This is a genomic window from Paeniglutamicibacter antarcticus (assembly GCF_039544305.1).
GTDB classification, from domain to species: Bacteria; Actinomycetota; Actinomycetes; order Actinomycetales; family Micrococcaceae; genus Paeniglutamicibacter; species Paeniglutamicibacter antarcticus_C.
This window is the reverse complement of the sequence record NZ_BAABLK010000022.1, coordinates 56,064-112,961: the sequence shown is the minus strand read 5'-3', so window position 1 is coordinate 112,961 and position 56,898 is coordinate 56,064. Positions and strand designations below refer to the sequence as shown.

Here is a 56,898-nt window from a genome sequence, read left to right as displayed (position 1 = left end):
CTGGTGCTCAGGGAACTAAACGAAGCCGGACGCTGGCTGGGGATCACGGTCGATACCATCGCCACCATCGTGAACCCCGGCGCACTGCTGATCGACGGTTACCTCTCGGCACTGGCGAAATACCTCGAGCCGGAAATGACCAGGCAGCTGGAATCCGTTGGCCCCGTTCCCGCCATCAGCGGGCTCGGCATCGCATTTGCCGAGGAACCATTCACCCCCGTCAACCGCGGCATGCAGATTGCCGCGGGCCTGGCCGTGGCAATGCAGCCCGGGGCGGTCCGTGGGCCAAGGAATCAGGCCGGCAAGGCCCGGTAGCTCACCGGTCGCAGGTCAAGGTTTCGTTGCAGGTCCCCCTGCAACCTGTAGGCCGGGCTCGGCCTGGCAACGCGCCCCGGATGCCCCCGGAAATCGTAGAGACGGTAGAGCCAATAGGTTTCGGGGCTGCGTTCCGAGACCCTTACTTCGTTGTCCGTAACGAAAAACGGGGTCCCCGCCCCATGCCTCGAGGTCTTGACCTCGATATGCCGTTCCCGCCCGCCCGGATCGAAGGAGAGCACGTCGTATCCGAGCCCGTCGCCCGTGTCTGGGAAACATGTTCGACACGGTTGGAGAGTTTCTTGCGGCCGGCCAGAAACAACGCCCGTGACTCGCTCTCGGCAACCACCAGCTCCCCGGCCAGGCCCAAGGTGGAGTTTGCTGCCTCGATCGCCGCGTAGTCACGCTTGGCGGCACGCACGATCCGGTTCCGCGGTTCAAGCAATCCGCCTTCGAGCAGCCGTGGCACAGGCTGCAACACGAGGTCGACGCGACCCGGAGGAATCTGCGCCGGTGCGGGGCTGTCCAGCGCAGCGAAGTCCCCCGGAGCCCGCTGTGCTATATGCTGAGCCACCGCGATCTCCAGCGCCCCCTGGTAATTTGCCTTGGGCATGAGTCCGCGCAGGTAGGGCCAACCGAGCCTGACCAGCACCGCTGAAATGTTCAGCATCTTGAACTCGAAAGCCTTGGCCGCACGGCCGAACCGAACCGCCAACCTCCGGTAGGTGGCCGCTTTGTTGATCGGCTCCCCGCTCAGATCCGCTAGGAACAAGGAAAAGTACGCCTCGATGGTGGCCTCGTTCTCCTCTTGGGTCCAAGCTGTGCCGACCACCGATTCCCTCACGAGCCGTTTCCCTTTTTTGACGCTGACCAGTAGTTCTCCCAGGGTACCCGAGCCAAGCCAAGGACAGATCCGCACACCGGTGGATCGGATCAGGTCTTTCCCGCATAAAGCGCGCCGGAAAAGAAACAGAAGGTTCCACTCGACATTATCCACGGCGTGGAATAAGCTTTTAAGGTGACGTGCGGCACTCCACCCTCCCCGCCGCGTCCGCATCCTTGATCCCCGCACCAGGAGCAACATTGAGCACCATTTCGCGTACCCACCGCAGCAAGGCACCGGCTGTTGTTCCGGCACCCATCCATACCCCGGCAGCGCAACTCTGGCCGTCGAACGCGCTCCGTTCACGCAAGCCAGTCATGGCCGCCATGATCTGCATCGCGTTGGTTGGTGGAATGCAGGGTGTGGATCCGGCGCTGCATTCGGTGGCCATGCCCGCCGCCGCCAACGCACTGGGCATGGACCCCTCATTGGCGGCCTTCCTGAAAAGCATCGGCACCATTGTCTTGGCGGCAAGCATGCTCGGCGTTGGCATCATCGGGGACCGCCACGGACGCAAAAAGATCCTGGTCGCAGGAATCCTGCTGATGGGCGTCGCCGCGCTGATCACCGCAGCAGCCCCGACCCCACTGGTCTTCGGCGCCGGACGCGTGCTGATGGGCGTTTCAACGGCAATGTCCTTTGCCATGTGCCTTGCCTTGATCCCGACGCTCTTTGAGAAGAAGGACCTGCCCAAGGCATTCGGGCTGTTCTTCGGCGCCGGCGCCACGCTCATCGTCGTCGCCACCTCGCTCTCGGGCACCATCCAGTCGGCCTTGGGTTGGCGCGCAACATACGTCTGCACCGCAGTGCTTTGCGTTCTCCTGACGGGTGCCGCACTGAGGCTCCTTCCTGAAAACCGTGCATCCACCCAGCGGAAATTCGACACCGTGGGCGTGGTCCTTGCCGGTATCGGACTCATCGCGCTGGTCTACTCGATCGGGCAGGCATCCACCCGCGGCTGGGCAAGCCCGCCGGTCATCGGCGGAATATTCCTGGCGCTGCTTATCCTGGGCTCCTTTGCCATCTGGGAACGCCGCATCCAGGATCCCGCGTTTCCCGTGGAACTATTCAAGAAGCCCGCATTCGCCGCAGCATGCCTGGCAGGTGTCCTGTTCAACTGGGCCGATGCCTCCTTGCTGGGACAGTACCCTGCCCTGGCACTGCCGGCCGGGGTCCCCGCCTCGGCGGTATCGCTGGTCGTGGCCGTCATGTACATCGGCATGATCTGCGGCGCACCGATGGCAGGTGTCGCCCAGAAGCGCTTCGGTGCCACCAACCGCACGATGTTCACCAGCGGCCTGCTGCTGTGTGCTGCCGGCCTCGCCAGCCAGATCCTCATGCGCGACCCGCACAACATCGTTCTTCCGGCCGCCGGCCTGTTCATTGTTGGCTTCGCGGTGATGTGGATGCAGAACCCGCAAAGCGCCATCATCATGGGCTCGGCACCCGCGGACCAGGTCGGTGCAGTGGGCGCCGTCAAACCGGCCGTCGGCCAGTTCGGGTTCGGCCTGGGCTTCGCCCTTGCCGGTCCCATGTCCACCATCTTCATGCAGGACGGCGTCATGACCGCCCACGCCTACGGCATGGGACTGGCCGTCCAATCGATCATCTTCGTGATCGCGGCCGGCCTGATCTTCCTGCTCCTGTCCCCGCGCAACCGCCGCGCCACGGCGTAAACCGAAAGGCCCTCATGTACGCGACAACGATTCTGGCCAATGCCACCGTGCTCACCGTCGATGCCGGATTCGGCACCGCCGAGGCCATCGCCTTCACGGACGGAAAGATCCTGGCCGTCGGCTCATCGATTCAGGTCATGGCTCTGGCCGGGCCCGACACCGAGGTCCGGGACCTGGCCGGAGCCACCGTCCTGCCCGGGTTTATCGAGGCCCACGGCCACCCGACAGCTGAAATGAACTTCATCGGGCCAGACGCCATCGACATCCGCGCCTCGCTCTGCAGCAACGCCGAGGTGGTCATGGAGAAACTGCGCACCGCAATCTCCGAAGCCGAGAACGCAGGTGAAGGAGCCTGGGTTGCCGCTTTTGGTTGGGACCCGCTGTTGCTGCCCGAGCTGCCCCGCATCAGCGGGGCGTGGCTCAGTGAGCTCTCCCCCACCGTCCCGCTGTCGGTCATGCATTACTCGGCCCACTCGGCCTGGGCCAATGACGCCGCACTCCTAGCCCTCGGCTTGGATCGGAACACCCAAGACCCGGGCGCCTCGCAGTACCTGCGCGACGAGGCCGGTGAGCTCACCGGCGAAGCCCTGGAAATCCCTGCGGTCATGAACTTCATGGGCCCAAAAATGAATGCCGGGGCGGAGAAGTTCTCTACGTTCCTCGATTTCGAGCTGCACCGCATGGCTTCCGCCGGGGTCACCACCACCGGAGACCTGGCCTTCCACCCGGATTCCTACGCGCTGATGAACGAATACCAACGCACCTTTGAACCTCCGGTGCGCATCCGATCCTACGAGATGTCCGGGATCCGCGAAGAGATCCCGGCACCGGGAACCGATCCGTTGATGGGCGAGGCCACGCAGATGTTCCGTCCCACGGGAGTCAAGGTATGGACCGATGGGTCCCCGTGGGTCGGGAACATCGAGACTAGTTTCGGCTATGAGGACAGCACCGAAACCGAGGCCATCGGGGTCAGTGCCGGACACCAGGGCTGCTCCAACTACACCGAGGAACAATTGCTGGCCATTTGCCGCCAGCACTATGCCAACGGCTGGCAAATGGCCTGCCACGTGCACGGAGATATCGCCGTCGACACGGTGCTCAGCGTCTTCGAGCAGGTCATAGGCGAATTCCCGCGCGTCGACTCGCGCCTGCGGATGGAACACTGCGGCTCGATCACCCCCGAACAGGTCAAGCGGGCATGGGAGCTGGGCGTGGGCATTTCCTTCTTCGTCGCCCACATCCACTATTACGGCGACATCCTCTTTGGGCTGTTCGGCGATCACGCCGAAGCCTGGACCCCGGCCGGAGCAGCCGCTGAGGTCGGGATGCGCTTTTCCCTGCACAACGATCCACCGGTGACCCCGGAATCCCCGTTGCTCAACATGCAGGCCGCAATCATGCGCCAGACGCCTTCGGGCAAGGTGCTGGGTCCGCAATACCGCATCGGCATCCGCGATGCGATCAAGGCCCAGACCATCGACGCCGCCTGGCAGCTGTTCTCCGACCACGAGGTCGGCTCGCTGGAAGCAGGCAAACTTGCCGATGTGGTGATCCTGGCCCGGAACCCGCTGGAGGTTCCCTCCGCAGAGCTCGGGGACATCAGGATCCTGGAAACCTGGATTGGCGGTCGTCGCGTTCCCACCCAGAGCCCTGCGCAGTCCCTCTCGGCATAGCCCCTGACTCAAACAGGTCCGCTTCGCTCATCCCACGTCAAGGATGAGCGAAGCCGAGCTGTTTTTGGCTACTTCGCTTGGGTCTCCGAGTAGAACCATTCGATGTGTTCACGCAACAACCTGGCAGCTTCCTTGCCGTCCCCCGCCGCCACCGCCTCGTGGATACCGTGGTGCTGGGTGCGCAGGACGCTGGAGATCTCCTGCCAGCTTTCCTCGCCCTCGATGGACTCGCTGACATAGTCGCTGATCGACAGGCGCAAGGACTCCATCATCGACTCGATGACGGCATTCCCCGCGAGCGAGGAAAGCAGGACGTGGAACTTCGCGTCCAGGTCGTGGAAGGCGTCGCGGTCAAGACCGGGAGCGTCCATGGCTTTGAGCAACTCGGCGGTTCGCTCCAGTACCTTGGCGCTTCGTTCGGGGTCGGCTCCCAAGTCGGCGGATTCGGCCGCCCATGTTTCCAGCAGGACGCGAGACTCAACGATGTCTGCCACCGGGAGCTGCCGCGAGGCGACATGCAGCCGAAGTGTCGCTGAAAGCCCGACGGCCGGGTTAGAAATCACCACGGCGCCGGAGTTCGGCCCAGATCCGGTGGAGGTGCGAACCATTCCCATGGCATCGAGGATGCGGATCGCATCGCGCACCGAGGCCCGGGAAATCCCATGCATTTCAGCCAGGGACCGCTCCCCCGGCAACTGGTCGCCCATCTTCAGCCGGCCGGCTCGCAGGTCCGCTTCGACGCTTTTGAGCACTACTTCATAAGCACGCGGGGGAACCGCGGATTCACTCGCTGTACTGGTCACAAGATCATTTTCCCATGTTTCAGTGTCGTTTGCTCCACGGCGCCGTCTCGAGGCCCCGGCAACGCGGACGAGCAGTCACCGAATCGCTACGGGGTGGGCAGCATCCAGCTCAGGATCGGCGTGGATTGCAGGTAGACAAGCACGCACAAGATCAACAGCATACCCACAGACCAGCCGGCCACCTTCTTCAGGATCACTGACTCCTTGCCTTCCATGCCCACCGCGGTGGCGGCAATCGCAAGGTTTTGCGGGGAGATCAGCTTGCCGACTACGCCGCCGGAAGTGTTGGCGGCAACTAGCAGGTTCGGGTCGATGCCGGCGTTGATGCCGGCGGTCTGTTGCAGGTTTGCGAACAAGGCGTTGGCCGAGGTGTCCGATCCGGTCACCGCGGTGCCGATCCAGCCCAGGATCGGGGACAGGAACGCGAAGAACGCGCCGGCACCGGCAAGCCAAGTGCCAATGGTGATGGTCTGGCCGGAGAGGTTCATGACGTAGGCCAAGGCCAGCACGGACAGGATCGTGGTCGCTGCCCAGCGCATGTTGTAGATGGTCCGCCCGATTTCGGCGATCGCTTGGGAGACCTTGATCTTGTATTTACCGTTGTCGTCATTCAGCGAGTAGACCACGGCCACTATCAGGCCGGTGAACAACAGCAGGGTCCCGGGGTTCGAGAGCCACTGGAAATTGTAGATGGTCGATGAGGCAGGGTCGCCGTCTGCGTCAACGATGTGCCCGTAAAGCATAGGCCACCTGACCTTGATATCGGTGGAGGCCAGCGCTGCCGGAACACTGACACCGAGTTTCCAGAGCTTTGCAATGCCAAAGATCACGATCACCAGCAGGTACGGGAAGAGCGCCAGGAACGTCGGTCCGGGCCGCAGCTTGCGGTCCGACTCGTCGTAGGTCGAGGTGTTTCCTGCGCTTCCTTGGGCGCCTCCGCCAACGAGGACACGCTCACGGGCGGCTTCGCGGCCCTTGGAGGACCAGAAGCGCAGGAAGATGACGGCTGCGCCGAGGCCCGCCAGTGAGGCAACGATGTCGGTCAGTTCGTAGGAGAAGTAGGTGGCGCAGAAGAACTGGGCCACGGCGAAGGAGGCGCCGATGACCAGGGCCGCGGGCCAGACTTCCTTCACGCCACGCTTGCCGTCAAGGATGAACAGCAGCAGGGTCGGTACGAAGATGGCCAGGATCGGGGCCTGGTGGCCCACGATGGCGCCGATGTGGTTGGCATCCAACCCGGTCAGTGCCGCGGCGGTGGTGATCGGGATGGCCACCGCACCAAAGGCCACCGGTGCGGTGTTGGCAACCAGCACTGCGGCAGCCGCACGCAGCGGCGACATACCCAGGGCCAGCAGCATCGTTGCGGTGATGGCCACCGGGGCGCCGAATCCGGCCAACGCCTCGAGCAGTCCGCCAAAACAGAAGGCGATCAGGATGGACTGGATGCGCACATCGCCGCCGCCGATCACGTCAAAGACCCGGCGAAGGTCCTCGAAGCGTCCGGACACCACCGTGACCTGATAGAGCCAGATCGCCATGATGACGATCCAGACAACAGGGAAGGCACCGAACACCGCACCCATGACACCTGACATCAATGCCATGCCCGCAGGCATCTTAAAGACGAAGATCGCTACCAGAAGTGCCACAAACAAGGATGTAAGGCCCGAAATGTGGGCCTTGGCCTTGACCACGGCCAGCATGACGAAGAACGTCACCAGGGGCAGGAGGGAGACGAGGGCCGAAAGCGCGATGCTTCCGGCCAACGGGTCTGTCGCGGGTGTGAATGTATCCACTGGGGGTTCCTTCGCGTATGGGGTGCGGGGCGGAGAAGGTTCTAGGTGGCCCTATTTGAGATGACCGTGGTCCGACCACTATGGTCTGACCACGAAAGCATAACCCAAACGAGAGCCGCTCGGTGAGTGGGATCACAGAACCCGCGATCGCGGCCGGCAAGTAGACGTGGGCCCCATCACGACCTAGTATGGTCAGACCACACCAATACCTCGGCAGAGCACGCCGGAAGGGCCGCTGAATGAAAATCGCACTTTTCGCCACCTGCATTGTTGATGCCATGTATCCGCAAACCGCGCGTGCCACCGTCAAGATCCTTGAACGCCTGGGCCACGAGGTCATTTTCCCCACCGGCCAGGCATGCTGCGGCCAGATGCACATCAACTCCGGCTACATGGATGAAGCCCTCCCCGTGGTCGTCAACCATGTCAACGCCTTCGAAGCGGAAACCTACGATGTTGCAGTGGCCCCGTCGGGCTCCTGCGTGGCCTCGGTCAAGCACCAACACCCGATACTGGCCGAACGCTGCGGCGACGCCGGCCTGAAGGCACGCGCCGAGGCCGTGGGCGCCAAGACCTACGAACTCTCCCAACTGCTGGTCGACGTCCTGGGAATCACCAACGCCGCGGAACAACTCGGCTCCTACTTCCCGCACCAAATCACCTACCACCCCTCCTGCCATGGCATGCGCTCGCTGAAGCTCGGGGACCGCCAGCTTGATCTGCTCAAGAGTGTTAGTGGCATAGGAGTCGCGGGTCTGCCCGAGGCCGACCAGTGCTGTGGCTTCGGCGGAACCTTCTCCATGAAGAACGCCGACGTCTCCTCGGCAATGCTCGAGGACAAGGCCGAAAACATCGAGTCCACCGGAGCCACCTTGTGTTCCGGCGGGGATGCGTCCTGCCTCATGCACATCGGCGGGGGGCTTTCGCGCACCAAGTCGGAGACCACCACGCTTCACTTTGCCGAGATCCTGGCCAGCACCATCGATGAGCCGGTCTCCGTGACCGGCGAGGTCCTTGTCGGAAAGGCGGGCACGCGATGAGCAGCGTTTTCGTGGGAATGCCAAGCCTCCCGGTCTTCGGGGACGGCAACCTCCACATCGAGGAGCCATTCCCGGCCGCGGCCCACCGCGAACTGGGCAACACCCAGATGCGCGCCAACCTGCGCCATGCCACCCACACCATCCGGGACAAGCGCCTGAAGGTCGTTGGGGAACTTCCCGACTGGGAGGAACTGCGCGATGCAGGGGCGGCCACCAAGAACCATGTCATGGCCAACCTTCCGGCTCTGCTGGAGGAGTTCGAAAAGAATTTCACCGCACGCGGCGGGGTGATCCACTGGGCCCGCGATGCCGGTGAGGCCAACAGGATCGTCACGGATCTGGTCAAGGAACAGGACACTACCGAGGTCGTCAAGGTCAAGTCCATGGCCACCGAGGAAATCGGGCTCAACGACTACCTCGAGCAGGAAGGCATCTCTGCCTTCGAGACCGACCTTGCCGAGCTCATCATCCAGCTGGGCCACGACAAGCCCAGCCACATCCTGGTCCCGGCCATCCACAAGAACCGCACCGAGGTGCGCGACATCTTCCTGGCGGAGATGCCGAACGTGGACCCGGAGCTCACCAACGAACCCCGCATGCTGGCCATGGCCGCCCGAGAACACCTGCGCCGCAAGTTCCTCTGCGCCAAGGTCGCCATCTCCGGCGCCAACTTCGCCCTGGCCGACTCCGGCACCCTCGCCGTCGTGGAGTCCGAGGGCAACGGCCGCATGTGCCTGACCCTGCCCGAAACCCTGATCACCGTCATGGGCATCGAGAAGCTGCTTCCGGCCAAGGAGGACCTCGAGGTCTTCATGCAGTTGTTGCCGCGTTCCTCCACCGGGGAGCGCATGAACCCCTACACCTCGCTGTGGACCGGGGTCACCGAGGGCGACGGACCGCAGAACGTGCACCTGGTGCTCATGGACAACGGCCGCACCGCGGCCCTGGCCGACAAGTATGGACGCACCGCGTTGAACTGCATCCGCTGCTCCGCGTGCATGAACGTGTGCCCGGTATACGAGCGAACCGGCGGCCACGCCTATGGTTCGACCTACCCGGGCCCCATCGGCGCCATCCTCACCCCGCTGCTCACCGGCATCACGAGCGAGGAAAACAGTTCGTTGCCCTACGCCTCGTCGCTGTGCGGCGCCTGTTACGACGCCTGCCCGGTGAAGATCAACATCCCCGAGATCCTGGTGCACCTGCGCGGTGAGGATGTCGATTCCAAGCGCGGCGAGAAGAAGCTGCCGACGCAGATGGATTTGATGATGAAGGGCTCCCAGTGGGCGTTCTCCTCCGGCAAGCACCTTGCCCTTCTGGAAAAGGGCCTGCCGCTGGGCAAGCTGGCTGCCGGGCGCGACAAGAAGATCAAGCGCCTTCCGGGCATCGCCGCCGGGTGGACACAGTCCCGCGACATTCCGGCCCCGCCGTCGAAGTCCTTCAGGGACTGGTGGAAGAAGGACCACGAGCCGGCGGCCGCAAGCAACGAGCAGGAGAACTAAGCAGATGAACGCCAAGGAAGAAATCCTCTCCCGCATCACCTCCGCACTGCATGACGCGCCGATCACGGAGCCCGTCCCCCGGAAGTACCGGATGACCTCTGAGATGCCAGAGGCCGAGCTCATCGACCTGCTGGTGGACAGGCTCGAGGACTACAAGGCACACGTGGACGTTGTCGCAACCCAGGACCTACCGGCAACGATCGCCGAACGGCTCAAGGACGCCACCAGCTACGTTGTTCCCCATGGAATCGACCAGACCTGGCTGGACACCGATGCCTTGCGCGAGGATACGCGCCGCCGCATCGATGCGCCGGGTTCGGTGTTGGGCGTTCCGGAACTCGATGGCACCAGCGCCGTGCTGACCTCCTCGGCGGTCTCGATTGCCGAGTCGGGCACCATCGTGCTTGACGGGACACCGGACCAGGGCCGCCGCGCCATTTCGCTGGTGCCGGACCATCACTTGTGCGTGGTTCCGGTCTCCAGCATCGTCCAGCTGCTGCCCGAGGCGCTGCCCAGGATGGATATCACCCGACCGCTGACCTGGATCTCCGGACCGAGCGCCACCAGCGACATCGAGCTTGAACGCGTCGAGGGCGTGCACGGCCCACGCCAGCTGGACGTCATCATCGTCAAGGGACTCTAGCCCCGCCGGTGAAGGGCAACCATGGTATGTGACCCGGCTGGAGATCCCGTCGGGTCACAGTCATATACCGCTCGGTCCGTTTACTCCAGCAACTTGCCCGCGGTGGAAATCTCCTTGATCAGCTCAGAGATCTCCACCGGGATCTCCGGGATCTCCTCGCGGATCACACCGGCCGTTGGAGACCACACGAGGTTGACCTGCAAGGCAGGATCCATCTGGGGGTAGTCGCTGCGGTTGTGGCAACCCCGGGTCTCCCTGCGTTCGATTGCCGCCTCCAGGGTTGCCCGGGCAGCCAGGGCAGATCCCTTTAGGTCAAACGCATGGGCCAGGTCATGGTAGCCAGCGATATCCGGGTGGATCCCGACGTTGTCCATGCGTGCCTCGATGTTCTTGAGCTTGGCCAAGCCGGTCAGCAAGCTCTCCTCGTCCCGCACGACACCGGCGTGCTCCGTCATCATGTTGCGTATGGCACGTTGGAGCTCCCGCACGTTTTCCTGGCCATCGGCCTCCAGCAGGTCTTCGATCTCGGCCCGCGCAAGCGCCAGGGCTTCGGCCGAGCGCGGCTGGGAATCGAGCGAGGCGGAGTACTTGGCTGCCGCGCGTGCCACGATACGTCCGAAGACCAGCAGCTCGATCAATGAGTTGCCGCCCAATCGGTTGGCACCGTGAAGACCGCTGGAGGCCTCACCAATGGCGTAGAGTCCCTCGACATCGGTGCTGTGGTCTTCGGGCCGGACCCAGACCCCGCCCATTGAGTAATGCGCGGTGGGCGCGATCTCGATCGGCTCTGCCGTGATGTCAAGCATCTGCACCTCGAGCATGGTTTGGTAGACCCTTGGCAGACGCTCCATGATGGTTTTTCGTGGCAGGTGGGACACGTCGAGCCAGACCCCGCCGTTCTTGGTGCCGCGTCCTTCCTTGATCTCCGTGTAGGCGGCAAGTGCCACCCGGTCCCTGGTTGAGAGTTCCTTGCGCACCGGGTCGTAACGTTCCATGAAGCGCTCCCCCAACGAGTTGCGCAAGATACCGCCTTCCCCGCGTGCCGCCTCAGAGATCAGGGTCCCTGCGGCGTTTTCCGGTTCGATGATTCCCGAGGGGTGGAACTGCACAAGTTCAGGATCACGCAGCCGGGCACCCGCATCCACCGCCAGGCGGAAGGCGTCCCCGGTGTTTTCGTCGCGGCGCGATGAGGTCCGGCGCCAGATGCGGGTGTGGCCACCTGCGGCAAGAATGACCGAGTCCGCATGGATGCGGTAGCGCTTGCCGGTGTTGATGTCGAAGCCATAGGCGCCGAAGACCTGGTTGTCGCGTACCAGCAGCCGGGTGACGTAGACCGAGTCCAGGATCGGGATATGCAGCTGCTCGGCACGCCGCACCAGGCTGCGCTGGATTTCCAGTCCGGTGTAGTCGCCGGCAAAGGCGGTCCGGCGGAAGGTGTGTGCGCCAAAAAAGCGCTGCGAGATGCGGCCGTCGTCTTCGCGGGCGAATCCCATCCCGTATCGTTCTAGGTCCTGTATTCCCTGGGCAGCTCCCCTCGCAACGATTTCCACCGTATGCGGGTTCGCCAGGTAGTAACTTTCCTTGATGGTGTCAGCAGCGTGTTGCTGCCAGGTGTCGTCTTCGTCCATGGTGCCCAGCGCAGCATTGATGCCACCGGCAGCAAGCGAGGTGTGCGCGTCGTTTCGCCCGCGCTTGCCCAGCGCAAGGACGTCCACACCCATCTCCGCCAGCTCAATCGCAGCCCGCAGGCCCGATCCCCCGGTACCGATAACCAGGACGGTAGTGGAAATCTGTTGTTCATTGGCTTTCGTTTGGCTCATGGTTTCAACGCTAGGAATAACGCCACGATTAGTCCAATGAATCTTTACGCTTGTCTCCATGCGCATATGCTATTGACATGAATCTTGAACAGCTTCAAAGTTTCGTCGAAGTTGCCCGTATTGGCCATTTCACCCGTGCTGCCGCCTATCTTCACTTGGCCCAACCCTCCCTGAGCAGACAGATCTCAACCTTGGAAGCAGACCTCGGTGCCACGCTTTTTAACCGGGCCCGGGGCAACATCACATTGACCGATGCCGGGGAAGCACTTCTCCCCCTAGCCGGACGGATGCTGGCCGATGCAGAAACGGTTCGCCACGAAATGCAGGAGCTGGCCGGGCTTTCCACGGGCCGGGTGAGGCTCGGAGCCACACCGACGCTGTGCATCAGCATCGTTGCGGAGGTGCTGACCGCATTTCACGGGCAGTATCCGGGCATAGAACTGCATCTGAGCGAACGAGGCTCCCGCGGGCTGCTCAAGGATCTCGCCGGCGGCACACTCGATTTGGCGCTGATCACCACCTCGGAAGAGCTGACGGGGCCCTCGACAAGCTTGTCTCGACTCCCCTTGCTTGTCGAGGAGCTGGTTGTCATCTCCGCAACCCACGGATCACTGCTCGGAAGCGACCGGCCGTTGACTCTGGTGGAACTGGCTGCCCTGCCGCAGATCACCTTCCACGAAAGCTATGACCTGCGGGCAGCAACCATGCAGGCCTTCAACGACGCGGGCCTAAGGCCGAAAGTGGTGCTCGAGGGAGCTGAAATGGATGCCGTGTTGCGTTGTGTGGAACGCGGGCTTGGTGTTGCCGTGGTGCCGGCAATGGTCCTGGTGGATCGACCCGGCCTGCGTTCGGTCCGCCTTATCGATCCAGGGCTCGAGCGCACGATCAGCCTCGCGCACCGCAGGGACGTCGCCCTGACACGTGCCGCCAAAGCGATGCAGGAACTGATCATCTCCACGGCCGAGGTGTTCTCCTCCACCGGCAACACGACAAACGGGCTGATCACTCGGGCCCCGTAGCGGTATCTCGTTGGACCCGCCATCCTAAAACCCGAGGTTCCTCAGCCAGTCCGACAGCTCGTCCTCGCGCTGGGTCGCTTGGTCTTGGCTCCATGTCCCGAGGTGGCGCGAATCGACCAGCAGCCCATCGCGCAAGTAGATGACCCGGTCTCCGCGAGCCGCACATCCAGGATCGTGCGTCACCATCACGATTGTCCTTCCACCGGCATGCACATCGCTCAAAGCGTCCATGACCTCTTTCGACATGCTGCTGTTCAAGGCACCGGTGGGTTCGTCGGCAAAGAGAATTGCCGGCTCCGAGGCCAGGGCCCGGCTGATGGAGGCGCGCTGCAACTGGCCGCCGGAGGCCTCGGTGATTCCGTGCCGCTTGATAGCGGTGATGCCGAATCGCCCCATCAACGAATCAACCCGAGCGATGGCCGCTTCCCGATCGTGCGGCGATGCCTTCAGCGCCGGCAACAGGATGTTGTCGCGGATGTTCAGGTTCCCCAGGAAATGGCTCCGCTGGAAGATGAAGCCCATCTGCGTCAGCCGGACCTGGCTCATCTGCGTATCGTTCAGCGAGGTCAGGTCGCGCCCCTGGAGCAGGACGGATCCGCTGGTGGGTCGATCCATGCCGCTGATGCTGTAGAGCAGGGTCGACTTCCCGGAGCCCGAGGCCCCCATGACGACGAGGAATTCGCCGGCTTCCACCTTCAGATCGATCCCGTTGAGCACCTGGGCCGGTGGATCCGTTGAATAAAACGTCTTGGTGAGGTTCCGGCACTCAAGTGTCGCGGTCGCGGTCGTTTCCATGCTTACTCCTGTGATCCCTTGAGCCATGAGCTCTTGTCTGCGGCGTGCAATCGTGAGGTCAGCGCCACGGCTCCGAGGTATCCCGCAGAGATCAGGCTCAACGGGTAGATGAGGTAGACCAGCCACGGCACGGGGATGAAGTGCAAGGACGAAATCCCGAGTCCCGCTTGGGAGATCGCGGCACCGACGAGTGCGTCTCCTGCCGTCGCGGCCACGACAACACCGATGAGCGTACCGGCCACGACGGTGAGCAGGATCTTGAGCTTGACCTGGCCAGCGAGCTCACGCGAGGAGAATCCGATGGCGCTGAGCACACCCATCTTGGATTTGTCCTTGGTGAGGCGCAGCTTCAGGAACAGGACCGTGATCAACAAAGCAACGCCGAGCCCAAAAATGTACGCCAGGATGGCCGCACTGTGAAACGCTTCGGTGACGTAGGCCAGTGTTTGCGCCATGTACTCGCGCATCGGGATCACGGTGGCCGAGGTGTGGCTCTGGTTGTATTCGCGCGCCAGGGTTCCCGGGTCCAGGTCCTTGGCGGTGTCGGCATACATCACGAATCCCAGGGCGTCCTTGCTATCACCCCCACCCGGCATCTTGCCGGTGTACCCGCCGCTGGTGACGTCTTGGTAGATCCCGCTGACCGTGACGGCCTTGGTGCCATCCGCCGTATCGCCTCGAATGGACATCTCATCACCGATCGACAGGTTGTACTGGTTCGCGTTCATCACCGATAGGGCAATCTCGCCCGTCCTCGGTCCCTGGCCTTCAAGGAAGGCCACGGTGTCCCCGGAGTAGTCGCCGACCGTGACCCGCAGTCGCTCCCACCCCTCTTCTCCCGGTGTTTGGTAAAGGACTTCGGCGAAGTCGCGTATCGCGGTGATCCGTTCGTCGGCTTCCAAATCGGCGAGGATGCCCCGGTGCGCGGCGTCCATGTCGTAGGAGAATTGCAGATCGATGCGCAGGTCGCTTTCCGGGGCTCCCATGTAGGTGATAAATCGGGGGCTTTGGAAGGTAGTCAGCAGGTTGGTGGGCAGGATGACCAAGATCGCCACCAAGGCAAAGACCACGGGGATCAGGGCCCATTGGCCGGCTTCGGCCCGTAGATCAAGCAGCGCCAGGCGATGGTTCATGCTCCCGGGACCGGTCAAGGATGACTCGCTGCGCTTCGCACGCCGGGCCAGCGTCTTCGCCCGTCGGGCGGTCTGCGTTTCATTCAGGGTGCTGCCGTGCACCAACGCACCGACAACCTCGATCTTTTTCACCCCGCGCAGCACACCGTGGCACATCGCGACGACGATCGTGAAGACCAACAGCAACGCAGCCGCGGGTACCAGGAACGTCACCGGTCCCACGGGTGCCTGGGCGTAGTTTGCCTGCACGCTGCGCGTGAGCAGTCCGGTAGCAATCACACCCAACGCCCCGCCAACAATGCAGCCCAGCAGGGCCATGACAGTGTACTTACCCAGGTAGAGCCCGGTGATGCTCCGATGGGGAAGGCCGATCGCCTTCATCACACCGATTTCCCTCACCTCGTCCTCCAACGCCCCGCGAATCACGAAACGCAGGTTCAACAAGGCGATCAGCATCAACAGCCCACTGACGAAGACCAAGGCCACGGCGACCAAGCCGTCGCTGAAGACATTGATCAGCCGGATCATCTGGAACGTCACCGCCTGTCCGTTCTTCGGCAGGGCGTCCACTGACTCGTAGGTCTTCTGGAACTGTGCCGACGAGGCACTGTCAGCGAGTCGATACTCGAGAATGATCTCGGCCTCCCCGCCGCCGGCAACGGCCAGGTCTTCGAAGTCCTCCTCGGCCACCAGGAACCTGGTGGCCGAGGACAGCGAAGAAGCCATCTGGGAATCGCGGACGAAACCCCGAATCACCAGCTGGTGGTTTCCGGTATCCGTGCGGATATCCAATTCGTCACCGATCTGCAGGCCGAAACCCTGTTGGTAGCCCACCGGAACATAGACCTCACCCGCAGCGGGCCGGGGAATTGTGCCGGCACCGTCAATGAGGAAGTCGAAGTCCTCGTTCTGTGCCACAAAGAGGTTGTCGATCAGGCTGGAGGAAAAATCGCCGGCACCACCGGTGGAAGGTCGCTGCCACGAGACGGCCGCCCCGTCGAATCCGAGCATGTCCTCAATGAGCCACGAATCGATCTCCGGGTGTTCCCCGGCGAACTCGGCCAGCGCCTCGGCATCGGCCTTGCCCTTGTGCATCTGCAGAAAGTGCGGTGGCTTGGCTTGCTCGAACAGGGCGTTGACCGAACCCACCGAGCGTTCCATCACCATCGCACCGGTGGACATCAAGAACGCACTGATGATGAACATGACGAACAGGGATATGTTGACGCCCTTGTTCCGGACCAGGTCGTTGTACGCGTATCGGAGGTACAAGGAATCCTTCATCCGGGGTCCCCCAAGCCCGACGGAACCATCGCCTGCGGCACACTCGGGAAAATGATACTCATGACGGGCTCCTGTCAGGCGGTTGAGAATCAGCTTATGTTTTTGCTCTTCCGACCGGTATCAGGGGAAGCCCTGGTCCTCCCCCGGGAAAATCGGGCCGGTCCCCGATATCTCGGCCAAGCACGGCCGTCCGGGCAGTGTTGGCCCCGCTGCCGCCGGCCAGTAGCCCGTCGGCACGCGATAACTAAATAGGGATAGGCTTGATGCCGGACCCATCCGCAACAAAAACCCGTTGCTCCGTGGGATCCGACGCATCGTCCCGAGGATCCTCTTGCCTTTCACTCTGGCCCACCCGGCTGCCGTCCTGCCCTTCCTGCGCGAACCCTTCGTGCCGATCGCTTTGGTGGCCGGTGCGATGGCGCCGGACCTCCCGTATTTCGCCATGGTGTCCTCCACCAGCGATGCTTGGTACGAACCGATTCTTAACGGCGGCAACTCGCATGACTTCGCGCAGATCCTCTCCGTGGGTCTGCCCTTGGCCTTGGTTCTCTGCGGCTTCCTGTGGTTGGTTGCACGCCCCCTGCGCTGGGCTACGCCCGATGCGTGGGTGCCCGCCAAGACAAAGCCCACGGGACGCAAACCCAGCAGCGCACGCATTGCGCTGTGGATCTTCTACTCCTTGGTGCTCGGGCTTTTCACCCATATCGCATGGGACGCCTTCACCCATTCCCATGGCTGGGTGGTCCAACAGCTCCCCTTCTTGGGCACCGAGATCATCAGCGGCTTCCCGATCTACCGGATCCTGCAGCACCTTAGCACCCTGGCCGGTCTGTTGATCATGCTCCTGTGGTACCTCAAGCGGCTGAAGGCAACCCCTGTACCTATCCACGAGCAACGAACGCAAAGGGTTGCCCTCCGGGCAACCCTGGTCGGAGCATTGCTGCTGGTGCCTACGATGTTGGTGGCAGGGCTGGCGGTTGCCGGCGGGTTTTCCTCGGATGCCGGGCTCAGCGTCGAATCGTTCTTGTGGATCGCCAGCACCCGCGGCGGTGCAGCCCTGATCATCGTGCTTGCGGCCTACGGCCTCATCTGGCAGGGTATGGTCCTCGCCAAGAAAGTGCGAAAAATCAACCAGCGAAGCGCCTAGGGCCCTCGCCTCCCGGACCGGGTTCGGCGTCGGTCTTCTGCGTGGGCGCCCAAGCCTGAACCACTGGCCCGCGCGGACATCTCCTGCCCGCGAACCAAACACGGCTGCACAACCCCAACCCGTCCCCGAGCATGGTCGCACCGGAATCGGTGGTTCGTCACCATGGCCCTGATGTGTTGTGCTTGGACCATGCGCATTGAACTCGACGCCGGGGCCCTGCCGGTCCGCAATGTCTACCGACTGCTGACCTCGTTGGTGATCCCGCGCCCGATCGCATGGGTATCCACCCTCAACGAAGCGGGCCTAGCCAATCTGGCCCCGCATTCGTTCTTCACGGTGGCTTCCGCGGACCCCGGGATCGTGCAGTTCACCTCGGTGACACGCAAGGACACGCTGCGAAACATCGAGTCCACCGGCGAATTCGTGGTCAACCTCGCGCCCCGCGCGCTGATGGAACAAATCAACGCCACTGCCACCGAGTTCCCCAGCGATATCAGCGAGTTCGATGCCGCGGGGCTGAGGAAAGAGCCCAGCCGCACTGTGGCAGCTCCCCGGATTGCAGGCTCCCCCGCCGCCCTTGAATGCTCCCTGCACCGGATCATCGAGGTGGGCAATTCCTTCCTGGTGCTGGGCTTGGTCACGCACGTTGCCCTTGATGAGTCGATGCTCAACGAGGCCGGGCATCCACAGCCCGAACGGTTGGACCCCGTCGCACGGTTGGGAAGCAACCAGTGGGGAACCCTCGGCGAAGTGCTGGCCCTGGACCGCATCACCCTGGAGCAGTGGGGTGCAAACACCCAAAAAGACTAAGAATCCGGAGTCAGGAAGTGGCTCTCCCGTCCTGCCCCAGCGACCCACCGGCGCACGTTTCCAGCCTGGCTTTCGCGACACAGCTGTCACTTTTCAGACAAACAGTGGCGCAGCCCACTTTTCCTTGCTAACTTTGTGATGGCCAAAGGCGGACTTCCCCCAGTTAGAGGGAAGTTAACAACCAGGCGCAACTAATCCATCAGCCGTTTCGAAGCTGTGGAGGGACGCCTGGAAAGCGCAAGACCAAGGCACCTTGCTCCATGGTTTCGTCTGGAGCACAAGGAAGTCGCACCATGAACAATTCCATCCTTTCAGCGGAAAACATGGCAGCAGCCGTCGCCATCGCCGCAGAGAACGTCCGCAATGCGGGTGGCCCGTTCGGTGCCCTGATTGTCACCGCAGACGGATCACGCTTCGAAGGCGTCAACAGGGTCACCGCAAGCAACGATCCCACCGCCCATGCCGAAGTCACCGCCATCCGCAACGCCTGTAAAACACTGGGCACCTTCGACCTGAGTGGTGCAGTGCTCTACACCAGCTGCGAGCCCTGCCCTATGTGCCTGGCCTCCGCGCTGTGGGCACGGGTCTCCCGCGTGGTCTATGCCGCTGACCGGCACGAGGCAGCCGCCGCAGGCTTCGATGATGCGGCGTTCTACGAATTCTTCGAGGGCGATCCGGCCGACCGCTCGGCCATGATGCGCGTCGAGCACATCACTGATGAGGGCTTCGACCATCGTGAGCCCTTCGCACTGTGGTCAAATCTCGACACCCGCATCGAATACTAGGGGCGAACCGAACGGTTCGTACCTTAGCCCAGGATCCGCAGCATTTCGTTGATCTCATCCTTGTTGAATTCCTTGGGATCCAGGACGTGACCTTCTTCGAGTCCAAGCCATTGACGACATTGCGCGTGTTCGGGATGCTGGGCGTCGTTGGCTGCTTCGATCTTCTCGGCCCAGCCCCAGACGCCGCCGGCGTCTTCAAAGGGCGCCATCCCCCGTCCTGCGGTACAGGAAGGTACCAGCTGGTTCGTGTTCGCTTCCAGGACCTTTTCAAGCGTCACGCGGTGGCGCCAGTCGTCGCCGAAGTCATAGGTGTAGTCGATGGCATCGCCTTCGATGCCCAGCACCGCAGAAAGTACGACACCGCACTCGTGGACGTGCACATCATCCCAGGGACCGGAACCCTCGGGATCGCAGGAGTACATAGTTCCTCGGTATCCGTCTTTCTGGAAGGCGTGCAGGTGGCTGTCGTCCCAGAAGAATGCCATTTGGATCAGGCGGTGCAGGTCATCCAACCTGGAATCGGAGGGCACCAGGAGGCGCCGCCATACCGGTGGTTTCGAACCCACCAGCATGACCTTGAGCCGATAGACAGGCGCATCCGATTCGTGTGTGGCGGTCCGCTGGGCCCCGATGGCCTCCTCCGCACGGGACCCCAGAGCAAAGTGGCCTTCGTCGTCCCACAGGTCGACGGCGAACACCTCCTCGACGCTGCGAACCATATGCTCCGGAACCGTGACATGGGTATCAATCCGGACCAACCCCAGCTCCGCCATCAGACGGAAGTGGTCCATCGCGGTTCCGGCGATGGCCATCAGCATGAACCCGTCATCATCCCCGCCAGGCTTCGGAGAATTGCCCGCCATCTCGATTCGCTCCACCGGCAACGGGGTTGGCCCGCATCCAAGGGTCAACACCATCTTGTGCATAAGCCACAGGGACGGGCCCAACATCATGGTAGTTGCCACTGCCTCCTCCAGGCTGGCCAGGTAGCCGGTGGCGAGGCTTCGATAGGCTTCAAGCCGCACCGGGTCCGACGCTTCCGTCCACGCCCTGCCCACTTCCCCGGGGACGGCCTTGGTTGAACGCACATCCAGGAGACCGGCCTCGAGCATCGCAGCCCAGAGCTCGTTCAGCACCGGAACATCATTCATCGAGCGAACCTTGAGCGGTCCGCCGTCACTGGGATCATCGGCGGGGGTTTCCAATCCCGGTATCGCGTGCTGGTCGGTAGCAGGACGTTGCCGGGTTCCGATGGCCGCGACGCCAACGCAGGCGGCCGCCTGCTCAATATCCGCCAGACGCAGCACCCCTGTGCTTGTCACCGGCCGTCCTGCCCCAAGCCATGCGAGCAAAGCGGTGACATGGGCAGTCAATGGCATTGCTTCGAAGGCGGCCAGTTCTTCGGCTAGGGGGATTTCCGGGATGAAGATTTCCGGCAGCTCGGGGACGGAAATTTCTTCGTCCCCAAACAATGCATGCACTTGCTCATAGTCCTCGACCGTTCCGGACCACCGGTCGGTCTCAAAGAGGAAATCGAGGTAGAGGTGCAAGGCCCCCGCCACTACTGCCACGTCTTCGCCCAGCTCTTCCCCGAGCGAATCCAAAACCGCGGTCACGTCGCCGAAGGCGAAAGACGTGATGTTGTTCATGGGCGTAGCATCGAGCAACTCCCCCAAGGCCACACCCGCGATCTGCAGGCAGGCCAAGGCCTCGTCCGGTTCGCCCTCGGAATCTTCAAACCACGACACGAATCCCGCCGTCAGTGGAGCGAGGAGTTTTTGTGCACGAAAGGAGCCAATGGAAACCGGCACAGAGGAATCGTTGAGCCGTCCGGGATGGGATCCTGTCTTTGGCTTTCGTGATTTCTTGGCCGGATGGTTCTTGTTCTTCTTGCCCATGGGGCTCCAATTCATCTGGAATGCTGGCTCCGTCCTGGCATCAAGGCTAAGACGACCATCGTGCCGGCACAAGCCGGTTCCCGGCAGCCGGGTCCCGCGCACCGGTCTGACAGGACCGAGGGGCCGGTCCTGATGGACCGGCCCCTCGGGACTACAAAATGCTCTTTCGTGGTCTTTCCGTGCCTACGGTTTGGTCACCAGGCCCTTGTCGACCATCCATTCGAAAGCGACATCGGCGGGCTCACGTCCCTTGACGTCAACCTCGAGGTTCATGGCCTGAAGAGCCTCGACGGTGAGCAGCGGGGATATCTGCGCAAAGACATCGACGATTCCCGGGTACTCATCGACAAAGGCCTTGTAAAAGACCGGTGCACCGTTGTAGGCGGGGAAGAACCCCTCATCGTCCTCGAGTACCGTCAGGCCCAGGGCCTTGATTCGCCCGTCGGTGGTGAACACCTCGCCGAAGTTGCAATCGCCCTTGTCGGTGGCGCTGTAAACGGCGCCGGTGTCGTAGATCCCGATGTTGGAGTCAGGCACCCCTTGGGGGTCCCCGCGCTTGAGACCGTAGTGCTCGAGCATCGGGTTCATGCCGTCGGAGCGGGAGTTGAATTCCGATTCAACGCAAAACGTCCGGTCCTTCACAGGCAGGTCCTTGAGCTGGGACAGCTTGCTGATCCCGCCCAGGTCCTTGACCGCTTCGGTGCGTACGGCCATCGCGTAGGTATTGTTCATCGGAGCGGGCTGGCCCCACAGGACTCCGTTGTCCAAGTCCTCGTCATGAACGGCCTGCCATTGTTCCTCCGGATCCGGGATCCCTTCCTCGTGACCCATGTACGTCAGCCATGCGGTGCCGGTGTAGTCCCACATCACGTCGGCCCGCCCGGAGACGAGCAGCTTGCGTGCCGGGACACTGCCAGGCACATTGGTCAGGTCGGTGACCTTGAATCCGGCGGCCTGCGAGGCCAGCACGGCGATCTTGCCCAGGATCAGTGCCTCGGTGTAGTTCTTGCCGGTCACCGTCATCTTTGCGCCGGCTTCCAAGCCCTCCAGAGGCTGGATGCTGCCCGGTGCCGCCAGCGGTACGTAGCTGGTGGCCGGAGCCAGGCCACACCCGCTCAGCACCAGGCCCGCGGCCGCCACCACGGTGGCGGACTTCAAGAATTTTCCGAGTTTCATATCTAAAGTCCCTTCGGGCGGGCCAGCTGTTCGAAAGCGCGGCCAAGCCAATCAACTAACAATGCCAACAGCGCCACTAGCAGAGAGCCCGCGACCAGGACGAAAGTCAGCCCCAGGTTGACACCGGTGATGATCAAGATGCCCAGTCCGCCGCCATTGATGAAGGCGGCCAGGGTGGCCGTACCCACCAGCAATACCAGCGCGGTTCGCACCCCTGAGAGCATGACCGGGATCGCCAGCGGAAGTTCGACCCTGAAGAGCACGGACATTGAACTCATGCCCATTCCTCGACCAGCTTCGACGAGCCGCTCGTCAACTTGTTTCAACCCGACCATGGTGTTGGTCAATACCGGCAGGATCGCATAGACCACCAGCGAGACGATTGCTGCCCAGTATCCGAACCCGATCCAAAATGCCAGGAGCACGATCAGGCCAACTGCGGGAGCCGCCTGGCCGATGTTGGCTATGGCCATGACAGGGTTGGTGAAGCGGCGCATTGACGGCCGGGTGAGCACGATCCCCAACGGGATCGCAATGACGAGCACGATGACCGCCGAGACGGCCGTGAGGCTCAGGTGTTCGCGCGTATATACCAAGAGGGCGTCCGCGGCCAACGTGGTGCTTTCGGTCTCGGTGAGATCGGCGGTGAAGATCCAGGTCAAAAGTGCGGCGATGGCCACCAGGATTCCCACAAGCTGCAAGGACAATATCCGCCACGGGTGCTGCACCGGCTTGAGGACCGCTGCCGCCGGGTTGCCCTGAACGGTTTGCGCATTCGCACTCATCGTGGCTCCTCCGCGCTGGGTGTCTGGGCAGCCATCGCGTTCTCGACCGACAGCGCCGGAATGGCACCGGAGTTCAGGCCCACGGGGGCCTCATCTCCGCCAACCGCCGAGTTGGCCGCGGAGATGGCCTCCATGATGGTCTGCACGTTGATCAGGCCCTGGAACACCTCGCGCCGACCGGTGACCACAGCGGTATCTGCGCTGGCAACAAGCATGGTGTCCAACGCGTCATTCAATGTGGACTGGTCGCTGACCACCGGCATCGAAGCATCAACGGTGTCATCGACCAGTTGCATCCGTGAGAGCTGGCGCCGTGTCAGGCGGCGAAGCGGGCGACGGCGGCTATCGAGCACCACCGCCGTGGGGGCACCGGCCCCCTGGAGCTTGGACAGGACATCGCTGGCCAGGTCCCCGGGCAGCGCGGTGACGGCCTCCACAAGCTCAACCTCGTTCACCCGGGTGAGCGTCAGCTGCTTGAGCCCGGCACCGGATCCAATGAAGTTCTCGACGAATTCATTGGCCGGGTTGGCCAGGATTCGTTCCGGCGAGTCGTACTGGACCAACTGCGCGCCCTCGTCGAAGATGGCGATCCAGTCGCCGAGCTTCACCGCTTCGTCGAAGTCGTGGGTGACACAGACGATTGTCTTCTGCACTTCCGACTGGATGTTCAGCAGTTCGTCCTGCAAGCGTTGGCGGGTGATCGGGTCCACAGCGCCGAAGGGCTCGTCCATGAGCAGGACCGGCGGGTCGGCGGCCAGTGCACGGGCGACACCCACGCGTTGCTGCTGCCCACCGGAGAGTTCCTTGGGGTAGCGATCGCGATAGATGGCCGGGTCCAGGGAGACCAGTTCGAGCAGTTCGTCGACCCGCTCGGCGATCTTGGCCTTGTCCCAACCAAGCATTTTGGGAACGAGGCCGATGTTGGTGGCAACGGTCATGTGCGGAAAAAGGCCGCCGGCCTGGATGACGTAGCCGATTCCACGGCGCAGCGTGTCGCCGTCCATCTTGGTGACGTCTTGGCCGTTGATGACGATCTTGCCGCCTGTGGGTTCGATCAGGCGGTTGATCATCTTAAGCGTGGTTGTCTTGCCGCAGCCCGAGGGGCCGACGAACATAACGAGGCTTCCGGCCGGGATTTCCAGGGTGAGTCCGCCGACTGCCGGCTTGACTTGGCCTGGGTATTGCTTGGTGACTTCTTCAAGCAAGATGGATGTGCCAGTGTTGGCGCCAATGGATTCAGACACGGATACCTCGCGGTGTGGTTAGTCGGCCGATGCCGAGCAGGATGAGATCAAGAATGAATGCCAGGATGACAACTCCGATGACACCGACAAGCAAGGAGTCAAGGGACTTCGCGCCGCCGATCCGGGAGAGTCCGGAGAAAATGAAACCGCCAAGGCCCGGGCCCAACGCATAGGCGGCAATCGCGGCAACGCCCATGACCATCTGAGCCGATACCCGGATGCCCGAAAGGATGACGGGCCATGCCATGGGAAGCTCTACGGTGGCCAGGGTGCGCATGCGGCTCATGCCGATGCCGCGTGCCGATTCAACGATGGCCGGGGATATCCCGTCCAGGCCGACGATGGCATTGCGAACGATCGGCAAGGCTGCAAAGAAGGTAACGACGATGACCGACGGCGTGACACCGAACCCGAACGGTGCGATCAACAACCCGATCGCAGCGAAGGAGGGAACGGTCAGCCCGATCGCGGAAATGCCGTTGGCCAGGCCGGACAGTGATTTATTTCGATAGACCAACGCCGCGATGCCCACCGCGATGATCGTTGCCAGGATCAGACACTGCGCAACGAGGGAAAAGTGCTGCCAAGAGGAAAACAATATTTGGCGGTAACTGTCGCCAATAAATTCAAACACATCAAAACCTGCTTCACTTTGGTTACGTAGCCTGCTCTCGTCGGCCCGAACGACCTCGGATACGGTGTAAACCTACGTGACTGGCGAGAGCATATCCACTTTCGAATCGCCTCCTAGTCATATCGTGATGATTCTGAAATTGGTGGATTTACATCGAAGATATCGTAATCTTGCTGATTTCTTCGTGGTCCAAAAAACCAAAATTATCTGAAAACTTTCGATTATTCCGCAAAAGTCGATCAGTTCAATCAAACTGATTAGTTTCGATTTATGGATCATTTCCACTACCGCCGGCTCTGCTGGACCCCGCGTCAGGCTTGCCAAACGAAATCGCAGCTTGACTTGACGGCGTTGGCGCTAGCCTCCTTGAATATCAGGTAACCGTGAAGGTCACTGCGCTGGCGCACCGCTCCCTCCTCCGGTGTCGATCACCCTTACCTGCAGTTTCACAACGAAGTCCCGGAATCACCCGAGGGCCGGTATCTGCCGCGTTACTGCGCTTGACCTTGTTCGTGACCCCCATCATGCGGTGGTTCCGCAAGGCCAACGCCCGTCGAGCACTCGGTTCGGACCCACTTCCTTGTCCTCGAATGGACGAACGCGCTCCAGGCCGGTCGGCATTTCCCCACTGGCTCAGCCCAGCTCGATGCACAGCCTTCGGCTGCTCCGGCCGCTCCGCGACCGAAATATGCCGGCCAGCCGAAATCTGCGCCAATGACCACTAGTCACAGTCGATAAACTGGTTCGTCGGCATAGGATCCTTGCTTTCAAAATTGAATTAGATGAGACAATGATTCCGATACCGAATTATCGATTCCCTCCATCGATCCGGAGACCTCTGGAATGCTTGATTCACGCCAGCCGGCCATCTAGGCGGCCGCCACCCGTCGGTATCCCGTGATGGTGCATTGTCGGTATTTTTCGCATCGTGTTAGACATGAGACCTGTGTGACCGCCATCTTCACTGTTCCGCGGGCACTTAGCCGCTGGACCTCTCGGAAAGGAAATTGCAGTGGACGATCCAATCTCTTCAGAATCGGTGTGCTTCACCGCTATACGCACCGCCATCACTCACACACGTATCATCGACGGCGCCGGCAGTCCCGCGTTCCCGGGAGACATCGTCCTCCAGGACGGAATTATTGCCGCTGTCCTGCCTTTCGGCGCGTACAACGACGACGGGGCCACCGTGGTCATCGACGGCACCAACCTCGTGACCTGCCCGGGCTTCATTGACATGTTCGGGACTTCGGGCACCGCCGCGAGCGGCGGGGAATCCGGGCAGTCCGCACTCGCCCGGGGCGTCACCACCGAGGTCCTGGGACTTGAAGCCTCAGTCAGCGCACCGCTGGGCAATGGTTCAGGGGGCCCGCTCGAATCAGTCCAGGGAACCAACATTGCCTTTATGGATTCCAGGGAAACAGAGGGCGTCCAGGCAGCTGGCTCCGAAGCAGAGAACCCCACCGACAGCCAGCACGGCACAGCGACCAATTCCGCAGCTTCCCCCTCCCACCTCGAGAGTCCAGGGATGCTCGCCTCTTTGTTGCCCAGTTGGGCCCGCTCGGGCGAAACCGACGAGATTCTGGCCGAGCTCCGCGAAGAGGAAACCGTGTCGCGGATCCGTGCCGATATTGAAGCCTCAGAAAACCCTGATTGGGACGAGATCGTCATCTCCATGGTGGAATCCGGGCAACTCGATGTTCTGGTGGGGCAATCCATCAAGCAGATCGCGGCCATCCAATCCTCGGATCCCATCAGCACGTTCTTGCGGATATTGCGAGCCGATTCACTGTCCACAGAAATGCTGCAGGGCAGCTGCACCGATGAAGACCTGCGCAGCATCGGCTGCAATCCCGCTCAGGCCAACATTGCCGAACCCGTGGACCTGACTTCGGCGATCCACCAGATGACGGGCCTGCCGGCGTCCATCTTGGGCCTTGCCAACCGCGGAGTCCTCGCAACGGGCCATGCCGCCGATGTGCTGGTTTTCGACCCGGATGCCATTATTGATGTGGCCGCCTTTGCCGATCCACGGCAACCGGGGGCAGGAACCACCTATGTGTTCGTAAACGGCGTGCCGGCCGTCTTCGACCATCGACCCATGTCGGCCTCGGCCGGCCGCTCCCTGCGCCGCGGCGCGGAAGGAACTACGTAATCCCTATGAACACACCGGAAATGATCGAGCTGCTCAAGCGGGACAGGTCCCTTGCGGTGGTGCGCACCGAGGCCATCACCGATGCCGCCGAACTCTGCGGCGCGTTGGTCGCCGGCGGCATCAACGCCGTCGAGCTGACCTTCACCATCCCCGACATGCTCACGCACCTGGCTTGGGCGGCCGAGACGGCATACACCCATGGTGCCACCGTGGGGGCAGGCACCGTGCTTTACGCCGACCAGGCGCGGGCAGCAATCGACGCGGGAGCCCAGTTCATCGTTTCTCCAGGCATCCGCCCGGAAGTGGCCGAAGTTGCGGTCCAAGCCGGGGTGCCCTTCTGCCTCGGAGCCATGACCCCATCGGAGGTCGCCATGGCCCTTGACCTAGGTAGCGCAATGGTCAAGATCTTCCCCGCCGGCACGATGGGTTCGGGGTACCTCAGCGACCTGCTCGAGCCTTACCCGGGCGTGCGGCTCCTGGCGACCGGACGCATCACGCTGGCCAACGCCAATGAATTTCTCGAAGCCGGGGCACTGGCAGTCTGCGTCGATTCCGCCGTGGTCCCCGGCGCCTTGGTGGCAGCAGGGGAACACGAGGCGATCTCCAGGCTCGCAGGCGAGTTCACCTCCGTCCTGCACCACTAGAACAGGTGCATGGTACTGCCCGTGGATGCCGCGATACGGCTCTTGATCCACCACGGGCAGGACCCAAGCGAGGTACTGCCCTGCCAGTCCTGCCCCGGCGGTTAACGCGTGATGTACATGAAGCCGCCCATCGATGGCTTCATGTACATCAGGAAAAATCCGCGGCGACAGTCTCGGAACGCGGAGTACCTACACGCTCGAATCGCGCTCAACGCGACCGGTGTGCATGTTGTATTGAGGCTTCTGGAACGAAAGCTCACCTCCGTTTCGCCCACCGTAGGGCCGACCATGGTCCGCGTACTCTTCGCGGTAAAAAAGGATTCTCCAATCCCCGAGCTCGACCCGGGCACCGCTTCGAAGCGTGTATTCGCTCCCGGGCTTCAGCCCGGCGCTTCCACCTACCCGGCCGACGGCAACAAGCACATACTCGTCAAGCTCGTTGTGCACGACCTTGGCGTGAATCGGGTCTAGGCCAGGAAGCACGAGACCTGGACTCTCAGCACTTCCGATGTCCAGTCCCTCATCGGGAATGGCAAAAACCTTCGGCGCCTTGCCGTTCCAGCTTTCGCTGTCCTTGACGTAAATCAGTCGCGGTGCGCCACTGCCTCGGGTGTAGTGCGTAGTGGTGGGGCGTCGGCGGTAGTTTCGCAGAACCGTGGGCACCAGAGGGAACATGGTCCCGGGGATCGCCACGCTCTCTCCCATGCCCGCACCGGATTTGCGTGACAGAAGCTTGCGGGAGGCACTAAGCTTGCCGACCCTGACGGCGGAGGAGCTGGTGCCGATCCTGGAGATGAGATTCGACTTCACATTTCCGAGGTTGACGAGGTTCCCGTCAGGCCCGTCAACGACGAGTGTGATCCCGGCTTCCTTGAGCTTTTGCGCAAACTCGTTCAGCCCGCTTCGGTCAATGGTTCTCGCCGAGGGGAAGTCCGAAAGCGAATCGGCTGTGACGGTAATCGTCCGTCCGGCCGCCTTGATAGTTCCGTTGGTCTGCTCCGGCTGGCTTTTACCGTCGCCGGGCGATTGAACGGAAAACGTCATGTCTATGTCAAAGCGCATGGCACAGTCCGCCTACTTGCGGTAGGGATCTGAACCCGCGGCTTCATCATCACTCGTGGTGACACGCAATGTTCCGTCGAATTTCCACGTGGCCCGCGGTGCATCGGGCCCGATGTCACGAGGGACTTCCACGGTCATGTCCACCAGCGTGTAGTTAACCGCAGCGCCACGTCCGGTCAGGTAGGTCCATAGTTCACGGCCAAGATCCGACCAATCGCCGATTTCCGCCTCAGGCTGTCCCGATGCTGCGTTAATTCCGGTGTCTTCCACTACAACCACACTCCGATTAGTAGGAACAAGAATCGCTAAAGATTAATTTATCTAGCTAGGCTAGCGACCTGAGTCAAGAATAGCCGTGATTTTCGACAATGCAAGCACCTCTGCCCCGCCTTCGAGCAGCTGCAGCCCCTATTGCCACATGCTGCCTTTTAGCTATGTCATCGTCAACCGCATTGGCCGCTTGATGTGATGGGATATGGGAATGAAACTTGCCACGTTGCGCCACAGCGACGCTCCCGAAAACACCTTTGCCGCATTGATCACCGAGGACCACTTTGTCGGCCTTGACGGGTTCCCCGATGTCGGTGCCTTCCTGGCCGCCGATGTCCAAGCGCGCACGCAAGCCCTGGGAGCCGCAGCAACCGGTGACGGGACTCCGCTTGGGAGCGCCAACTACGCCCCGCTGATCAGCAACCCCGCCAAGGTGTACTGCATCGGGCTGAACTACCGCAACCACATTGCCGAGGTCGGCAAGGAGGAACCGGAGTTCCCCACGGTCTTCACCAAGTTCGCTTCATCGCTCACCGGGGCCAACGACCGGATCGAGATCCCGGCCGAGGACCACCGCATCGATTGGGAGGGTGAGCTCGCAGTCATCATCGGTTCCCCCGGACGCCGCATCACCGAGGCCGATGCCCACAAGCACATTGCCGGCTACGCGGTCTCCAACGACGTGTCAATGCGTGGCTACCAAGGCCGAAGCACCGAATGGACGCAGGGCAAGTGCTGGGATGCCGCGACACCGTTGGGTCCATGGCTGGTCACCCCCGAGGCCTTCACCAAGGACGCTAGGATCACCACACGTGTCAATGGCGAAGTCGTCCAGGAAGACTCCACCGCCGACCTCGTCTTCTCTCCCGCAGCCCTGGTGGCCTACCTTTCGGTGTTCAACCGGTTGAGCCCCGGGGACATCATCCTCACCGGAACGCCTGCCGGCGTGGCACTGGGACGGCGCAACGGGTCCGGACGCCACCCCTGGCTCAAGGCCGGGGATGAACTGGAAACCTCCATCGAGTCCTTGGGTACCAGCCGCAACGTGTTCATCTAGGCCAAGGCTACGCGGCCCAGATACCGGCACCGGCCAAGATGGAATACGTAACACCGCAGCCAAATCCCGGTCGAGGCTCGTAGGCTATGGCCCATGACCTTTACCACGTGTGACCTCTTTGATGCCGACGAGTCCCTGCAATCGGTGTCCCTGCAATTCGAAGACCTCGGCGCCCTGGCGCGCTTCAGCGGCCCGGTGCGCACTGTGCGCTGTTACCGGGACAACGGGCTGGTCAAATCGCTGCTCAACTCCCCCGGCGGTGGCGCAGTCCTGGTGGTCGACGGTGCCGGATCGCTAGAATCCGCGCTGATGGGCGACATGATCGCGGCGGCAGCGGTATCCAACGGCTGGGCCGGCGTCGTGATCAACGGTGCAATCCGGGACCGCGCGGCGTTGGCCCGAACGGAGCTGGGCATCAAGGCGCTGGGATCCAACCCGCGCAAGAGCGCCAAGGACTCCATCGGCGCGGTGGATATCGTCGTGGCCTTTGGCGGGGTCACCTTCTCCCCCGGGGCAACCCTGCATGCGGACGAAGACGGCATCCTTGTGACTTCCTAGTCCGCACCGGTTCCCCCGCAGCCGGTCCCGGCACGGGAAAAGCGGCAAGAACCCAACATCCAGCAGCACCCCCCGCGGGAGACAAAGACGCCGTGCGAACCGGTGGCCCACTGTCCAACGACATTGCGCCGCGAGCCCTCCCGGAATAAAAAGGGCCGTTGGCCCTGTTCAACACCACAACAGGGAACCACCGAAGCCCGGGGATCCCGCCGGTCTGTACCGGACGGCCTGCAGCCGGCGGACAGATGGGCTATCCGTCTTTTCCCCCGGGCTGGCCCCACCCCACACACCAACCAAAGGAGCATCATGAAGGTCACGATCATTGGCGGACACGGAAAGATCGCACTGTTGGCAGCCTCCCGGTTGTCCGAACGCGGCGACGAGGTCCTCTCCATCGTTCGCAACCCCGAGCATGTAGGCGACATCGCAGAGCTTGGAGCCACCGCAGTGGTCCTGGATGTCGAGAGCGCGTCAGCCGCGGAACTCGCCGAGGTCTTCGAAGGCTCCGACGCCATCGTTTTCTCCGCCGGCGCCGGCGGAGGAGCCCCCGAGCGCACCTACGCAGTGGACCGCGACGCCGCCATCCGTTCCATGAACGGTGCCGACATCGCAGGGACCAAGCGATTCATCATGGTTTCCTTCCTCAATGCGGACACCGAACACCTCGTGCCCCTGGATGACCCGTTCTACCCGTACATGGCCGCCAAGATCGCCGCCGACGAGCACCTGCGCTCCAGCGACCTTGACTACACCATCCTTGCTCCGGGGTCGCTGACACTGGAGGATGCCACCGGGGCGCTGAACCCGGCACCGGAGTCATCCGCCGATTCATCGACCTCCCGGGGCAACGTCGCCCAGGCCATTGTTGCGGCCTTGGACGAACCGGCAAGCATCGGCCGGACCATCGGGTTCAGCGACGGAAACACCCCGCTGGAACGCGTCATCGGCGGCACCAGCTAAGCCGGAGGTTGCACCGGTTTCATTGACACCTACCGGCCGGTACGCGCAGGATAGGGCATACGCAATCCACCTCTGTCTTGGGAGAACCGCCGTGCACGAAGTCGTTCCGAACGCCACCCTGTCCGTCGCAGCGATCCTGGCCGAAGCCGCCAAGCGCCACCCGGAGCTACCCGCAATTACCTTGGGCGGGGCTAGCACCAGCTACAAGGACCTCTGGGACCAGACCCGCGCGTATGCCGGGGCACTGGCCGAGGCCGGGATCGGCGACGGGGACAAGGTCGCCATCCTGATCCCCAACGTCACCGACTTTGCCCGGGTCTACTATGCGGTGCTCGCCTTGGGCGCGGTGGCCGTGCCCATCCATGCCCTGCTCAAGCGCCACGAGATCGAATACATGCTCGCCGACGCCGAGGTCAAGATGATGGTGTGCGCCGCCCCGCTGCTGGGTGAAGGCGCACCGGGGGCCGCGGCCGCCGGTGCCACGGTGATCAGCGTGCTCTCCTCCCCCGAGGATAACCGGTTCGCCCGGCTCGAGGACCTGGCCGCGGCGGCAACACCGATCAGGACCTATGTGCCCCGGGGTCCGCTGGACATCGCCACGATCCTCTACACCTCGGGAACCACCGGCAAGCCCAAGGGCGCACTGGGAACCCACTTCGCACTGGTCGAACAGGTCAACGTGCTGCTGATGAACACCTTCGACATGCGCATCGGCGACAAGATCTTTGGCGGCCTGCCGCTCTTCCACACCTTCGGGCAGACGGTGGCCCTGAATGCGGGACTGCGTGCTGGGGCCGAGATCTTGCTGCTGCCCAAGTTCACCGGGGAAGCAGCGCTTTCCATGCTGCTCGATGAGGGAGTGAACATCTTCATCGGGGTACCCACCATGTACGTGGGACTGTTGGCCGCCGCCAAGGAGCGCCCGGAACCCGCAACCGCGCTGCGCTATGCCGTCTCCGGGGGATCGGCACTGCCCCTGGCGGTCCTCGAGGGGTTCAGCGAGCACTTCGGCGCCGTCATCCACGAGGGTTACGGGTTGACCGAGACCTCCCCGGTGGCATCCTTCAACCACGTGGGGCTCGAACCGCGGCCCGGTACCGTGGGCCAGGCCATCTGGGGCGTTCAGATCGAAGTCGCGCGCCCCGAGGTCTCCGATGCCATCGAGTTGTTGGAAACCGACGAACTGGGCGAGCTGGTGGTGCGCGGGCACAACTTGTTCTCCGGCTACCTGAACCGGCCCGAGGCCACCGCCGAGGCCGTTGTCGATGGCTGGTTCCGCACCGGGGACCTGGGCACCAAGGACACCGATGGCTACATCACCATCGTGGACCGCAAGAAGGACATGATCCTGCGCAACGGCTACAACGTGTACCCGCGTGAAGTGGAGGAAGCGTTGTTCACGCACCCGGAAATCACCAACGTCGCGGTGTTCGGGGTGCCCGATGACACCCATGGCCAGGAAATCGTCGCTGCCGTGACGCTCGCCGCCGAGAGCCTGCTCGATGCCAAGGCCATCGGCGACTACGCCCAGGAACGGCTGGCTGCCTACAAGTATCCGCGGCTGATCGAGATCGTCACGGATTTCCCGCTGGGCCCCAGCGGAAAGATCCTCAAGCGTGAACTGGTGACCCGGTACGCCAAGGACTAGGCGTCCCGGCCGTTAGGGACGGGTTGCGGTGCCCATGCTGAGCGCGGATTCGAAACGGGGGGCACCGGGCAGGTAAAAGGTGTCCAGTTCCGTGACCACGAAGCCCGCCGCGTCAAGCATCGCTTCGACGCGGCGGGTCAGGTGGCAGCCACCGGCAAGCACCTTCTGCAGGGGTTCAACCCTGCGCTGGAAGCGCCGGACATTCGAATCGGGGGCCAGCCCGTGTTCCAGGAAGTGCAGTGTCCCTCCGGGCTTAAGGACCCGGGCGATCTCTTCCAGTGCAACCTCGGCATCCGGGACGGTGCACAGCGTGAAGGTGCTCAACGCAGCATCGAAGGAGGCTGCCGGCTCGTCAAGGCGCTGGGCATCTTGGGATCCGCGCACGATCGTTGTGGCGGATGAGGCGCGCTCTTTCCCCGAGAGCCGCCACGCGGTATCCGAGGGCTCGATGGCCACGACCTCGCTGACCGTCCCGGGGTAGTGGGCGATGTTGGTGCCCGAGCCGAACCCCGGCTCCAGCACCCGCCCTTCAAGCCCCGTGCAAACCCGGGCGCGCAACGGCGCCAGGGACGCGTTCGCGCAGGAGAATGCGACGAGGCGCGGCAGCACATGCTTCACGTACAAGTTTGCCATCAGGCTCCTCCCGCCGACGCGGTGCTTTGGTGATGCTCCATTCCACCAGTCTCTGCCTGCACCGTTTCGGTGGCAAGGGACGGGTGTTTGCCCAGCGGGATAGGGCACAAGAAAGGGCCGACACCCGGGCGCAGCAATGCGCCGGTTATCGGCCCCGGGCAGCCCATGGGGCCGCAGGAAGATTTAGGCGTTCCACAGTCCGTAGGAATCGGCCAGGTCGGCGATCTTCTGGGCACGTGCCAGACGCGGTAGGTAGGACCCGTCGCCCACCGAAGCACCCGCGGCGTGGGCCTCGAGCAATTCGTGGGCCCAGGACAGCTCGTCGTTGCTGGGCGAGAGTCCCAGGTTAATCTCGTCGATCTGGGTCGGAGAGAGCGCCAGCTTGCCGGTCATGCCCATGGTTGCGGTGACCGCGGAGTCGGCAAGGACCTCGGCGGCATCGGCACCGGGCGCCGGAGGTCCGTCGATGGCGCCGGGCAACTTGCCCACGCGCGAGGCGACAACAAGCTTGCCGCGGGCATAGGCCAGGGCCAACGGGTCATCGGAAACGCCGGTGTCCTTGCGGAAGTCGTTGACTCCGAAAGCCAGGCGGAAGGTACCGGGGGCCGAAGCGATGGCCGTGGCGTTCTCGATGCCAAGCGCGGATTCAACCAAGGCGAGCACCGGAGTGCCGGCCTTCAGGCGCATCGCCGTGTAGGTGACCTGCACAGGCTCCTCGGTCATGGCGAGCATGACTCCACGAAGGCCCGGTGCCTTGGAAAGTTCAGCAAGGTCCTTGGCCCAGAAATCTGTGTCGATGCCGTTCACCCGCACCCATGCCGTCATCCCGGTTGACAGTGCCTCGACCACGGCGTCGCGGGCGGCATCCTTCTTGTCGTCCGGGACCGCTGCTTCCATGTCAAAAATGACCGAGTCCGCCTCGGAAGCAAGCGCCGGGCCGAAGGCCTCTGGCTTCGCTGCGTTGACTAGCAGCCACGAGCGTGAGAGTTTTGCCGGAAGGTTAGCTGCGCGTCGATTACGGAATGCCATGGACCCAGCCTACCGACTTCGCGGGCCAAGGTACCAAACGCGAAGGCCGCAGTGTGCCTCCGCGTCGCAAAGCAACCGGGTAATCCTCGTTTGTTTCATTTCGACAGGCAGCATCCCGTGGCACCATCGGCCGGTTGGATCCCATAGGAGAGCGCACGGAAAGTTGTCGCTCGTCGAGGTCTTGAAAACGATTGCCCCACGTCCCAAGGACACTATGGGCGGTGGAGTGGAGCGCGTTGATGACGATCATCGCAGAGATATGGCTGGAGCAAACGCCAGGGGTGATGAACAGCTTGGTTCGTATTCGTCGGGAACCGCCGCATGCCTTCTTCAGGTCCATCGATTACGCCACTGCCTTGTTGCCCGGCTTCAGAAAGAGGAGGCGCCGGGCGGCTGCTCCGGCATGACAGGGAAACCTGCCCAACGCCTCCTTGCGGAAGTTCTTGCTGCGTGAACGCTATTCCGCGACGACCGCTGACTGGACCGCTGCGGAGACTGCGGGCATGACGCGTGGGTCAAGCGGCGAGGGCACGATGTGCTCGTTGGAGAGCTCGTCCTGGACCAGCTCGGCAATCGCATGTGCTGCGGCCAGTTTCATTTCCGTGGTGATCCGCCGGGCTCCGGCATCAAGGGCACCGCGGAAGATGCCAGGGAAGGCCAGCACGTTGTTGATCTGGTTCGGGAAGTCCGAGCGTCCGGTGGCAACAACCGTCGCGTACTTGCGCGCGACATCTGGCATGACCTCCGGGTCGGGGTTGGACAGCGCGAAGATCACCGCGTTTTCGTTCATCTGTGCCAGGTCTTCTTCGACGAACTTGGAGGAGGAAACCCCGATGACCGCGTCGGCCCCGTCGAGGGCCTCACGGATCCCGCCGATCAGGTTGTCCTTGTTGGTGATGGCCGCGTACTGGGCTTTGACGGCGTTGAGGTCGTCACGATCGCGGTGGATGATTCCACGCGAATCGACGATGACCACATCGCCCACACCGACGTTGATCAGGATCTGCGCGATCGCGATGCCCGCAGCGCCTGCTCCCGAAAGCACTGCGCGCATCTGGCCCAGTTCCTTTCCGGCGACCTTGGCGGCATTGATCAGCGCGGCCAGCACCACCACGGCGGTGCCATGCTGGTCATCGTGCATGACCGGGCAGTCGAGTGCCTCGATGAGGCGGGCCTCGAGTTCGAAGCAGCGCGGTGCAGAGACGTCCTCGAGGTTCACGGCCCCGTAGCTGGGGCGAAGGCGGATCAGGGTTTCGACGATTTCGTCGACATTGGTGGTGTTCAGCACCAGCGGGATGGAGTTCAGTCCGGCGAATTCGCTGAAGAGAGCGCTCTTGCCTTCCATCACCGGAAGCGAGGCCGCGGCCCCGATGTCACCCAAGCCGAGCACCGCGGTTCCGTCGGAGACCACCACGACCAGGCGCGAGGCCCAGGTATGGCTGGCTGCCAGCGCCGGATCGGCGGCGATCGCGCGGGAAACCTGGGCGACACCCGGGGTGTAGGCGATGGACAGATCGCGCTTGCTGGTCAGCGGCATGGTGCTCTTAACGGTGAGCTTACCGCCGAGGTGGGCGTCGAAGATGTCGGTTTCGGTGATGTTTGCGGCGGCGTCGAGTGAGGTGTCGATGGACATGGCTGTCTCCTTGAAAGTTCTGAAATGTATCGAAGCGAGGAACGATTCTCATGATCGTGGATGTCGTAGGTTCGTCGCAGGACCCACGTTGCAGTGGTGAACGCCTACTACCTAGCCTCGCTGTGCATTTGCCGGCCCGGGGTGTTGGCTTGCGGCGATGGTGCACTGGTCAGTACTTTCTTTAGACCGTAGGCATCAGGATACGGCACTAGGCCGCATTATCGCCACCGCTCGGCGCAACCATCACGAAATATACGCCCAAACGCCAACAGAACATCCTTGTTGCCGGGCACGGAAACATTGGGCATGCCTCCGCTGAATCGACCAACCCGTCACTCGTTGATCGAACCGCCGTCCATGGGATCCTCGGCTCAAGCGGCGGGAAACCAGTCGCTTAGTCAGACGGTTGAACCGGGCCAAGCTCACCCACAGCCGATCGGCACCGAATACGACCAGCCACGATTGACATGGAAGCGCCTGGCTATTGCCCGGGCGCGGGCACAACCTTGTAGTAGGCCTCTGCCTTGAATGATGCACCGGTCTTGTGTCGCAGCGGACCCCACCAGTCGCGCTCGAACTTGCCGACGCGGAATTCGTAGCGCTGACCCGGCTCAATATCATCGGCCAATTCCTGTTGGTTTTCGGCCGTCACTCCCCTGGCAACGGAGATAGGGCCACAATCTTCAGTTTCAATGATGACCCGGAATGGAACATACCGCTTTGACCCCTCGTAGAGGCGGGCGGACTGAACGGTACATTCAATAAACACCTGGTGGGATCTGTCGTAGATCGCCGTAGCCGGGACAACAACGATGACCCACACCAGGAAAAGCACTGGAAATGCGAGCATGAGTCCCACTTTCACCCATGCCTTGCGAACAGCTGCACGAGACCTGGGCTCCATCGGGACTCCTTGTCTGGACTAATGGCGCTCGAATGGCGGGAGAGGGCCAAGCATGTGTTTTCCCTGCAGTTTCCGAAGCAAGGAGCTGCATCAATCGTATCCATCAACCGCTACCGGGCCATCGCCAGCGGTTGACTACCCGTGGCCCGAGGGTGGGCCTGAATCACGGCAACTCTAAACAACGAACCATCGTCCCAAGGCGCAAGGAAGCCTTGCGCCGGTGGTTCTGGTCCGCTGGCCCTGCGCGGCGGGGTTGGGTCCCACAGTGACAGCATCAATCGATTGGCCCAGCTGAAGAACGACGCACCGTATACGGCAACGCCGGGCTCACCGAGAGGGTGGGCTACGAAGCGCGAACGCCCCGCTGCACGGGCGATACGACCATAAATTCGCATGCTGTTTCCGTCTTCGCAAGCTCGCGTTCTGCGCGTGGCAAGCCACCGGCAGCATTGTGGAAGTGTTCTCCTTTTTTCGGGCGGCGCGCAGGCTCAAGGCATGGCGATGTCTTTCCATGAACAGCGCCAACATCCCCTCGCAGCTTCGTGGCCTGAGTCTGGCCACCGGAGGCCGCCGCCCCCCCCTCTTTTGCGCTACATCGGGCATGATGGAACCATGTCCTCTCCAACACCGTCATTGAGCAAGGTCAGGTCCTTCCCCGCCCTTGAGAAGAAGGCCGCGGAGCGGCTCGCCACCGCCCTGGAGGAATCCGCCGACACCACGATCTTCGTCAACGGCACCACCCTGCAGTTGCCCGAGGGGGCGCATGCCGCCCTCATTGAAGTACTGCACCGCATGTCCCTCGGGGACGAGGTGAGCGTGAGCACCGTCGAGTCGTTGTTGAACACCTCGCAGGCTGCGGCAATGGCCGGGATCTCGGCTAGCTACCTGCGCAAACTCACCGACTCCGGAACCATTCCCGTGGAGTACCGCGGAACCCACCGCAGGATCCGTCCGGCCTCGGTCCAGGCCTGGCTCGATACCCGGGCGGAAAGCCCGGAGGGCACCGCCGGATAGTTCCGGGCAGCCTCCGGAAGCCACCCCACTCGATCTCTACGCTTCATGAACAAGGAAATACCGTCGGACTGCAGGCCAGCTGGTTCGGGCCCAGGTGCCTGACACCCAGACCGGGCCCGCTCGCGCCCGGCCAACGACCCATCCGCTCGATGCCCCGCCCGATCCTAAACCGAAACGCAATGCCTCCGTGCTGGTTTCGGCATGCGCCAGGCTCGTAGTCTCGAATCAGTAGCAACTTCGCTCACGGAGGAAAGCGGGAGAGCATGTTGGGAAGCCCAGCACCGTCTCGTTCACTCTTGGCGCTTGCCGCGTTCGGCTTGGCATTCACGCTAGGTGGTTGCGTTGGCGGCCCGGCCCAGGCGCCGGTCACGACCGCGGGATGCGGGACGGGCGCTGCGGCGACCACGTCCGCCGCCACCGTGACGGATCTTCCAACGAGCGCCCCGCCGACCCCAAGCGGCACCTCGGCACCCGGCCCTTCTCCGTTGGCCCCGCAGACCTCGACCACGACATCCCCGTTGACCATCTTCTACGTGGCGCTGAACGACAAGGGGCAATCGGGCCCGATGATCGGCTGCGGTGACAGCATTGTGGCCACCGGAACGCCCCCGGTTATCTACGCCAGTCAGGCTGAGGCTGCGATGAGCGACCTGATCACCGACCGGGACGCAAGGCACGGCCAGTCCGGCCTGGTCAATACGCTTTCCGACGCGCACCTCGAGTTCGTTTCCTCCTCCGTGGACGGGGACACGGTGACCGTGGAACTCACCGGGGACCTGGCCTCCGGCGGTGTCTGCGACGATCCGCGGATCGTTGCACAGCTGACCTACACCGCGATGGTTGCCGCAGGAACAGGGGAGGCAAAGGTGCTGATCAACGGCATCGAGGTCAACAAATACCTCAGCCGGAAGTAGTCCGTTGTTGACTGGTAGGCAACAAGTGTTGATAAAGTGCCGGTGTGAGCTCAATAACAGGACCCGCTACGGGCAGTGAAACCGAAATCGCCTTCGAACGCGCTGCGGCGCACGAATCGCTCTTCTCCGAGCGGGCGGCGCACATCAAGCAGTCCGCCGTCCGTGACGTCTTCGAGCTTTCCCTCGACCCGTCGCTGGTCTCGCTGGCCGGAGGGAATCCCTACCTGCAGTCCCTTCCGCTGGACAAGCTTGCGGCGATGGCCTCCGAACTGATCACGAACGAGGGGATGACCGCCCTGCAGTACGGCAGCGGAGCGGGCACGCAGGAGCTTCGGGCACAGATCTGCGAGGTGATGGCGGAAGAAGGGATCACCGGGGTCGATCCGGATAACATTGTCATCACCACCGGGTCACAAGCCGCACAGGATGTTGCCTGCAAGGTTTTCTGCAACCCCGGGGACACTGTTTTATGTGAGGACCCCACCTATGTGGGTGCACTGAACACCTTCGAGGCCTACCAGGTGCGCACCGAGCCGATCGCCACCGACGAGCACGGGCTGATCCCCGCAGCCCTGGGCCAGCGCATCTCCGAGCTTCGCGCGGACGGCGCCCGGATCAAGTTCCTCTACACGATCCCCAACTTCAACAACCCCTCGGGCATCACGCTGGCTGCCGAGCGCCGGTCGGAGATCGCGGAGATCTGCGTGGCCGAGAACATCCTCATCCTCGAAGACAATCCCTACGGGATGCTGCGCTACACCGGGGAACATATCAAGCCGTTGCGCGCCGACTATCCGGACCACGTTATCTACATGGGTTCCTTCTCCAAGATCCTGGCCCCTGGCCTGCGCATCGGCTGGGCCGTAGTCCCGACCCATATGTACCGGCGCTTCTATCTGGCTGCCGAGGCCGTGACGCTCTGCCCGGCAACGTTCAACCAGATGTTGATCAGCAAGTACCTCAAGGGCCACGACTGGCGCGGACAGATCCAGACCTACCGGGAGCTCTACGCCGCCCGTTGCTCCGCGATGCTCGAGGCCCTCGATGAATTCATGCCCGAAACGGTGAGCTACACCCGTCCGGAGGGCGGATTCTTCATCTGGGTCACCCTTCCCGAGGGAATCGACACCTACGAATTGCTGGCCAAGGGCATCGAGGCAGGGGTGGTCTTCATTCCCGGCGCAGCCTTCAGTCCGTCCGATGCGCCCAGCAACCAGCTGCGACTGGCGTTCAGTGCGGTTCCCGAAGAAAAGATCCGTGAGGGCGTCAAGCGCCTGGCCCCGGTGCTCGCCAGGGCCATCGCCGAAAACGGTGTGCGGTAGGGGGCATGCGGGCGACGTCGCCGGGAACGTGAGCGTGCGCCCAGCCCCGGAATCCCGGTTGAAAACAGGCTCAGCGAGCCTGCTCCCGGGGCGCTTGCCCCTGATTTCGTTGAAGCCGGCCAAACAACTATGGCTACGATTGGACGATGACTTTAGAGCGCTGGGAACGAATATCCGAATGGCCATTGATGATTGCCTCAATCCTCTTTCTCTTCGCATATTCGCTGCAGGTCCTGACTCCTGGCCCGGCGATCAACGGTTTCGCGAAAGTGATCGTGGTCATCACGTGGGCCGTTTTTGCTGTTGAATACCTGGTTTCCCTGGTCTTGGCACCAAAACGGGCTTCCTGGTTCTTCCGGCATCTTCCTGACTTGGCGATCGTTGCGCTTCCGGCGCTAAGGCCCCTAAGGCTGCTTCGCTTGGTGACACTGCTGAGCGTCATGCAAAGGGTCGCGGGCAACGCCCTGCGTGGACGCGTGGTTACCTATGTCGTCTCCGCCTCGGTCCTCCTTGTCTATATAGCGGCCTTGGCCATGTACGACGCGGAGCGAATGGCCCCCGACGCCACCATCGGATCGTTCGGAGATGCACTCTGGTGGGCGTTCACCACCATCACCACCGTTGGGTACGGTGACATGTCGCCGGTCACGGCCACTGGCCGGGTCATCGCCGTAGGGCTCATGATCGGTGGCATCACCTTGCTCGGGATCGTCACGGCGACACTGGCCAGCTGGCTTGTGGACAAGGTATCCGAGCAGGAACAATCCAAAACGGCCGTGACGGCGGACCATGTCGAGGCGCTGCGGCTTGAAATCGCACAGCTGCGCACCGAACTTTCCCGTCGTGCCCCGCAGGACGCCGGGTCCGAAAGTCGTTAGGCCGGCACCTCCTTACCGCTGTCCAGTCCCAGCACCCTGGATGGACCTAGGGTACATGGGCCATGATGTAGCCATGTGGTTTGGATGGATCGAGTTCGACTTATTGCTCGGCGAGGTTCACTCGCTCAAGGAAAAACGCGCCGTCGTGCGCCCGATCCTGGCCGAGCTGCGGCGCCGCTTCGAGGTTTCGGCCGCAGAGACCAGCAACCAGGACCTCCACCGGCGTGCGGGGTTGGCTGCGGGGCTGGTGGCCACGGATGCAGCCCAGCTCGTCAAGGTCCTTGACGCCGTGGAACGCCTTATCGCCCAACGCCCCGAGGTGGAACTGCTCAGCGCGCGCCGCAGGATGCATTCCTCCGAGGACCAATAGCCGCACACGGTGTTCGGGCTTAGTGGATCAACCAGGTGACAAGGCCCAGCACGGAACAGACAACAAGTAGCAGGATCGCCAGCCGCGGCCCAATCCATGCGGTGACCTCGCGTTCACTCGGTGGCGAGTCAGGCAGCCCCGCGGTCGCCGCGGAAACGGGAATGATGGCCATTTCATAGGCCAGCAGGATCCTGGAAGGCGCGAGCATCGTGGCCATCGAGGCGGTGACGTTGGAAACCGCCACGAGCTGCAGGACCGAGGACCCCATGGCCGTGGCCGCCTGCGCCTGGGTGGCAGCAAGCATGGAGTTCGCTGCGGTGTTGGATCCGGAAACGAACCCGGCCACACCGTTGATGAAAGGACCGAGCACCAGGTAGCCAGCACCGATCCCGGCGAGCGCCGAACCTAGTTCCTCGCCCATCCCGGTGGCCGCAAGCAGTGCCCCGAGGATCGTGAACCCGCCGGTAGCCACGCCCACCGGAATCCAGCTGCGGTAGGCCAGTAATGCCCGGGTGCGCAACGTCTTCCCACTGCCGCCAAGTGAGGCGGAGGCGTATTGCGCTACAAGGCAGGCGACGATGAGCCACACCCCACCACTGGTCAGCGTTCGTTGAAGCAGCGGGGAATCCATGGACGAGGTCAGGGCCCGGGCGGCGAGCAACCCGACGGTGAGCACACCGTAGGGAAGCAAGGCCAGCCATGTCGCACGCCCCGCCGGCGCGAGTGTTCCGCCGATCCTGAAGGTCAGCAGGTGCACGGCCAAGACCAACAGTGAGCCGACGATTCCGGCCGGAGGGGTCCCCATCACCAGGTTGGCGGCCAGGATCCCGGCGTTGAGCAAGACCGCGGCACCCAGCAGGTGCCCCAGCAGCCGCCCGGGATTCGGCGACTCGGCGCGCAGCACGAGCCAAGTGGTGATCGCCGAACCGAGGACCACCGGCAATGTCATCAGGGCGGAGCGGACGCCCACGTCCAAAAGCGTGAGCCCTGCAAGGTCCGCGGCCACCAAGGTGCCCGGGCCCAGTGCGCCCCATGGGACCGCAACCAATCCCAACAGGCTTAGCAACGCCGAGTGCCTCACCGAATGCCCCAGCTGCAGCAACAACGGCACACCCACAGTGACGCCGATGCCGAACCCGGTCACCGATTCAGCGAACGGGACCAGTCCGAAAACCACCAGCACGGTTCCCGCCTGCTGGTTCGAGGCGCTTTGGCGCAGCCATCGGGAAATCCTATCCATTGCACCGGTTTCTGTGGTGATGCGCGAAAGCAACACTCCGGCAAAGAGGATCAGCAGCACCTCGATGACGGTGGGACCGAACATCGCCCCGGCACCGGCAAGTTCGTCCATCGAGGTGGGGAAGAAGACAAGCGCCGAGAGCACTCCGGTAAACAGCGAGTACACGGCCATCGTGACGGCCTTCCTTCGGGCAAGGAACAACCCCATGGCCACCACTATGGGGGCGGCAGCAGCCAATGCCAGCATGCTTGGTGGTTCCTTCGCTCGGGAGACCGCGTCGATAGCCGCGCGCGGCGTATTATGCTGCGCTTGAGAATACCGGGTGTGAGCGGGAAACGACGAGTAGGTTTCATCTCCCGGAAGCCATCGGAAAACAGCTGCCCGGTCCCCCTTGCAGCGTCTTCACTGGGTGAAGCGCGGCAAGGGGGACCGGGCATTTGATCCTTGGTGGGGAGCGGAAAGGACTTTAGGCAACGCGCCGTGCAGGGGCGGTAACCCGGCCCAGGAAGAGTCCGAGTCCTGCCATGCCGATTCCCAGTCCGAAGTGCAGGATGTTGTCAGCCATGTTCACCGGGACAAAGTTTGCCGCGCTGGCCTGATCGACGAAGACACCGTAGAAACCCAGGACCAGGTAGACGATCCCACCGATGACCAAGAAACCCTTGGCCATCTTCGCGTTGCGCCACAGGCTCAGGCCAAGGACCCCGAAGAGAAGATGCACAACGTTGTGCAGCACGGAGACCTGGAAGATCCCCAGCAGCATCGCCCCGGAGTGGTGTCCCGCCATGCCGAGCATTTCGGTGTTGCTCGTGATGCCCGGGACGAACCCGAGGATGCCAACGAGCAGGAAAACCGCGCCAACGGCCAGTGCCACATATTGAAGCAGGGACCGTGTAGTGGTGATGTGTGTCGTGGCCATGAGAGTCTCCTAGTTTTATGCGAGTTCAACGCCGATGCGTTGTTGATACCAAGGATTCGGTGCCCTCGCGTCGGCGGATTGCCTGCGACCCCGCAAATCCGAACTTCTTGGCCGGCGTCCCTCGAAATCCTTGGTGCGGATCCCGCTTGGCTGCCCGCCGCTGCGAGTCCCCCGGAGCCCCGAAGCGGACGGTGGCCTTCAACAATCCGTCATGTTCTACGGTGCACAATGCCAAGGTGAGATTCTTGAGGTGCGGCGCTCCCCCGGTGTATGTAGTCAATCCGCGAAACCACGTGGCCATGCCCCGACGCCCGAAAGCCCAGGCGCGTTGGTCCCGTGCGGCAGACCGTTACTCGATCTGGCGTGGGAAGCCTCCCCGGATCAACACCTTGATCCTCGCGATCCCGACATCCACCGTGGACTGCCGGTCCATTTGAGCCGCGCTGGTTGCTTGGCTACCGTGGATCACCAACCGAACATCGGTTTGCCGCATCCCGCTCCACCCGACGAAAGTAGTCCAGCAAATGAAGATCGCCGTATACGGAGCCACCGGAATGATCGGTAGCCCGATTGCCGCCGAGGCCGCCAAGCGCGGCCACGAGGTCACCTCGGTTTCCCGCAGCGGAAGCCTGGTGCAGGGCACAACATCAAGTGCCACGGCCGAGTTCGGGGACATGCATGCCTATCGCGCGCTGGCCCGCGCCAACGACGTTGTTGTGTTCTCGGTGCCGCCGCCTCGCACCGGGGATTCCCACCAGGGGTTCCTTGACGCCCATGAAGAGATTTCCGAGACGCTGGTGCCGGCCCGCGTGTTCGTCGTAGGTGGGGCCGGTGCCACCGAAGCCGATGGAGTACGCCTCTCCGAGATCCCCGGGTTCCCAAAGGAGAACCTTGCCGAGGCCCGCACCATGGGCAAGGTCCTGGACTTCTACACCTCGGCTTCCGGCCTGGACTGGACGATGCTTGCCCCGGCCCCGGTGATCACCCTCGGTGAGCCCACCGGCTCGATCGCCTTGGGCAATGACTCCCCCGCGGGCCAGAAGGTCACCACGGGCGACTTCGCCGTTGCCGTGCTCGATGAGCTAGAGGTGCCCGAGCACCCTCACCGCCGCTTCACCGTCGCCAGCGCATAGCCGCTGTCGAGACAACGGGTGGGGTGGGACCGGGCATCCCGGTCCCACCCCACCTGCGTGCCGTTGCCGCTTCCGGTAACAATCGCCTAACGGGGCTATGACCTCGACCACACTCACCCGTCCGGGCACACCGCTGACACTAAGATTGATGGCGGTGCAAAGCCGCCGCTCCAGAGCCATCTCCGGTGCGGCGGAAGAGCGGCCCGCACCCGATTCCACTTCATCTTCAACGGTTCGCAGGAAGCAGCTACATGAGAAACCCTCGCCCCTTGGCCACTGGCCTGTTCCCGGCACTCACGGTCATGGCCGCGGCACTGGTGCTCACTGGTTGCACGCCAGCAGACCAGGCCGCCGAGTCCGGCACCGAGGCTCAGACCCCGGTCGACGGAGGAACCCTGGTCTATGCCTCGGGCGACGCCGAGCCTGCCTGCCTGGACCCGCACGTGGGCGGCAACTACCCGCAGGCCCTGGTCTCCTCGCAGTACCTGGAGTCCCTGTACACCAAGGACGCTGATGGCAAGCTGATCCCCTGGCTAGCAGAGGAATCCACCGTCTCCGATGACGGGTTGACCCGCACCGTGAAGATCCGTGAGGGCATCTCCTTCACCGACGGCACCACGCTGACCGCCGAATCCGTCAAGGTGAACTTCGAGCACCTGCTTGATCCCGAGACGGCCTCATCCACCGGCTACCTGGCCCTGGGCAAGATCGATTCGATGAAGGCCGTGGATGAGACCACCCTCGAACTGAAGCTCAAGACCCCGGACAATTCCTTGCTGGAGTCCTTCTCCATGCCGTGGGTTGCCATCGAGTCCCCCGAGGCACTGAAACGCAGCCAGGCCGAGAACTGCGCCGCACCCGTGGGTACCGGTCCGTTCAAGGTCGAATCCTGGCAGAAGCAGGAAGCGGTGAACCTGGTCCGCAACGAGGACTATGTCCGCCCCGTTGCCCTTGAAGGCAACGAGGACCCCGCACACCTGGAGGCCATCACTTGGCGCTTCATCCCCGAGGCGGCCACCCGCTACGCCGCACTGCAAGCCGGCGAGGTGCAGGTCATCGACAATGCCCAGCCCGACACCATCGCCGCCGCGGCCAAGGACCCAGAGATCGAGCACCTTGACGCACCGCGTCCCGGGGCTTCCAACCGGATAGAACTGAACTCCTCCAAGGCACCCTTCAACGACGAATTGGTCCGGGAGGCTTTCATCCACGCGGTGAACGTGGACGCAGGCATCGACTCGCTCTTCTTCGGCACCGCCCCGCGCTCCCACTCCGCGCTTTCATCCGTGGAACCACTGGGATACTCCGCCGAGTCGCTCTTCTCCTTTGACCCGGCCAAGGCCGCCGAACTGCTCGATGAGGCAGGGTGGAGCGAACGCGATTCCGAGGGCTACCGCGTGAAGGATAACAAGCGCCTCTCGCTCGCCTTCCCGGTGAGCACCAGCCAGTCGGTCCCCGCCGAGCAGTCGCTCTTTGAACAGCTGCAGGCCACGGCCAAGGAATCGGGGATCGAGATCAAGATCAACCTGCTTGATCTCTCCAGCTGGTACGGCGAGTTGGGCAAGAACGACTACGACATCGTCTCCGCCCCGTACACCAAGGTCGGACCCAGCACCCTGAGCGTGCTCTTCCACTCGGATTCCACCATCCCGGCGCCCTCGGGCTACTTCGCCAACCACGCCCAGGTCAAGGACCCGGCACTGGATGAGCTGCTGGAGACCGCGGGTTCCACCAATGATCCCGACGAGCGCAAGGACCTCTACGCCCAGGCCCAGAAGCTGGTGCTCGAGGGCCATTACGTGCTCCCGCTCTACGACCAGCAGAACCACTTCCTCTACTCGACGAACTTGAAGAACGTCGGCGCCACCACCGCGGTTGCCACCCCGACGTTCATCGACGCCTGGCTGGCGAAGTAGGCGGCATCGAACAACTGGCAGTTGGCCGATGAGCCCCGGCAGGCCATCCACCAGGCGGCGCACGCGGATTCTTCCGGGCGCCGTCTGGTGGATGCTGGGCAAGATCGGCGGTGGGATCTTCGTGCTCTGGGCCGTGGCCACCGCGATCTTCTTCGGCATCCGGATGATTCCCGGGGATCCTGCCGAGGCGATCATGGGCGGGCCCGGCTCGCAGGCCTCCGCCGAGGCACTGGCTTTGGCACGCACCGAGTACGGACTTGACCAGCCCTTGGCCGTGCAGTATTTCTCCCAGCTGTGGCGCCTGGCCACCGGGGACCTAGGCACCTCGTACTCACTGAAGTCCCCGGTTGCCGAGGTCCTTCGCGAGCTGGTTCCACCGACGCTCACCCTGGCCGTTTTGGCGCTGCTTGTCGCCTGGGTGCTGGCACTGGTTCTTGCAGTGCTCTCCACACGCAGCGGTGCACTGGGCGCCGTGCTCGCATCCGGGCTGGAAATCGTCTCGGCCGCCGTGCCGCACTTCTGGCTGGCCAGCGTGATGATCATGCTCTTTGCCACCACCTTGGGGTGGCTGCCGCCGGTGAGCACCAGCTCCGCCGCAGGCCTGGTGATGCCGGTGGCCACTTTGGCCCTGCCGCTGGCTGGATTCCTGGGCCAGGTCATGCGCGACACCATGGACGATGCCCACCATTCCTCCTTTGCGCTCTCTGCCCGGGCCCGGGGCGAATCCGAGACCGGGGTGCTGCTGCGCCATTCGATCCGCCATGCGGCACTTCCCGGCATCGCACTCTCCGGCTGGGCGTTTGGTTCGTTGCTCTCCGGTGCCGTCGTTGTCGAATCCATTTTCGCCAGGCCAGGGCTGGGGCGTTCGCTGCTCTCGGCGGTCTCCGCCCGCGACATTCCGCTGGTCACCGGCGTGGCACTGCTTTCCGCCGCCGCCTACGTGGTGATCATGGCCTTTTCGGATATCGCCGAGAAGCTGGCCGACCCCAGGATGGCAGGCTCATGAGCGTCCCCGACAATTCCCGCACGACCGGGGACCTGGTGCTTGTCCAACATGCCGCCCGGATCACCGCCCGCCTCCCCTTGCTGCTCTCCGCTGCGGTACTTGCCTTCTTCATCCTGGCGGCGATCACCCCGGGCCTGCTGGCACCCTTCGACCCGTTGGCCATCAACCCCGCCGATGCTTTCTGTGCCCCCGGGCCGGGCCACCTGCTGGGCACCGACGAATCCGGGCGGGACATCTACTCGCGCATCATCCACGGTGCCCGCCCCTCGTTGCTGATCGGCGCCGCCGCCACGGTGATAGGCCTGGGACTGGCCCTGGTGCTGGGCACCGTTGCCGGTTTTGGCGGCAAGTGGCTGGACTTCGGGGTAGGACGCGTCCTTGAAGTGCTCTTTGCCCTGCCAGGGCTGCTGCTGGCGTTGGTGTTCATTGCGCTTGCCGGTCCGGGTGTGGGGACCACGGTGGTTGCCGTGGGGCTGACCACCGCGCCCGGATATGCGCGGATGATCCGCGCGCAGATCATCGCGCTGCGCACCTCGCCCATGGTCGAGGCCGCCACGGTGCTGGGGCGCAGCCGCGCCGGGATACTTCGAACCCACATCTTGCCCAATGCCCTGGCCCCGCTGGCGGTGCTGGGCACCCTGGGTCTGGGCCAGGCGGTGGTCTGGGCCGCTTCGCTGAGTTTCCTGGGACTTGGCGCTCCGCCCCCGGCCCCCGAGTGGGGTGCGATGCTCTCGGCAGGACGCACCTACCTCGCGCTGGCCTGGTGGATGACGTTCTTCCCCGGCCTGGCCATCGTGCTGGTCGCCGCTGCCTCCACCGTGCTCTCACGCGCCCTGAAAACCGCAGGCGCACGATGAGGCCAAGCCAATCCCCGGTGTTGCGGGTTCAGAACCTCACTGTTTCCTTCGGGTCCACTCGGGTGCTGGAGAATGTCTCCTTCACGGTGGACCCCGGCCAGGCGCTGGCGTTGGTGGGTGAATCGGGCTCGGGCAAGTCGGTGACCGCGCGCTCGCTGATCGGGTTGGCCGGCCGCGGCGCCCTCGTGCGTGCCGACGCGCTGGAGATCTCCGGTGTCGATGCCCGATCCTTCTCGGCGAACACCTGGCGCAAGGTGCGCGGCAAGTCCGTCGGCTTCATCCTGCAAGATGCCCTGACCTCGTTGGATCCGCTGCGCAAGATCGGCAAGGAGATCGATGACGCGCTGCGCCTGCACGGCACAGGCTCCGGCGCGGCGCGGGCGGCCCGGGTTCTGCGGTTGCTGGAGTCCGTGGGGTTGGATGAGCCGGCCCGTCGTGCCGCCCAACGCTCGGGCGAGCTCTCCGGGGGCATGCGCCAGCGCGCGCTGATCGCCTCGGCCATAGCGATGGACCCGGCACTGCTCATTGCCGACGAGCCGACGACCGCACTGGATGCCACGATCGCCGCCCAAGTGTTGGACCTGCTGGGGCGGCTGCGGGCCGCGGGCTCCGGCATGTTGCTGATCAGCCACGATCTGGCCACGGTGGCCAAGGTCGCCGATTCCATTGCCGTGATGCAGGGCGGACGCATTGTTGAATCCGGGCCGACCGCGCAGCTCCTCACCGATCCGCAGCATCCCTACACGCGTGCACTGCTGGCCGCGGTGCCGGCCGGCAAGCCTCGCTTCGCACCGTTGTCCCCCGCATCGGCGGCTGCGGAGCAACATGGCATCCCGGCGATTTCCGGAGTGGAGGCCTCCGGGGTTCCGGTGCTTGAAGCCCGCTCGCTGTCCAAGCGCTTCCCGGTTCCCGGGGGCAACGACTTCCAGGCAGTGAAAGACGTCGACTTCGAGCTGCACCCGGGACGCACCCTTGGTGTCGTGGGCGAATCCGGTTCCGGGAAGACCACCACGGCACGCATGGCACTGGGCCTGCTGAACCCGGATGCCGGAAGTGTCCAGTTCCTTGGCGAGCCATGGAGCCAGGTGTCCGAGTCCCAGCGGCGCACCCGCCGGCGCGAACTGGGCGCCATCTACCAGGACCCGCTTTCCTCGTTCGACCCACGATTGTCCGCCGGCGCGTTACTGGCCGATGCCCTGAGTTTCGGGGCAACCCGTTCTGCGAGCAAGCATTCCGCGCGGATCACCGAGCTGCTTTCGCTGGTGGGCCTAGATGCCGGGTTGGCAAACCGGAACCCGGTGACACTCTCGGGAGGCCAGCGCCAGCGCCTGGCGATTGCCCGGGCGCTGGCCCCGAATCCACGGGTGCTGATCTGCGACGAGCCGGTCTCCGCCCTTGATGTTTCCGTCCAGGCTCAGGTGCTCGATTTGCTGGACCGGCTGCAGCAGCAGCTGGGATTGAGCTATCTGTTGATCTCCCACGACCTCTCCGTGATCAGGCACATGAGCGATTCGGTACTGGTGATGCAAGCAGGGCAGATCGTTGAGTCGGGCCCCACCGAGTCCGTGTTCAGCGCACCGGTGCACCCGTACACCCGCGCCCTGCTTGCCGCGGCACCGCGGCTTTCAACTGGGAGCTGAGCACGATAGCCGCATTGATTGCCGCTGATGCCCAAGGCCCGGTGCTGGCCGCGCACCGCATGGACATCGGGCTTCATCGACAACCATACTGGGAGCTGAAGGCAACGTCGCCGGCGTTGTCCGATTGTGCAGTTCTCGTTGTTCTGCGTTTCACCCAGGTCCCAATCCTCGAACCCCATGGAGGGGAGGCACGTTGTCTCATTTAGCGCAACCGCGGCGAAGCTTCCTGCCCTTGGTCAAGCGCTGGGCCACTGAGCTGAGCGGCTGGTTGCTCATCACGTTGGGCGTAGCTGCCTTGATTCTTCCCGGTCCCGGCCTGCTGTTCCTTGTCGCGGGATTCGCACTGCTCTCGATGCAGTACAAATGGGCCAAGCGGATCCTGCGGCCGGTGAAGTCCAGGGCCTTCCATCTCGCCGCCAAGGGAGTGCAAACCTGGCCACGGATCGCGCTGAGCACTCTCGGCGCGCTGGCCGTGTCTAGCATCGGCATCCTCTGGGGCATCGGATTTCCCGAACCGGCGTGGTGGCCGATTTCGAGCCGTTGGTGGCTGCCGGGCGGATGGGGAACCGGGGTCACGTTGATTTCCTCCGGCGCCTTGGCAATCGGCTTGATCGTCTATAGCTTCCACCGTTTCCGTGGCCACAAGGTCTTCGATGACGTCGCTGTATCCCCGGCCCGGACGCCGTGAACATGACGGTCCCGGGCCAGCTGCTCTGCCACGGCACGGACAGGGCTCCCCTTCGAGACCCTCCGATACCGTAGCCGGCGGTAGTCTGGGTCCATGGAAACCGGGATCCGGAACTTGCGGCTCGCCACGGGCACCCAAGTGCCTTGCTTGGTGCACGGAGAGGCGGATGCGCCGCCGCTTTTGTTGTTGCATCCCTGGGGCGAGTCCCATCGTCGCTTTGATCGTCTGGTGCCCCGCGTTCCAGGCTTCCGGGTCTACGCGCCGGACCTCCGTGGGCAGGGAAACGCGGACAAACCCCTGGACGGATATTCCTTGAAGGGGCAGGCTGGCGATGCCGCCGCAATACTGGACGCGTTGGAGGTATCCAGGGCATTCGTGCTTGGTTCCTCCAGCGGTGGCTACGACGGGCAACAATTGGCTGCCGACCATCCGGGCCACGTAGCAGCATGATACTGGTGGGCACGCCCTTGAGCCTGCACGGCCGATCTGAATTCGCCGAGGTGATCCACCGTCTCACCGATCCCGTAACAGAAGAATGGGTCAGGAATTTTCTTTCCGGCTTTCCCTTGGCACATAGGGTTCCCGGATGGTTCTTCGATGACCGGGTGCGGGAGGGCGCTGCAATGCCGGCACACGCCTGCAAGGCCATTTTCAACGGCCTGTGCACGGCCCCGCCCCCGACCGAGTCCGGAACCATCGATTCCCCCACCCTGCTTTTGTGGGGCGCCCGTGACGGAGCGTTTTCGATCAAGGAACAGGAAACACTGGCAGGGCGCATCGCCGGGGCGAAGCTGAAGGTCTACCCGGACGCCGGACACTTGGTTCTGTGGGAATACCCGGAACGCGTGGCACAGCATACGACGGCGTTTCTTGGTGCACTCCACTGAGTCACTGCATCGATTACCGCCAAGGGCCGGAGTCTCTTGGCGGCAATGCAGCGGCCGGTCTGCTGTCACAATAACGGCGGGGTCCCCGGATGAGAATCCAGGGACCCCGCCGCGAGGACGACCTACTTGGCTACGGGATCGAGCATGAAATCGTAGGTGGTCTGCACCCCGTTGCCCTCGGCGGCCGGCTGGATATCCAGCAGCAGCTCGGGCTTCACGGCGGTGGCGATGTCGTCGTCGTTGTGCTCGTCGCCCGGGAAGTACAGCTGCGCGGTGAGCAGTTCATGGCCCGGGGCCGAAACCTTCAGGTGCAGGTGGGCCGGGCGCCAGGCGTGCCATCCGGCGGCGGCGATCAGTTGGCCACAGGCGCCGTCGGTCGGGATCTGGTACGGGGCCGGCTGCATCGTCTGGATCTTGAAGTTGCCCTCATCATCGGCGATGAACGTGCCGCGAAGGTTCCACTCGGGGATGCCCGGAGCGAACTGCGAGTAGAAACCGGCCTCGTCGGCGTGCCACAGCTCAACCTTGGCGTTGGACAGCGCGGCGCCGTCGGTGCTGCGGACCTGGCCCTGGAACAGCAGCGGGGTTCCGCTTTCATCCTCGCGCATCGAGATGGTGGCCGGTGAGGCCTGCTCCGGGGCATCGGGAGTGTAGTACGGCCCTTCGATGGAGCCCTTGTTTCCTTCGCGGTGGTCGGTGGCAACATCCTCGACGGAGTGCTCCACCCAGACATCGAGGAACAACGGCCATTCCCCGTCTTCGCCGACCTTGATCAGCCAGGCCTTTAAGGCATTGAACTCCTCGTAGCTCACACGCTCTTCAAGCACGATGTCGTTGGCTGCCTTGATCAGCTTGCTGGCAAGGCGATCGATCCGCTCCGCGTCGGCCGCGACGGTGCTTTTCTTCCCGGACTGGCGGAAGCGGTCGGTGGCTGCGTTGCCTGATGCTGCGGCACTGCCTGCGGTCTCGGTGGTCATGGGTGCTCCTTCGTTCTCCTGCTGGAGGGATCTTTCATCGGATGTCGGACCACAATTTGCGTGATCGTCATCACGGTGCTGCTCTATGCATCCAATCTATGTGGGTTATTGGAAGGAGGGAAATACTTCTTTTACACCCATTGAGACGCCCTGCGTCTTGGTCGATGTCAGGTCCGTGAAGCAGCCACGCACTGTGTGCACACCCGTTCCACGTTGCGCGCCTTCAAGGTGCCTCGAACGGGGAGCTACTCAGCGGATGGAGTTCGGGTGTTTTGCCAGCGGCGTGACCTTGATACTCATGTACGGGTACATCGGAAAGCCGCTGAGTATCGCGTGCAGCTCGTCGTTCGAGTCAACGTCAAACAGCGAGTGGTTGGCATACTCCCCAACGATGCGCCAGATACCTGCCATCTTGCCGCTGTTTTGCAGTTGGCCGGAGTATTCCTTCTCCCGGACCTGAAAGTCATCGATCTGCTCTTTGGTCAGATGTGCCGGAAAAGCTACGTCCATGCGGGCAAGGAACAACATGTATCCTCCTGGATTGGTGGTGTCTTACGGTTTAGTTCTGCCGGTACCGGGCGAGCTTGTCTTCATCGATGCCCGCACCGACTCCCGGGATGTCGCGCACCGAGATCCTGCCTGCGCTGATGGTGATGGGATCGGCCAGCAGGTCATCGGACATGTCCAGGAAGTTGGAGAGCTCCCCTGCCCGGCGGGTGGTGGCCTCGTGGGCCGCACCGAAGGACACGGTGGCCAGCGAACCGACCTGGGTGTCGATCTGGTTTCCCATCGTGACATCCACTCCGAGGCCGGTGCACAGCCCCAGGATCTGTTGGGCTTCGGTGAATCCGCTACGGGCGGTCTTGATGCAGATCGCGTTCGATCCCCCGGAGAGCAATTCACGTGAAACGTCCCCTGCAGTGGGCACCGATTCGTCGCCCACGATGGGGATCGGCGACTTCTCCACCAGCCGGCGCCGGCTCATGGCCTCCTTCGCGTCGCAAGGCTCTTCGAGCATGGTCAGCCCCAGCCCTTCGGTGCGGCGCAGGACCTCCATGGCCTCGTTGGCGCTCCAGCCGCGGTTGGCATCCAGATAGAGCTCCACCTCCGGTCCAAGTCCGTTGCGCAAGACATGGCATGCTTCGATGTCCAGGCCCAGCGGGCGGCGCCCCACCTTCAGCTTGAAGGTGGTGATCCCGTACTCCTGGCCGAACCGCAACGCCTCGTCGAGCAGTTCCTGCGCCGGACGAAAGCCCAGCATGTGGCTCACCCGCATGGAGTCCGTGTATCCGCCCAGTAGTTTGTGAACGGGGGTTCCCAATGCCTTGCCCAGCAGATCCCACAAGGAGATGTCGACGGCTCCCTTGGCCACCTGGTTGTTGACGGTCCGCCCCATCACCTCGTGGACTTTGCCGCGGTCGAAGGGATCGAGCCCGATCAATTGCGGCGCGAAGACCTTCTCGATGATCGTGGTGATCGAGTCCTGTGTCTCGCCATAGGTGTAGGGACGGGGAGGCGCGTCGGCCTCCCCGAGCAGCCCGTCGTCGCAATGGATGCGCACCAGCACATGTTCGGCGTCTGCGACTTCCCCGCTGGCGAACTTGAGCGGGTGGGAATATGGAATCGAATAGGGGATCGCTTCGATGCGTTGGATCTTCACGCCGGGTTTCCTTCCGTGGAGGCTGGAGTGTCAAAGAGGGCCAGGAACTTTCGCAGCAGTACCGTCTCGTTGCCTGACTTCCAGGCCACGGCAAGGTCGACTTCCGGGGCATTGCGCAGCTGGTGGAAAACGATGCCCTGCAGCGCGAACATGCTACGGGCGGTCGGGACCAGCGCGACACCCATCCCCGCGGCAACGAAGGAGAGCAGGGTCGATGTCTCCTTGGCTTCCTGGACGATCCGCGGGCTGAAACCGACCTGGCGGCAGGCGTCGGTGGAGATGACGTTCACCGCCGAGGACAACGGGTAGGCAATAAAGGGTTCCTGGGCCAGCTCGGCGAGATCCAGCAGCCCGCAGGAAGCCAGCTCGTGGTCTTCGGGCAAGGCGAGGATCAATTCGTCCTTCTCCAAGAACTTCAGGCTCAATTGGTTCGAACGGATCGGCGGACGCAATACGGCGACGTCCACACGCTGCTCCTCAAGTGCGTTTTCCATTTCCGGGGTGAGCATTTCACCTTGTACGTTCAGTCGCAGCCCCGGCATGTGGCGCCGGGCCGCTTGCACGATGGTGGGCATCAGCCGGTAGGTCGCAGTGCCGGAGAATCCGACGCGGAGCACTCCGCTGGCCCCCTGCCCCACGAGCTTGACATCCTGCGCGAGTTTGTCGATCTCGGCCAAAAGCAACCGGGCCCGCCCCAGGAGCAGTTCACCGGCAGCGGTGAGGTCGACCTTGCGGGTGGTTCGGATCAGTAGTTGGGTGCCCAGCTGTTCTTCAAGTTGCTTGATCTGCTGGGATAGCGGCGGCTGTGCCATGTGCAGTCGCTGCGCAGCGCGGCCAAAGTGCTTCTCCTCGGCCACCGCAATGAAGTACCGCATCTGACGCACTTCCACATCGTCCACCCTTCCGTTCCATGGGCACCAACGTGCTCCACTGACCAGATTAGGACGAAAAGATTACTTATGGGAAATACATGTTTCGGATCGATTCAGAGCCTGGGGATATCACTGTTCGGAACGCCTAAACGTGCGTGTTGGGCTCCGAGCGAGCAGCGGCAACGAACTCCCGGATCAGGCCGACGTCCTTGGTGCCACGGCTGGACTCGACACCCGACGAGACATCAACCCCGGCCGGTGCCAGTCTATGGACGAGGCCGCCAACGTTGACCGGGTTCAGGCCTCCGGCCAATATCCAGGGGCCGGTCGGCGGGGAAGCCAACAACTCCGAGGTGTCGAAGGTGAGCCCGGCTCCCGGTTCAATGGCATCAAGCAGGATCCGTTCCAACTCCCACCGAACCCGCTCCGATTCCGCCAGTGCCCGGTACCCCTCGAGCGAGAAGGCCCGCAAGGACTTGAATCCCTCGGCGTGCAGGGCCTCGACATCGGAGTAGGGCTCATCGCCATGGAACTGCACCGTCCCCACCCCGGACCGGCGGGCCATGTCAATGACCGTCTCAAGGGGCTGGTTGCGAAAGACACCGACGGTTTCCACCCGTGCCGGCACGTTGGCCACCAGGGCCTTGGCCAGCTCGGGGGCAACGGTGCGCGGGCTGCCGGGGGCAAAGACGAAGCCGACGGCATTGGCGCCGGCATCAACGGCCGCTGCCAGGGTCTCTGGCGCGCTGAGCCCACAGATCTTCACGTACAGCCCGTCCATAAATCGTTTCCCTTATCTCCCGAGAGGTAGTTACCCCTCCCAATGCTACTTGTCCGTGCGCTCGCTGGGCATCAGCGTGCGCAGCTGGCGGTATTCGTTGCTCTGCATGATCTTTCTGGCATCTTCGAGGCTCACGTGGTCCTGGTCGTATCCAAGCATCTTGGGGAAGGCCTCGGTGCTGATCATGCGGCTGGTGAAGTCATCACGCGAATAAAAGACGCTCCACATGGGGCGTTCGTGGCGTCGGTTGGTCGATGCGGTGTCGTTGAGCATCAGGAGGACCTTTTGCTGCTGTTTCTTGCCGGTGACGTCGATGGCTATGTGTTCGAAGACCACCTCGGCGGGCTGGCTGAACCAAAATCCTTCGGGGTCCGTTCCAGGATGGTGCGGGTGTGACGTCCCTTGTG

General features: G+C 63.1%; 55 protein-coding genes (1 of these 55 cut by a window edge). 29 read left to right on the top strand and 26 right to left on the bottom strand.

Going from position 1 to position 56,898, the window contains the following annotated elements; translation table 11 throughout:
* Positions 1–315 carry the end of an ROK family protein gene (locus ABEA12_RS05540; RefSeq protein ID WP_210099618.1) on the top strand. Its footprint begins 831 nt before the window's first position, so 315 of the gene's 1,146 nt are visible here — the last part of the coding sequence; its start codon lies off the left edge, out of view; the stop codon is at positions 313–315.
* On the opposite strand, the gene ABEA12_RS18615 is transcribed toward ABEA12_RS05540, so the two are convergent.
* Complete coding sequence (locus ABEA12_RS18615) at positions 294–557, bottom strand: protein NO VEIN domain-containing protein (protein WP_210099617.1); 264 nt, start codon at positions 555–557, stop codon at positions 294–296. The genes ABEA12_RS05540 and ABEA12_RS18615 overlap by 22 nt on opposite strands.
* Positions 458–1,159, bottom strand: coding sequence for a hypothetical protein (locus ABEA12_RS05535; RefSeq protein ID WP_210099616.1), 702 nt, complete (start codon positions 1,157–1,159; stop codon positions 458–460). Before ABEA12_RS05535 ends, ABEA12_RS18615 begins: the two co-directional genes overlap by 100 nt.
* A 239-nt stretch (positions 1,160–1,398) precedes the next feature.
* Between ABEA12_RS05535 and ABEA12_RS05530 the strand changes: the two genes are divergently transcribed.
* Both ABEA12_RS05530 and ABEA12_RS05525 read left to right on the top strand, forming a co-directional pair.
* Positions 1,399–2,874: an MFS transporter gene (locus ABEA12_RS05530; RefSeq protein ID WP_210099615.1), complete on the top strand. Its 1,476-nt coding sequence runs from the start codon at positions 1,399–1,401 to the stop codon at positions 2,872–2,874.
* Between the two features lie 14 nt (positions 2,875–2,888).
* A complete protein-coding gene (locus tag ABEA12_RS05525; RefSeq protein WP_210099614.1) occupies positions 2,889–4,550 on the top strand; it encodes an amidohydrolase in 1,662 nt (553 codons plus the stop codon).
* A 68-nt stretch (positions 4,551–4,618) separates the two neighbouring features.
* Here ABEA12_RS05525 and ABEA12_RS05520 read toward each other — a convergent pair whose 3' ends face one another.
* On the bottom strand, positions 4,619–5,353 hold the full coding sequence (locus tag ABEA12_RS05520; RefSeq protein ID WP_210099613.1) for a FadR/GntR family transcriptional regulator: 735 nt from the start codon (positions 5,351–5,353) through the stop codon (positions 4,619–4,621).
* Positions 5,354–5,439: 86 nt separating this feature from the next.
* Complete coding sequence (locus tag ABEA12_RS05515; RefSeq protein ID WP_210099612.1) at positions 5,440–7,149, bottom strand: L-lactate permease; 1,710 nt, start codon at positions 7,147–7,149, stop codon at positions 5,440–5,442.
* 239 nt (positions 7,150–7,388) lie between these two features.
* On the opposite strand from ABEA12_RS05515, the gene ABEA12_RS05510 reads away from it, so the two are divergent.
* From ABEA12_RS05510 to ABEA12_RS05500, 3 genes are read left to right on the top strand one after another with little or no spacing between them, the layout of a single operon-like run.
* Positions 7,389–8,189: a (Fe-S)-binding protein gene (locus ABEA12_RS05510; protein ID WP_210099611.1), complete on the top strand. Its 801-nt coding sequence runs from the start codon at positions 7,389–7,391 to the stop codon at positions 8,187–8,189.
* Complete coding sequence (locus tag ABEA12_RS05505; RefSeq protein WP_210099610.1) at positions 8,186–9,691, top strand: LutB/LldF family L-lactate oxidation iron-sulfur protein; 1,506 nt, start codon at positions 8,186–8,188, stop codon at positions 9,689–9,691. The genes ABEA12_RS05510 and ABEA12_RS05505 overlap by 4 nt, the downstream gene beginning before the upstream one ends.
* Positions 9,692–9,695: 4 nt before the next feature.
* Positions 9,696–10,334 (top strand): LutC/YkgG family protein, encoded by a 639-nt coding sequence (locus ABEA12_RS05500; protein ID WP_210099609.1) that lies wholly within the window; start codon positions 9,696–9,698, stop codon positions 10,332–10,334.
* A gap of 80 nt (positions 10,335–10,414) precedes the next feature.
* On the opposite strand, the gene ABEA12_RS05495 is transcribed toward ABEA12_RS05500, so the two are convergent.
* Positions 10,415–12,154 carry an L-aspartate oxidase gene (locus tag ABEA12_RS05495; RefSeq protein ID WP_210099608.1) on the bottom strand — a complete coding sequence of 580 codons (1,740 nt, stop codon included), beginning with the start codon at positions 12,152–12,154 and terminating at the stop codon, positions 10,415–10,417.
* 77 nt (positions 12,155–12,231) lie between these two features.
* Here ABEA12_RS05495 and ABEA12_RS05490 point away from each other — a divergent pair, with 77 nt between their 5' ends.
* Positions 12,232–13,173, top strand: a complete 942-nt coding sequence (locus tag ABEA12_RS05490; RefSeq protein ID WP_210099607.1) for a LysR family transcriptional regulator — start codon at positions 12,232–12,234, stop codon at positions 13,171–13,173.
* A 24-nt stretch (positions 13,174–13,197) separates the two neighbouring features.
* Here the strand turns inward: ABEA12_RS05490 and ABEA12_RS05485 are convergent, their stop codons facing one another.
* Both ABEA12_RS05485 and ABEA12_RS05480 read right to left on the bottom strand, forming a co-directional pair.
* The gene (locus tag ABEA12_RS05485; protein ID WP_210099606.1) at positions 13,198–13,968 is read right to left on the bottom strand and encodes an ABC transporter ATP-binding protein; all 771 of its coding nucleotides are present in this window, start codon (positions 13,966–13,968) and stop codon (positions 13,198–13,200) included.
* A 2-nt stretch (positions 13,969–13,970) separates the two neighbouring features.
* Positions 13,971–16,385, bottom strand: coding sequence for an ABC transporter permease (locus ABEA12_RS05480; protein ID WP_210099605.1), 2,415 nt, complete (start codon positions 16,383–16,385; stop codon positions 13,971–13,973).
* Positions 16,386–16,716: 331 nt separating this feature from the next.
* Here ABEA12_RS05480 and ABEA12_RS05475 point away from each other — a divergent pair, with 331 nt between their 5' ends.
* From ABEA12_RS05475 to ABEA12_RS05465, 3 genes are all read left to right on the top strand, one after another.
* On the top strand, positions 16,717–17,532 hold the full coding sequence (locus tag ABEA12_RS05475; protein ID WP_210099604.1) for a DUF4184 family protein: 816 nt from the start codon (positions 16,717–16,719) through the stop codon (positions 17,530–17,532).
* 189 nt (positions 17,533–17,721) lie between these two features.
* On the top strand, positions 17,722–18,342 hold the full coding sequence (locus ABEA12_RS05470; RefSeq protein WP_210099603.1) for a flavin reductase family protein: 621 nt from the start codon (positions 17,722–17,724) through the stop codon (positions 18,340–18,342).
* A gap of 293 nt (positions 18,343–18,635) precedes the next feature.
* Entirely contained in the window at positions 18,636–19,127 is a 492-nt protein-coding gene (locus ABEA12_RS05465) for a nucleoside deaminase (protein WP_210099602.1), read from the top strand.
* Between the two features lie 23 nt (positions 19,128–19,150).
* On the opposite strand, the gene ABEA12_RS05460 is transcribed toward ABEA12_RS05465, so the two are convergent.
* The 5 genes from ABEA12_RS05460 to ABEA12_RS05440 form a co-directional block, all read right to left on the bottom strand.
* On the bottom strand, positions 19,151–21,025 hold the full coding sequence (locus tag ABEA12_RS05460; RefSeq protein ID WP_210099601.1) for a plasmid pRiA4b ORF-3 family protein: 1,875 nt from the start codon (positions 21,023–21,025) through the stop codon (positions 19,151–19,153).
* Positions 21,026–21,208: 183 nt separating this feature from the next.
* Positions 21,209–22,201: a glycine betaine ABC transporter substrate-binding protein gene (locus tag ABEA12_RS05455; protein ID WP_210099600.1), complete on the bottom strand. Its 993-nt coding sequence runs from the start codon at positions 22,199–22,201 to the stop codon at positions 21,209–21,211.
* A 2-nt stretch (positions 22,202–22,203) separates the two neighbouring features.
* Positions 22,204–22,986, bottom strand: a complete 783-nt coding sequence (locus ABEA12_RS05450; RefSeq protein WP_210099599.1) for an ABC transporter permease — start codon at positions 22,984–22,986, stop codon at positions 22,204–22,206.
* Complete coding sequence (locus ABEA12_RS05445) at positions 22,983–24,230, bottom strand: ABC transporter ATP-binding protein (protein WP_210099598.1); 1,248 nt, start codon at positions 24,228–24,230, stop codon at positions 22,983–22,985. The genes ABEA12_RS05450 and ABEA12_RS05445 overlap by 4 nt, the downstream gene beginning before the upstream one ends.
* Positions 24,223–24,864, bottom strand: coding sequence for an ABC transporter permease (locus tag ABEA12_RS05440; protein WP_210099597.1), 642 nt, complete (start codon positions 24,862–24,864; stop codon positions 24,223–24,225). Before ABEA12_RS05440 ends, ABEA12_RS05445 begins: the two co-directional genes overlap by 8 nt.
* 1,012 nt (positions 24,865–25,876) lie before the next feature.
* Between ABEA12_RS05440 and ABEA12_RS05435 the strand changes: the two genes are divergently transcribed.
* Positions 25,877–27,019, top strand: coding sequence for an amidohydrolase family protein (locus ABEA12_RS05435; RefSeq protein ID WP_210099596.1), 1,143 nt, complete (start codon positions 25,877–25,879; stop codon positions 27,017–27,019).
* Between the two features lie 5 nt (positions 27,020–27,024).
* Positions 27,025–27,663, top strand: coding sequence for a bifunctional 4-hydroxy-2-oxoglutarate aldolase/2-dehydro-3-deoxy-phosphogluconate aldolase (locus ABEA12_RS05430; protein ID WP_210099595.1), 639 nt, complete (start codon positions 27,025–27,027; stop codon positions 27,661–27,663).
* A 189-nt stretch (positions 27,664–27,852) separates the two neighbouring features.
* Here ABEA12_RS05430 and ABEA12_RS05425 read toward each other — a convergent pair whose 3' ends face one another.
* Positions 27,853–28,725 (bottom strand): FHA domain-containing protein, encoded by an 873-nt coding sequence (locus tag ABEA12_RS05425; protein ID WP_210099594.1) that lies wholly within the window; start codon positions 28,723–28,725, stop codon positions 27,853–27,855.
* A gap of 12 nt (positions 28,726–28,737) precedes the next feature.
* Positions 28,738–28,995, bottom strand: a complete 258-nt coding sequence (locus ABEA12_RS05420) for a hypothetical protein (RefSeq protein ID WP_345466846.1) — start codon at positions 28,993–28,995, stop codon at positions 28,738–28,740.
* 211 nt (positions 28,996–29,206) lie between these two features.
* Here ABEA12_RS05420 and ABEA12_RS05415 point away from each other — a divergent pair, with 211 nt between their 5' ends.
* The 4 genes from ABEA12_RS05415 to ABEA12_RS05400 all read left to right on the top strand — a co-directional run bounded on the left by ABEA12_RS05415 (position 29,207) and on the right by ABEA12_RS05400 (position 33,218).
* Entirely contained in the window at positions 29,207–30,052 is an 846-nt protein-coding gene (locus tag ABEA12_RS05415) for a fumarylacetoacetate hydrolase family protein (protein WP_210099593.1), read from the top strand.
* Positions 30,053–30,145: 93 nt separating this feature from the next.
* The gene (gene rraA / locus ABEA12_RS05410; protein WP_210099592.1) at positions 30,146–30,610 is read left to right on the top strand and encodes a ribonuclease E activity regulator RraA; all 465 of its coding nucleotides are present in this window, start codon (positions 30,146–30,148) and stop codon (positions 30,608–30,610) included.
* 306 nt (positions 30,611–30,916) lie between these two features.
* A complete protein-coding gene (locus tag ABEA12_RS05405; RefSeq protein ID WP_345466841.1) occupies positions 30,917–31,570 on the top strand; it encodes an SDR family oxidoreductase in 654 nt (217 codons plus the stop codon).
* Between the two features lie 91 nt (positions 31,571–31,661).
* Entirely contained in the window at positions 31,662–33,218 is a 1,557-nt protein-coding gene (locus ABEA12_RS05400) for a long-chain-fatty-acid--CoA ligase (protein ID WP_210099591.1), read from the top strand.
* 12 nt (positions 33,219–33,230) lie between these two features.
* Here ABEA12_RS05400 and ABEA12_RS05395 read toward each other — a convergent pair whose 3' ends face one another.
* The 4 genes from ABEA12_RS05395 to ABEA12_RS05380 form a co-directional block, all read right to left on the bottom strand.
* Positions 33,231–33,851, bottom strand: coding sequence for a class I SAM-dependent methyltransferase (locus ABEA12_RS05395; RefSeq protein ID WP_210099590.1), 621 nt, complete (start codon positions 33,849–33,851; stop codon positions 33,231–33,233).
* A 183-nt stretch (positions 33,852–34,034) separates the two neighbouring features.
* Entirely contained in the window at positions 34,035–34,880 is an 846-nt protein-coding gene (locus tag ABEA12_RS05390; RefSeq protein WP_210099589.1) for an HpcH/HpaI aldolase/citrate lyase family protein, read from the bottom strand.
* Between the two features lie 457 nt (positions 34,881–35,337).
* Positions 35,338–36,513 (bottom strand): NAD(P)-dependent malic enzyme, encoded by a 1,176-nt coding sequence (locus ABEA12_RS05385; protein ID WP_210099588.1) that lies wholly within the window; start codon positions 36,511–36,513, stop codon positions 35,338–35,340.
* A gap of 481 nt (positions 36,514–36,994) precedes the next feature.
* Entirely contained in the window at positions 36,995–37,372 is a 378-nt protein-coding gene (locus ABEA12_RS05380) for a hypothetical protein (protein WP_210099587.1), read from the bottom strand.
* Between the two features lie 657 nt (positions 37,373–38,029).
* Between ABEA12_RS05380 and ABEA12_RS05375 the strand changes: the two genes are divergently transcribed.
* The 5 genes from ABEA12_RS05375 to ABEA12_RS05355 all read left to right on the top strand — a co-directional run bounded on the left by ABEA12_RS05375 (position 38,030) and on the right by ABEA12_RS05355 (position 41,915).
* Positions 38,030–38,431: a helix-turn-helix domain-containing protein gene (locus tag ABEA12_RS05375; protein ID WP_210099586.1), complete on the top strand. Its 402-nt coding sequence runs from the start codon at positions 38,030–38,032 to the stop codon at positions 38,429–38,431.
* Positions 38,432–38,694: 263 nt separating this feature from the next.
* Entirely contained in the window at positions 38,695–39,345 is a 651-nt protein-coding gene (locus ABEA12_RS05370) for a GerMN domain-containing protein (protein ID WP_210099585.1), read from the top strand.
* Between the two features lie 44 nt (positions 39,346–39,389).
* On the top strand, positions 39,390–40,667 hold the full coding sequence (locus tag ABEA12_RS05365) for an aminotransferase-like domain-containing protein (protein WP_210099584.1): 1,278 nt from the start codon (positions 39,390–39,392) through the stop codon (positions 40,665–40,667).
* A 146-nt stretch (positions 40,668–40,813) separates the two neighbouring features.
* A complete protein-coding gene (locus tag ABEA12_RS05360) occupies positions 40,814–41,545 on the top strand; it encodes a potassium channel family protein (protein WP_210099583.1) in 732 nt (243 codons plus the stop codon).
* Between the two features lie 73 nt (positions 41,546–41,618).
* Complete coding sequence (locus ABEA12_RS05355) at positions 41,619–41,915, top strand: DUF503 domain-containing protein (RefSeq protein WP_210102425.1); 297 nt, start codon at positions 41,619–41,621, stop codon at positions 41,913–41,915.
* Positions 41,916–41,934: 19 nt separating this feature from the next.
* Here ABEA12_RS05355 and ABEA12_RS05350 read toward each other — a convergent pair whose 3' ends face one another.
* The gene (locus ABEA12_RS05350) at positions 41,935–43,401 is read right to left on the bottom strand and encodes an L-lactate permease (protein WP_210099582.1); all 1,467 of its coding nucleotides are present in this window, start codon (positions 43,399–43,401) and stop codon (positions 41,935–41,937) included.
* A 220-nt stretch (positions 43,402–43,621) separates the two neighbouring features.
* Entirely contained in the window at positions 43,622–44,074 is a 453-nt protein-coding gene (locus tag ABEA12_RS05345) for a DUF4383 domain-containing protein (RefSeq protein ID WP_210099581.1), read from the bottom strand.
* 524 nt (positions 44,075–44,598) lie between these two features.
* Here ABEA12_RS05345 and ABEA12_RS05340 point away from each other — a divergent pair.
* The 8 genes from ABEA12_RS05340 to ABEA12_RS18770 all read left to right on the top strand — a co-directional run bounded on the left by ABEA12_RS05340 (position 44,599) and on the right by ABEA12_RS18770 (position 52,201).
* A complete protein-coding gene (locus ABEA12_RS05340) occupies positions 44,599–45,207 on the top strand; it encodes an NAD(P)-dependent oxidoreductase (RefSeq protein ID WP_210099580.1) in 609 nt (202 codons plus the stop codon).
* A gap of 251 nt (positions 45,208–45,458) precedes the next feature.
* Positions 45,459–47,123 (top strand): ABC transporter substrate-binding protein, encoded by a 1,665-nt coding sequence (locus tag ABEA12_RS05335; RefSeq protein ID WP_210099579.1) that lies wholly within the window; start codon positions 45,459–45,461, stop codon positions 47,121–47,123.
* A 28-nt stretch (positions 47,124–47,151) separates the two neighbouring features.
* On the top strand, positions 47,152–48,129 hold the full coding sequence (locus ABEA12_RS05330) for an ABC transporter permease (RefSeq protein WP_210099578.1): 978 nt from the start codon (positions 47,152–47,154) through the stop codon (positions 48,127–48,129).
* Positions 48,126–48,986 (top strand): ABC transporter permease, encoded by an 861-nt coding sequence (locus ABEA12_RS05325; RefSeq protein WP_210099577.1) that lies wholly within the window; start codon positions 48,126–48,128, stop codon positions 48,984–48,986. The genes ABEA12_RS05330 and ABEA12_RS05325 overlap by 4 nt, the downstream gene beginning before the upstream one ends.
* Complete coding sequence (locus ABEA12_RS05320; protein ID WP_210099576.1) at positions 48,983–50,626, top strand: dipeptide ABC transporter ATP-binding protein; 1,644 nt, start codon at positions 48,983–48,985, stop codon at positions 50,624–50,626. Before ABEA12_RS05325 ends, ABEA12_RS05320 begins: the two co-directional genes overlap by 4 nt.
* A gap of 193 nt (positions 50,627–50,819) precedes the next feature.
* The gene (locus tag ABEA12_RS05315; RefSeq protein ID WP_345466826.1) at positions 50,820–51,314 is read left to right on the top strand and encodes a PGPGW domain-containing protein; all 495 of its coding nucleotides are present in this window, start codon (positions 50,820–50,822) and stop codon (positions 51,312–51,314) included.
* 228 nt (positions 51,315–51,542) lie between these two features.
* Positions 51,543–51,764: an alpha/beta fold hydrolase gene (locus ABEA12_RS05310; RefSeq protein ID WP_345466823.1), complete on the top strand. Its 222-nt coding sequence runs from the start codon at positions 51,543–51,545 to the stop codon at positions 51,762–51,764.
* Complete coding sequence (locus ABEA12_RS18770; protein WP_486348717.1) at positions 51,761–52,201, top strand: alpha/beta fold hydrolase; 441 nt, start codon at positions 51,761–51,763, stop codon at positions 52,199–52,201. The genes ABEA12_RS05310 and ABEA12_RS18770 overlap by 4 nt, the downstream gene beginning before the upstream one ends.
* Before the next feature lie 122 nt (positions 52,202–52,323).
* Here ABEA12_RS18770 and catA read toward each other — a convergent pair whose 3' ends face one another.
* The 6 genes from catA to ABEA12_RS05275 form a co-directional block, all read right to left on the bottom strand.
* Positions 52,324–53,178: a catechol 1,2-dioxygenase gene (gene catA, locus ABEA12_RS05300; RefSeq protein ID WP_210099575.1), complete on the bottom strand. Its 855-nt coding sequence runs from the start codon at positions 53,176–53,178 to the stop codon at positions 52,324–52,326.
* Between the two features lie 249 nt (positions 53,179–53,427).
* Positions 53,428–53,706 carry a muconolactone Delta-isomerase gene (gene catC / locus ABEA12_RS05295; protein WP_210099574.1) on the bottom strand — a complete coding sequence of 93 codons (279 nt, stop codon included), beginning with the start codon at positions 53,704–53,706 and terminating at the stop codon, positions 53,428–53,430.
* 31 nt (positions 53,707–53,737) lie between these two features.
* Entirely contained in the window at positions 53,738–54,838 is a 1,101-nt protein-coding gene (locus tag ABEA12_RS05290) for an enolase C-terminal domain-like protein (RefSeq protein ID WP_210099573.1), read from the bottom strand.
* Positions 54,835–55,737, bottom strand: a complete 903-nt coding sequence (locus ABEA12_RS05285; RefSeq protein WP_345466815.1) for a LysR substrate-binding domain-containing protein — start codon at positions 55,735–55,737, stop codon at positions 54,835–54,837. The genes ABEA12_RS05290 and ABEA12_RS05285 overlap by 4 nt, the downstream gene beginning before the upstream one ends.
* Before the next feature lie 118 nt (positions 55,738–55,855).
* Positions 55,856–56,491 (bottom strand): phosphoribosylanthranilate isomerase, encoded by a 636-nt coding sequence (locus ABEA12_RS05280; protein WP_210099572.1) that lies wholly within the window; start codon positions 56,489–56,491, stop codon positions 55,856–55,858.
* Between the two features lie 45 nt (positions 56,492–56,536).
* Positions 56,537–56,827, bottom strand: a complete 291-nt coding sequence (locus ABEA12_RS05275) for a hypothetical protein (protein WP_210099571.1) — start codon at positions 56,825–56,827, stop codon at positions 56,537–56,539.
* Positions 56,828–56,898: the final 71 nt, after the last annotated feature.

What these genes read in the sequence shown, in the direction of transcription:
- ABEA12_RS05495 (WP_210099608.1), bottom strand. Translation starts at nt 12,154, where the DNA reads ATGAGCCAAACGAAAGCCAATGAACAACAGATTTCCACTACCGTCCTG.
- ABEA12_RS05460 (WP_210099601.1), bottom strand. Translation starts at nt 21,025, where the DNA reads ATGGGCAAGAAGAACAAGAACCATCCGGCCAAGAAATCACGAAAGCCA.
- ABEA12_RS05415 (WP_210099593.1), top strand. Translation starts at nt 29,207, where the DNA reads ATGAAACTTGCCACGTTGCGCCACAGCGACGCTCCCGAAAACACCTTT.
- ABEA12_RS05390 (WP_210099589.1), bottom strand. Translation starts at nt 34,880, where the DNA reads ATGGCATTCCGTAATCGACGCGCAGCTAACCTTCCGGCAAAACTCTCA.
- ABEA12_RS05455 (WP_210099600.1), bottom strand. Translation starts at nt 22,201, where the DNA reads ATGAAACTCGGAAAATTCTTGAAGTCCGCCACCGTGGTGGCGGCCGCG.
- ABEA12_RS05465 (WP_210099602.1), top strand. Translation starts at nt 18,636, where the DNA reads ATGAACAATTCCATCCTTTCAGCGGAAAACATGGCAGCAGCCGTCGCC.
- ABEA12_RS05430 (WP_210099595.1), top strand. Translation starts at nt 27,025, where the DNA reads ATGAACACACCGGAAATGATCGAGCTGCTCAAGCGGGACAGGTCCCTT.
- rraA (WP_210099592.1), top strand. Translation starts at nt 30,146, where the DNA reads ATGACCTTTACCACGTGTGACCTCTTTGATGCCGACGAGTCCCTGCAA.
- ABEA12_RS05395 (WP_210099590.1), bottom strand. Translation starts at nt 33,851, where the DNA reads ATGGCAAACTTGTACGTGAAGCATGTGCTGCCGCGCCTCGTCGCATTC.
- ABEA12_RS05405 (WP_345466841.1), top strand. Translation starts at nt 30,917, where the DNA reads ATGAAGGTCACGATCATTGGCGGACACGGAAAGATCGCACTGTTGGCA.
- ABEA12_RS05450 (WP_210099599.1), bottom strand. Translation starts at nt 22,986, where the DNA reads ATGAGTGCGAATGCGCAAACCGTTCAGGGCAACCCGGCGGCAGCGGTC.
- ABEA12_RS05470 (WP_210099603.1), top strand. Translation starts at nt 17,722, where the DNA reads ATGCGCATTGAACTCGACGCCGGGGCCCTGCCGGTCCGCAATGTCTAC.
- catC (WP_210099574.1), bottom strand. Translation starts at nt 53,706, where the DNA reads ATGTTGTTCCTTGCCCGCATGGACGTAGCTTTTCCGGCACATCTGACC.
- ABEA12_RS05325 (WP_210099577.1), top strand. Translation starts at nt 48,126, where the DNA reads ATGAGCGTCCCCGACAATTCCCGCACGACCGGGGACCTGGTGCTTGTC.
- ABEA12_RS05505 (WP_210099610.1), top strand. Translation starts at nt 8,186, where the DNA reads ATGAGCAGCGTTTTCGTGGGAATGCCAAGCCTCCCGGTCTTCGGGGAC.
- ABEA12_RS05490 (WP_210099607.1), top strand. Translation starts at nt 12,232, where the DNA reads ATGAATCTTGAACAGCTTCAAAGTTTCGTCGAAGTTGCCCGTATTGGC.
- ABEA12_RS05355 (WP_210102425.1), top strand. Translation starts at nt 41,619, where the DNA reads ATGTGGTTTGGATGGATCGAGTTCGACTTATTGCTCGGCGAGGTTCAC.
- ABEA12_RS05280 (WP_210099572.1), bottom strand. Translation starts at nt 56,491, where the DNA reads ATGGACGGGCTGTACGTGAAGATCTGTGGGCTCAGCGCGCCAGAGACC.
- ABEA12_RS05330 (WP_210099578.1), top strand. Translation starts at nt 47,152, where the DNA reads ATGAGCCCCGGCAGGCCATCCACCAGGCGGCGCACGCGGATTCTTCCG.
- ABEA12_RS05385 (WP_210099588.1), bottom strand. Translation starts at nt 36,513, where the DNA reads ATGTCCATCGACACCTCACTCGACGCCGCCGCAAACATCACCGAAACC.
- ABEA12_RS05350 (WP_210099582.1), bottom strand. Translation starts at nt 43,401, where the DNA reads ATGCTGGCATTGGCTGCTGCCGCCCCCATAGTGGTGGCCATGGGGTTG.
- ABEA12_RS05425 (WP_210099594.1), bottom strand. Translation starts at nt 28,725, where the DNA reads ATGCGCTTTGACATAGACATGACGTTTTCCGTTCAATCGCCCGGCGAC.
- ABEA12_RS05335 (WP_210099579.1), top strand. Translation starts at nt 45,459, where the DNA reads ATGAGAAACCCTCGCCCCTTGGCCACTGGCCTGTTCCCGGCACTCACG.
- ABEA12_RS05360 (WP_210099583.1), top strand. Translation starts at nt 40,814, where the DNA reads ATGACTTTAGAGCGCTGGGAACGAATATCCGAATGGCCATTGATGATT.
- ABEA12_RS05375 (WP_210099586.1), top strand. Translation starts at nt 38,030, where the DNA reads ATGTCCTCTCCAACACCGTCATTGAGCAAGGTCAGGTCCTTCCCCGCC.
- ABEA12_RS05320 (WP_210099576.1), top strand. Translation starts at nt 48,983, where the DNA reads ATGAGGCCAAGCCAATCCCCGGTGTTGCGGGTTCAGAACCTCACTGTT.
- ABEA12_RS05525 (WP_210099614.1), top strand. Translation starts at nt 2,889, where the DNA reads ATGTACGCGACAACGATTCTGGCCAATGCCACCGTGCTCACCGTCGAT.
- ABEA12_RS18770 (WP_486348717.1), top strand. Translation starts at nt 51,761, where the DNA reads ATGATACTGGTGGGCACGCCCTTGAGCCTGCACGGCCGATCTGAATTC.
- ABEA12_RS05500 (WP_210099609.1), top strand. Translation starts at nt 9,696, where the DNA reads ATGAACGCCAAGGAAGAAATCCTCTCCCGCATCACCTCCGCACTGCAT.
- ABEA12_RS05340 (WP_210099580.1), top strand. Translation starts at nt 44,599, where the DNA reads ATGAAGATCGCCGTATACGGAGCCACCGGAATGATCGGTAGCCCGATT.
- ABEA12_RS05510 (WP_210099611.1), top strand. Translation starts at nt 7,389, where the DNA reads ATGAAAATCGCACTTTTCGCCACCTGCATTGTTGATGCCATGTATCCG.
- ABEA12_RS05370 (WP_210099585.1), top strand. Translation starts at nt 38,695, where the DNA reads ATGTTGGGAAGCCCAGCACCGTCTCGTTCACTCTTGGCGCTTGCCGCG.
- ABEA12_RS05480 (WP_210099605.1), bottom strand. Translation starts at nt 16,385, where the DNA reads ATGAAGGATTCCTTGTACCTCCGATACGCGTACAACGACCTGGTCCGG.
- catA (WP_210099575.1), bottom strand. Translation starts at nt 53,178, where the DNA reads ATGACCACCGAGACCGCAGGCAGTGCCGCAGCATCAGGCAACGCAGCC.
- ABEA12_RS05345 (WP_210099581.1), bottom strand. Translation starts at nt 44,074, where the DNA reads ATGGCCACGACACACATCACCACTACACGGTCCCTGCTTCAATATGTG.
- ABEA12_RS05485 (WP_210099606.1), bottom strand. Translation starts at nt 13,968, where the DNA reads ATGGAAACGACCGCGACCGCGACACTTGAGTGCCGGAACCTCACCAAG.